General features: G+C 30.3%; 55 protein-coding genes and 1 tRNA gene (1 of these 56 running past the window's edge). 22 read left to right on the plus strand and 34 right to left on the minus strand.

All coding sequences use genetic code 11. The features are described from left to right. Positions 1-96: 96 nt before the first annotated feature. Positions 97-170, minus strand: a tRNA-Arg gene (locus OA93_RS04400). A gap of 105 nt (positions 171-275) precedes the next feature. On the opposite strand from OA93_RS04400, the gene OA93_RS04405 reads away from it, so the two are divergent. Together OA93_RS04405 and OA93_RS04410 are read left to right on the plus strand one after the other, a co-directional pair. Then, entirely contained in the window at positions 276-800 is a 525-nt protein-coding gene (locus OA93_RS04405) for an adenine phosphoribosyltransferase (RefSeq protein WP_039112149.1), read from the plus strand. Between the two features lie 27 nt (positions 801-827). Further along, a complete protein-coding gene (locus OA93_RS04410; protein WP_052259375.1) occupies positions 828-1,607 on the plus strand; it encodes a hypothetical protein in 780 nt (259 codons plus the stop codon). A 64-nt stretch (positions 1,608-1,671) separates the two neighbouring features. On the opposite strand, the gene pheT is transcribed toward OA93_RS04410, so the two are convergent. Continuing rightward, positions 1,672-4,092 carry a phenylalanine--tRNA ligase subunit beta gene (gene pheT / locus OA93_RS04415; RefSeq protein ID WP_039111935.1) on the minus strand — a complete coding sequence of 807 codons (2,421 nt, stop codon included), beginning with the start codon at positions 4,090-4,092 and terminating at the stop codon, positions 1,672-1,674. Positions 4,093-4,368: 276 nt separating this feature from the next. On the opposite strand from pheT, the gene OA93_RS04420 reads away from it, so the two are divergent. From OA93_RS04420 to OA93_RS04430, 3 genes are all read left to right on the plus strand, one after another. Next, complete coding sequence (locus OA93_RS04420; RefSeq protein ID WP_039111936.1) at positions 4,369-5,874, plus strand: aldehyde dehydrogenase family protein; 1,506 nt, start codon at positions 4,369-4,371, stop codon at positions 5,872-5,874. A 62-nt stretch (positions 5,875-5,936) separates the two neighbouring features. Beyond that, entirely contained in the window at positions 5,937-6,971 is a 1,035-nt protein-coding gene (gene adhP, locus OA93_RS04425) for an alcohol dehydrogenase AdhP (protein WP_039111937.1), read from the plus strand. Positions 6,972-7,035: 64 nt separating this feature from the next. Beyond that, complete coding sequence (locus OA93_RS04430) at positions 7,036-7,410, plus strand: DUF779 domain-containing protein (protein WP_039112151.1); 375 nt, start codon at positions 7,036-7,038, stop codon at positions 7,408-7,410. Between the two features lie 462 nt (positions 7,411-7,872). Here the strand turns inward: OA93_RS04430 and OA93_RS04435 are convergent, their stop codons facing one another. From OA93_RS04435 to recG, 6 genes are all read right to left on the minus strand, one after another. Next, positions 7,873-8,796: an AraC family transcriptional regulator N-terminal domain-containing protein gene (locus OA93_RS04435; protein ID WP_039111938.1), complete on the minus strand. Its 924-nt coding sequence runs from the start codon at positions 8,794-8,796 to the stop codon at positions 7,873-7,875. A gap of 73 nt (positions 8,797-8,869) precedes the next feature. Next, on the minus strand, positions 8,870-9,733 hold the full coding sequence (locus OA93_RS04440; protein ID WP_039111939.1) for a bestrophin family ion channel: 864 nt from the start codon (positions 9,731-9,733) through the stop codon (positions 8,870-8,872). A 27-nt stretch (positions 9,734-9,760) separates the two neighbouring features. Continuing rightward, positions 9,761-11,071, minus strand: a complete 1,311-nt coding sequence (locus tag OA93_RS04445; protein ID WP_039111940.1) for a TolC family protein — start codon at positions 11,069-11,071, stop codon at positions 9,761-9,763. Positions 11,072-11,164: 93 nt separating this feature from the next. After that, positions 11,165-14,263, minus strand: a complete 3,099-nt coding sequence (locus OA93_RS04450; RefSeq protein ID WP_039111941.1) for an efflux RND transporter permease subunit — start codon at positions 14,261-14,263, stop codon at positions 11,165-11,167. 90 nt (positions 14,264-14,353) lie between these two features. Continuing rightward, a complete protein-coding gene (locus tag OA93_RS04455) occupies positions 14,354-15,415 on the minus strand; it encodes an efflux RND transporter periplasmic adaptor subunit (protein WP_039111942.1) in 1,062 nt (353 codons plus the stop codon). Between the two features lie 950 nt (positions 15,416-16,365). Next, positions 16,366-18,474, minus strand: coding sequence for an ATP-dependent DNA helicase RecG (gene recG / locus OA93_RS04460; RefSeq protein WP_039111943.1), 2,109 nt, complete (start codon positions 18,472-18,474; stop codon positions 16,366-16,368). 419 nt (positions 18,475-18,893) lie between these two features. Between recG and OA93_RS04465 the strand changes: the two genes are divergently transcribed. The 3 genes from OA93_RS04465 (at position 18,894) to OA93_RS04475 (ending at position 20,955) form a co-directional block, all read left to right on the plus strand. Continuing rightward, positions 18,894-19,445, plus strand: a complete 552-nt coding sequence (locus OA93_RS04465; RefSeq protein ID WP_131474452.1) for an STM3941 family protein — start codon at positions 18,894-18,896, stop codon at positions 19,443-19,445. Positions 19,446-19,493: 48 nt separating this feature from the next. Then, a complete protein-coding gene (locus OA93_RS04470; RefSeq protein WP_039111945.1) occupies positions 19,494-20,273 on the plus strand; it encodes a hypothetical protein in 780 nt (259 codons plus the stop codon). Between the two features lie 130 nt (positions 20,274-20,403). Further along, positions 20,404-20,955 (plus strand): DUF1697 domain-containing protein, encoded by a 552-nt coding sequence (locus OA93_RS04475; protein ID WP_039111946.1) that lies wholly within the window; start codon positions 20,404-20,406, stop codon positions 20,953-20,955. 13 nt (positions 20,956-20,968) lie between these two features. Here OA93_RS04475 and OA93_RS04480 read toward each other — a convergent pair whose 3' ends face one another. From OA93_RS04480 to OA93_RS04495, 4 genes are all read right to left on the minus strand, one after another. Next, on the minus strand, positions 20,969-21,262 hold the full coding sequence (locus tag OA93_RS04480; protein WP_240474667.1) for a hypothetical protein: 294 nt from the start codon (positions 21,260-21,262) through the stop codon (positions 20,969-20,971). A 134-nt stretch (positions 21,263-21,396) separates the two neighbouring features. Beyond that, complete coding sequence (locus OA93_RS04485) at positions 21,397-22,086, minus strand: aspartyl/asparaginyl beta-hydroxylase domain-containing protein (RefSeq protein WP_039111948.1); 690 nt, start codon at positions 22,084-22,086, stop codon at positions 21,397-21,399. Positions 22,087-22,089: 3 nt separating this feature from the next. Continuing rightward, positions 22,090-22,596: a hypothetical protein gene (locus tag OA93_RS04490; protein WP_039111949.1), complete on the minus strand. Its 507-nt coding sequence runs from the start codon at positions 22,594-22,596 to the stop codon at positions 22,090-22,092. 180 nt (positions 22,597-22,776) lie between these two features. Further along, positions 22,777-23,505 (minus strand): diphthine--ammonia ligase, encoded by a 729-nt coding sequence (locus tag OA93_RS04495; RefSeq protein ID WP_039111950.1) that lies wholly within the window; start codon positions 23,503-23,505, stop codon positions 22,777-22,779. A gap of 104 nt (positions 23,506-23,609) precedes the next feature. Between OA93_RS04495 and OA93_RS04500 the strand changes: the two genes are divergently transcribed. Both OA93_RS04500 and OA93_RS04505 read left to right on the plus strand, forming a co-directional pair. Further along, positions 23,610-25,697, plus strand: a complete 2,088-nt coding sequence (locus tag OA93_RS04500; RefSeq protein WP_039111951.1) for a M1 family metallopeptidase — start codon at positions 23,610-23,612, stop codon at positions 25,695-25,697. A 131-nt stretch (positions 25,698-25,828) separates the two neighbouring features. Continuing rightward, positions 25,829-26,728 (plus strand): patatin-like phospholipase family protein, encoded by a 900-nt coding sequence (locus OA93_RS04505; protein WP_039111952.1) that lies wholly within the window; start codon positions 25,829-25,831, stop codon positions 26,726-26,728. A 224-nt stretch (positions 26,729-26,952) separates the two neighbouring features. On the opposite strand, the gene OA93_RS04510 is transcribed toward OA93_RS04505, so the two are convergent. After that, positions 26,953-27,474 (minus strand): hypothetical protein, encoded by a 522-nt coding sequence (locus OA93_RS04510; RefSeq protein ID WP_039111953.1) that lies wholly within the window; start codon positions 27,472-27,474, stop codon positions 26,953-26,955. A gap of 124 nt (positions 27,475-27,598) precedes the next feature. Here OA93_RS04510 and OA93_RS04515 point away from each other — a divergent pair, with 124 nt between their 5' ends. The 3 genes from OA93_RS04515 to OA93_RS04525 all read left to right on the plus strand — a co-directional run bounded on the left by OA93_RS04515 (position 27,599) and on the right by OA93_RS04525 (position 31,747). Continuing rightward, entirely contained in the window at positions 27,599-28,366 is a 768-nt protein-coding gene (locus OA93_RS04515) for a TSUP family transporter (protein ID WP_039111954.1), read from the plus strand. A gap of 301 nt (positions 28,367-28,667) precedes the next feature. Then, a complete protein-coding gene (locus OA93_RS04520; protein ID WP_039111955.1) occupies positions 28,668-31,004 on the plus strand; it encodes a UvrD-helicase domain-containing protein in 2,337 nt (778 codons plus the stop codon). 122 nt (positions 31,005-31,126) lie between these two features. Beyond that, positions 31,127-31,747, plus strand: a complete 621-nt coding sequence (locus OA93_RS04525; protein WP_039111956.1) for an L-threonylcarbamoyladenylate synthase — start codon at positions 31,127-31,129, stop codon at positions 31,745-31,747. Between the two features lie 437 nt (positions 31,748-32,184). Here OA93_RS04525 and OA93_RS04530 read toward each other — a convergent pair whose 3' ends face one another. From OA93_RS04530 to OA93_RS04540, 3 genes are read right to left on the minus strand one after another with little or no spacing between them, the layout of a single operon-like run. Beyond that, on the minus strand, positions 32,185-33,021 hold the full coding sequence (locus OA93_RS04530; RefSeq protein ID WP_039111957.1) for an OmpA family protein: 837 nt from the start codon (positions 33,019-33,021) through the stop codon (positions 32,185-32,187). Between the two features lie 36 nt (positions 33,022-33,057). Next, on the minus strand, positions 33,058-34,077 hold the full coding sequence (locus OA93_RS04535) for a glycosyltransferase family 2 protein (protein ID WP_039111958.1): 1,020 nt from the start codon (positions 34,075-34,077) through the stop codon (positions 33,058-33,060). 16 nt (positions 34,078-34,093) lie between these two features. Continuing rightward, positions 34,094-34,546 carry a type I restriction enzyme HsdR N-terminal domain-containing protein gene (locus OA93_RS04540; protein ID WP_039111959.1) on the minus strand — a complete coding sequence of 151 codons (453 nt, stop codon included), beginning with the start codon at positions 34,544-34,546 and terminating at the stop codon, positions 34,094-34,096. Positions 34,547-34,651: 105 nt separating this feature from the next. Between OA93_RS04540 and holA the strand changes: the two genes are divergently transcribed. The 6 genes from holA to OA93_RS04570 all read left to right on the plus strand — a co-directional run bounded on the left by holA (position 34,652) and on the right by OA93_RS04570 (position 41,144). Continuing rightward, the gene (gene holA, locus OA93_RS04545) at positions 34,652-35,656 is read left to right on the plus strand and encodes a DNA polymerase III subunit delta (RefSeq protein ID WP_039111960.1); all 1,005 of its coding nucleotides are present in this window, start codon (positions 34,652-34,654) and stop codon (positions 35,654-35,656) included. Between the two features lie 55 nt (positions 35,657-35,711). Further along, complete coding sequence (locus OA93_RS04550) at positions 35,712-35,894, plus strand: CAL67264 family membrane protein (RefSeq protein ID WP_035624132.1); 183 nt, start codon at positions 35,712-35,714, stop codon at positions 35,892-35,894. A 219-nt stretch (positions 35,895-36,113) separates the two neighbouring features. Continuing rightward, positions 36,114-36,947 carry a hypothetical protein gene (locus OA93_RS04555; RefSeq protein WP_039111961.1) on the plus strand — a complete coding sequence of 278 codons (834 nt, stop codon included), beginning with the start codon at positions 36,114-36,116 and terminating at the stop codon, positions 36,945-36,947. 233 nt (positions 36,948-37,180) lie between these two features. Then, positions 37,181-40,234, plus strand: coding sequence for an N-6 DNA methylase (locus OA93_RS04560; RefSeq protein ID WP_039111962.1), 3,054 nt, complete (start codon positions 37,181-37,183; stop codon positions 40,232-40,234). A 3-nt stretch (positions 40,235-40,237) separates the two neighbouring features. Continuing rightward, positions 40,238-40,858 (plus strand): hypothetical protein, encoded by a 621-nt coding sequence (locus tag OA93_RS04565; RefSeq protein WP_039111963.1) that lies wholly within the window; start codon positions 40,238-40,240, stop codon positions 40,856-40,858. Positions 40,859-40,910: 52 nt separating this feature from the next. After that, positions 40,911-41,144: a hypothetical protein gene (locus tag OA93_RS04570; protein ID WP_039111964.1), complete on the plus strand. Its 234-nt coding sequence runs from the start codon at positions 40,911-40,913 to the stop codon at positions 41,142-41,144. 178 nt (positions 41,145-41,322) lie between these two features. Here OA93_RS04570 and OA93_RS04575 read toward each other — a convergent pair whose 3' ends face one another. The 13 genes from OA93_RS04575 to OA93_RS04635 all read right to left on the minus strand — a co-directional run bounded on the left by OA93_RS04575 (position 41,323) and on the right by OA93_RS04635 (position 51,620). After that, positions 41,323-41,946 (minus strand): recombinase family protein, encoded by a 624-nt coding sequence (locus OA93_RS04575; protein WP_039111965.1) that lies wholly within the window; start codon positions 41,944-41,946, stop codon positions 41,323-41,325. A 484-nt stretch (positions 41,947-42,430) separates the two neighbouring features. Next, on the minus strand, positions 42,431-43,225 hold the full coding sequence (locus tag OA93_RS24025) for an HNH endonuclease (protein ID WP_052259376.1): 795 nt from the start codon (positions 43,223-43,225) through the stop codon (positions 42,431-42,433). A gap of 50 nt (positions 43,226-43,275) precedes the next feature. Further along, the gene (locus tag OA93_RS04585) at positions 43,276-43,575 is read right to left on the minus strand and encodes a hypothetical protein (protein WP_039111966.1); all 300 of its coding nucleotides are present in this window, start codon (positions 43,573-43,575) and stop codon (positions 43,276-43,278) included. After that, positions 43,568-44,197 carry a nucleotidyltransferase domain-containing protein gene (locus OA93_RS04590; RefSeq protein WP_039111967.1) on the minus strand — a complete coding sequence of 210 codons (630 nt, stop codon included), beginning with the start codon at positions 44,195-44,197 and terminating at the stop codon, positions 43,568-43,570. Before OA93_RS04590 ends, OA93_RS04585 begins: the two co-directional genes overlap by 8 nt. Beyond that, positions 44,197-45,003, minus strand: coding sequence for a pentapeptide repeat-containing protein (locus OA93_RS04595; protein WP_039111968.1), 807 nt, complete (start codon positions 45,001-45,003; stop codon positions 44,197-44,199). Before OA93_RS04595 ends, OA93_RS04590 begins: the two co-directional genes overlap by 1 nt. Before the next feature lie 162 nt (positions 45,004-45,165). Next, positions 45,166-45,744 (minus strand): hypothetical protein, encoded by a 579-nt coding sequence (locus OA93_RS04600; RefSeq protein ID WP_039111969.1) that lies wholly within the window; start codon positions 45,742-45,744, stop codon positions 45,166-45,168. A 70-nt stretch (positions 45,745-45,814) separates the two neighbouring features. Beyond that, positions 45,815-46,051, minus strand: coding sequence for a hypothetical protein (locus tag OA93_RS04605; protein ID WP_131474453.1), 237 nt, complete (start codon positions 46,049-46,051; stop codon positions 45,815-45,817). A gap of 226 nt (positions 46,052-46,277) precedes the next feature. Beyond that, entirely contained in the window at positions 46,278-46,598 is a 321-nt protein-coding gene (locus OA93_RS04610) for a hypothetical protein (RefSeq protein WP_039111971.1), read from the minus strand. 19 nt (positions 46,599-46,617) lie between these two features. Further along, on the minus strand, positions 46,618-47,046 hold the full coding sequence (locus OA93_RS04615) for a hypothetical protein (protein WP_039111972.1): 429 nt from the start codon (positions 47,044-47,046) through the stop codon (positions 46,618-46,620). A gap of 66 nt (positions 47,047-47,112) precedes the next feature. Beyond that, complete coding sequence (locus tag OA93_RS04620) at positions 47,113-48,831, minus strand: hypothetical protein (RefSeq protein ID WP_039111973.1); 1,719 nt, start codon at positions 48,829-48,831, stop codon at positions 47,113-47,115. Positions 48,832-48,833: 2 nt separating this feature from the next. Further along, positions 48,834-49,925 (minus strand): hypothetical protein, encoded by a 1,092-nt coding sequence (locus tag OA93_RS04625; RefSeq protein WP_039111974.1) that lies wholly within the window; start codon positions 49,923-49,925, stop codon positions 48,834-48,836. A gap of 156 nt (positions 49,926-50,081) precedes the next feature. Beyond that, on the minus strand, positions 50,082-51,095 hold the full coding sequence (locus tag OA93_RS04630) for a PD-(D/E)XK nuclease family protein (protein WP_039111975.1): 1,014 nt from the start codon (positions 51,093-51,095) through the stop codon (positions 50,082-50,084). A gap of 288 nt (positions 51,096-51,383) precedes the next feature. After that, on the minus strand, positions 51,384-51,620 hold the full coding sequence (locus tag OA93_RS04635) for a helix-turn-helix transcriptional regulator (protein ID WP_039111976.1): 237 nt from the start codon (positions 51,618-51,620) through the stop codon (positions 51,384-51,386). Positions 51,621-51,775: 155 nt separating this feature from the next. Here OA93_RS04635 and OA93_RS04640 point away from each other — a divergent pair, with 155 nt between their 5' ends. The 3 genes from OA93_RS04640 (at position 51,776) to OA93_RS04650 (ending at position 53,620) form a co-directional block, all read left to right on the plus strand. After that, positions 51,776-52,342 (plus strand): hypothetical protein, encoded by a 567-nt coding sequence (locus OA93_RS04640; protein ID WP_039111977.1) that lies wholly within the window; start codon positions 51,776-51,778, stop codon positions 52,340-52,342. An 89-nt stretch (positions 52,343-52,431) separates the two neighbouring features. Then, on the plus strand, positions 52,432-52,833 hold the full coding sequence (locus OA93_RS04645) for a hypothetical protein (RefSeq protein WP_039111978.1): 402 nt from the start codon (positions 52,432-52,434) through the stop codon (positions 52,831-52,833). Between the two features lie 106 nt (positions 52,834-52,939). Then, positions 52,940-53,620 carry a hypothetical protein gene (locus OA93_RS04650; RefSeq protein ID WP_039111979.1) on the plus strand — a complete coding sequence of 227 codons (681 nt, stop codon included), beginning with the start codon at positions 52,940-52,942 and terminating at the stop codon, positions 53,618-53,620. Between the two features lie 308 nt (positions 53,621-53,928). Here OA93_RS04650 and OA93_RS04655 read toward each other — a convergent pair whose 3' ends face one another. The 5 genes from OA93_RS04655 to OA93_RS04680 all read right to left on the minus strand — a co-directional run. Then, positions 53,929-54,900, minus strand: coding sequence for a hypothetical protein (locus OA93_RS04655; RefSeq protein ID WP_039111980.1), 972 nt, complete (start codon positions 54,898-54,900; stop codon positions 53,929-53,931). A gap of 134 nt (positions 54,901-55,034) precedes the next feature. Continuing rightward, positions 55,035-55,490: a hypothetical protein gene (locus OA93_RS04660; protein ID WP_039111981.1), complete on the minus strand. Its 456-nt coding sequence runs from the start codon at positions 55,488-55,490 to the stop codon at positions 55,035-55,037. Between the two features lie 206 nt (positions 55,491-55,696). After that, positions 55,697-55,912, minus strand: coding sequence for a hypothetical protein (locus OA93_RS04665; protein WP_039111982.1), 216 nt, complete (start codon positions 55,910-55,912; stop codon positions 55,697-55,699). A 561-nt stretch (positions 55,913-56,473) separates the two neighbouring features. Then, a complete protein-coding gene (locus OA93_RS04675) occupies positions 56,474-56,758 on the minus strand; it encodes a hypothetical protein (RefSeq protein WP_131474455.1) in 285 nt (94 codons plus the stop codon). A 139-nt stretch (positions 56,759-56,897) separates the two neighbouring features. Further along, positions 56,898-57,671, minus strand: partial view of a site-specific integrase gene (locus OA93_RS04680; RefSeq protein WP_039111985.1) — the final stretch only. It continues 828 nt past the right edge of the window; the window shows 774 of its 1,602 coding nt (coding positions 829-1,602); its start codon lies off the right edge, out of view — the gene reads right to left on this strand; its stop codon occupies positions 56,898-56,900.

The raw sequence follows: 57,671 nt of genomic DNA on the forward strand, positions 1-57,671 counted from the left end.
AAAGAAAATATAAGCAAAACGATTCAAACTTACATTATTAGGAGCGATGAAAAAAAGGCGCCAATTGTCTTCAATTGGCGCCTTTTGGCTGTGTAGTGACCTCGACTGGATTCAAACCAGTAACCTCTTGAGCCGTAATCAAGTGCGCTATTCAGTTGCGCCACGAGGCCTTTTTTAGTTTTCAATTGGCTAATTTTTCGTAGCTTTGTTGAGCACTTATTGCGGGTGCAAAGATAGAAACAAATGTGAGATATACAAGCAATAAACAACAGAAAATTAAAAAAAAAATGCAGATAAAAAATTACATCCGTGATATTCAAGACTTTCCAAAAGAGGGGATTTTATTTAAAGATATCACTCCGCTCTTAAATGACCCAATTGCCAGAGAAGAATGTCTTCAGATTTTATTAGATTCTTTAAAAGGACAAAAAATCGACAAGGTAATAGGAGCAGAAAGTCGTGGTTTTTTCTTCGGAATGCTATTGGCGCAAAAATTAAATGCAGGTTTTGTGCCTGTAAGGAAACCAAAAAAGCTTCCTTATAAAGTAATTTCGGCAGAATATGATTTGGAATACGGTACAGATTCATTAGAAATGCATATTGATGCAATTAAAAAAGGAGATAAAGTATTAATACACGATGATGTGTTAGCTACAGGCGGAACCGCCAAGGCACTTTGTGATTTAGTTAATGAACTAGGTGGAGAAATTGTACAATGTAATTTTTTAATGGAACTATCTTTTTTAAACGGAAGAGAAAAGATAAAGGAAAATCCTATTTTTGCTGCTATAACATATTAGTAAGCATCAAAAACATAAATTAACCAAATGAAAGTATTTTATTCGTTAGCCTTATTTACATTATTAATTTCTTGCAAAGATAATAACGACGTAGCCACCAAAGCAGATTCGATTTCTCAAAAGGAAGTTCCAAACACAAAGAATACTATTAATAAAATACCCAGCGAGTTTAAAAGTGAAATACGTCCAAGCGAAAAATTAAAACTACAACAAGTATATACTGATGTAGCCGAATATGCAGGGTTTAATGAAGGTGGAGATTATTCATATGTTAAAATCAAAAAGAATAACAAGGTAACATTTTTAACGTCTAACTTAACTTCCGAGGAAGGACTTAAATATACTCTGGGTGATATTTATGAATTTAAATGGAAGATTGATAGTGTATTTATTTCAGGAGATGGAGAAACACGAGATTTTACAGAATGGTTTGTAAGTGCTAAAAAAGTTAAAGACGGTAGCGTAACCTTATTTAGAAAAAAATACCCAAAACCAATAAAATATTATTGGGCAGAGGAGGAGGATAAGTACTCAACTGAGTTTAAAGATTATTTATACACTTTAGTCGAATACTATTTAGCAAATTCTAAAAGTGAGCTTGTAAAAGCTAATTTAAAAGATCCTAATTTAAATCTGACTTACTCAATAGAAGATAGAGAAGAGGAGGGGCATTCTTATACGGTTTTAGGCATCGCTAATGAATTTGAAAGTCGCACGAGCATAATGCAATGGTTATATGTAGATAATGAAACCAGGGTCTTGTATGAATATGATTTGCCAAATGAAAAATTAATAGAATTTAAGTAATAAAAAATCCGCTAGAGAATTAAATGTTCTTTCTAGCGGATTTCTTTTATAATGCAATTTTTAACTATCGTAAGGTTGCCCCAAGTTCAGTTTCAAAGTTTTGTTGCAATTTACTCATGATTTTATCAATTTGAGCATCTGTAAGCGTTTTTGTGTTATCCTGAATGGTAAAGCTTAACGCGTATGATTTCTTGCCTTCAGGAAGATTTTTACCTTCATACACGTCAAACAAGTTTACATCTTTTAATAAAGATTTTTCTGTTTGCTTAGCAAGATTGTAAATACTATCGTAAGTTACATTTTTGTCAATCAATAAAGCTAAATCTCTGCGTACTTCTGGGTATTTCGGAATTTCGGTATATTTTATTTTACCTGTAATTATTTTCAAAATTAAATCCCAGTTAAAATCAGCATAAAAAACTTCTTGTTTAATCCCGAAGTGCTTTAAAATTGATTTTTTTACAACTCCCATTTCTACCAAAGTATCATGACCATATCCAATAGCAGCACCTTCAGAAAACACATCTGATTGTGTTGGAATATTGAGGATTTTATCAATTCCTAATCTAGAGATTACACCTTTTACATATCCTTTTAATAAAAAGAAATCTGTAGATTGTAATCCATTAGTCCAAGTCTCTTTATTTCTGTTTCCAGTAATAAACAAAGTAAGGTGTTTATGTTCTTCATAACCATTAAGAAATTTATGGTATGATTTTCCAAATTCAAATAATTTTAAATCTGAGTTTTTTCTGTTAACATTATATGAGATTGCTTCTAATCCTGAAAACAATAATGATTGACGCATTACTGATAAATCATTACTTAAAGGATTTAATATAGTCACATTATGCTCTTCTTTTAATAAAGTCGAAAGATTAGCATAAGCAGCTGTAGTTAATGAATTGGCCATCATTTCATGAAAACCCTGTGAATTCAGTTGAGCTGCAATACTATTTTGTACTTTATAATCTTCTGTTCTTGGCGAATTTGCAACTGTCGCATTGAATTTTTTAGAGAAATTAATATTGTTATATCCATAAACTCTTAGAATTTCTTCTATAACATCAATTTCACGTTGTACATCTACACGATAAGCAGGAATTGTTAATCCCAAACCAGCTTCAGAAACACTATTAACTTTAATATCCAGAGATACTAATATCTTCTTAATGGTATCTTTTGGGATTTCTTGTCCAATAATTTTTGAAACATGGCTGAAATTTAAAAACACAGAGAAATCTTCAATTTTCTTTTGGTAAATCTCAACAATATCAGAAGTTATTTCTCCTCCAGCAATTTCTTTTATCAATAAAGCAGCACGTTTTAATGCATACGCAGTAATCGATGGGTCAATACCTCTTTCAAATCTAAAAGACGCATCTGTATTTAATTGATGTCTTTTAGCCGATTTACGAACACTTACAGGATTAAAGTAAGCACTTTCTAAGAATATAGAAGTTGTTGTATCTGTTACGCCAGATTTTTTTCCTCCAAAAACCCCTGCAATACACAACGGACCTTTTTCGTCACAAATCATTAAATCTTCTTGGTGCAAAGTTCTTTCTACATCGTCCAGCGTTATAAATTTAGTACCTGCAGGAAGTGTTTTTACAATTATTTTCCCGTTGATTTTACTAGCATCAAATGCATGCAAAGGTTGCCCTAATTCATGTAGCACATAGTTTGTAACATCAACAATATTATTTTTTGGAGTAATCCCAATAGCTTTTAATCGGTTTTGTAGCCAGCTAGGAGATTCGTTTATTGTAATTCCAGAAATAGTAACACCACAGTATCTAGGTGCCAAAGAAGGTTCTTCGACATTAACATCAATTTTTAAAGTTCGCATGTCAACTCTAAAATTACTAACCGACGGAGTAATTAATTCTACGTTTACACCACTTTGTAATAATCCAGCACGTAAATCACGTGCAGTACCAAGGTGGCTCATTGCATCGGCACGGTTGGGAGTTAATCCTATTTCGAAAACTTCATCATTTTCTATATTAAAAACTTCAGCTGCAGGAGTTCCTGGTTTCAAAGCTTCGTCTAAGACCATAATTCCATCATGACCAGTTCCTAAACCTAATTCGTCTTCGGCGCAAATCATACCGTGGCTTTCCTGTCCGCGTATTTTTCCTTTTTTGATAGTAAAAGATTCTCCGTTTTTATCGTATAAAACAGTACCAATTGTAGCAACTGGCACTTTTTGTCCAGCAGCAACATTAGCTGCCCCACATACAATTTGTACAGGATGTTCTAAACCTAAATCTACAGTTGTAACTTTTAATCGGTCAGCATCAGGGTGCTGTACACAGGTTAATACATGCCCAACAACAATACCTTCTAATCCTCCTTTTATCGATTGGTATTTTTCAACCACTTCTACTTCAAGACCAAGGTCAGTAAGCAAAGCAGATGTTTCTTCGGATTTCCAATCTATTTTAATGAATTGTTTTAACCAGTTGTAAGATATTTTCATTTGAGTAATATTATTCTTGAATAAGTTTACAAATATAAGGATTGCACATTGTAGTAGGAAACAATTTATTTGGTTTTTTACAGCTGTTTTTACTTTATTATAAATCAATATTTTTTGAATATACTTTATTTTTTATGGTAATATTTTGCTAATAGAGTATTAAATTTTAGTTATAAAAGAAAATCTGCATTTTTTGTGCTATCAGATGAATGAATTGTGCTATTCTTTACAAGAGAATGAAAGTAAATTTGAAATGAATCCAAAAAAAATATTTTTATGAGTACTCTAGCAAAAAGACCTGACTTTAAGGCAAAATACGATAATTACATTGGCGGAAAATTTGTAGCACCTATAAAAGGAGAATATTTTGATGTGCTTTCTCCAATAGACGGTAAAGTCTTTACAAAAGCAGCCCATTCTGGCAAAGAAGATATTGATCTGGCTGTAGATACAGCGTATGAAGCATTTAAAACCTGGGGAAAAACCTCAGTAACAGAACGTAGTATTTTACTAAATAAGATTGCTCAAAAAATAGAAGACAATCTAGAATATATTGCAACTGTAGAAACAATTGATAACGGAAAACCAATCCGTGAAACCTTAGCAGCCGATATTCCATTGGCAATAGATCATTTCAGATATTTTGCAGGAGTAATCCGTGCCGAAGAAAGTTCGATTGCCGAACTAGATTCACAAACAGTTTCTATCGCATTAAGCGAACCATTAGGCGTAGTTGCTCAAATTATTCCTTGGAATTTCCCGATATTAATGGCAGTCTGGAAAATAGCTCCAGCACTTGCAGCGGGAAATACAATCGTTTTAAAACCAGCTGAGAGCACACCGATTTCTATATTAGTATTAATGGAGCTTATAGGCGACATTCTTCCTCCGGGAGTTTTAAATATTGTAAATGGTTTTGGTGCCGAACTGGGGCGTCCGTTAGTTACCAATAAAAAAGTTTCTAAAGCAGCATTTACAGGTTCTACAACAACAGGACGATTAGTAATGCAATATGCTACCGAAAATATTATTCCGGTTACATTAGAATTAGGCGGAAAATCACCTAACATATTCTTCCCATCTATTGCCGATCATGACGATGATTTCTTTGACAAAGCCATAGAAGGCGCTGTTTTATTTGCATTGAATCAAGGAGAAATTTGTACTTGTCCTTCACGATTATTGGTTCATGAAGATATCTATGATAAATTTATTAAAAGAGTAATCGAAAGAACTGAGGCGATCATTGCAGGAAATCCACTGGATAAAACAACGATGATTGGTGCACAGACTTCGATAGTGCAAAAAGAAAAAATCCTTTCTTATATAAAATTAGGTAAAGAAGAAGGCGCAGAATTACTTACGGGTGGTGCAGAAAATAACCTGGGAGGAGATTTAGAAGGTGGTTACTACATCAAGCCAACTTTGTTTAAAGGAAATAATAAAATGAGAATTTTTCAGGAAGAAATTTTCGGACCAGTTCTAGCTGTAACTACTTTTAAAACTACTGAAGAAGCGATTGCTATTGCAAATGATACCATGTACGGTTTAGGCGCTGGAGTCTGGACACGTGATGCACACGAAATTTATCAGGTTCCGAGAGCAATTCAAGCCGGTCGTGTTTGGATAAATCAGTACCATTCTTATCCTGCAGGCGCACCATTTGGAGGTTACAAACAATCCGGAATAGGTCGCGAAAACCACAAAATGATGTTGGGACAATACCGCCAAACCAAAAACATGTTGATTTCTTATGATAAAAAGAAATTAGGTTTCTTTTAAAGAATTGTATAAACCAAAGAGCAATAAACTATTAATTATTGCTCTTGCAAATAAATAAAATTATGTTGCCAAAAACAATGAAAGCCGCAGTTGTAAGAGAATTTGGTTCTCTTTTAAAGATTGAAGAAGTCGAAGTTAAGCGACCAGGTAAAAACGAAATCCTTGTAAAAGTCATTGCAAGCGGAGTTTGTCATACCGATTTACACGCCATAGAAGGGGATTGGCCCGTAAAACCAAAAATGCCATTAATTCCAGGACATGAAGCCGTGGGCTATGTTGTTGCGCTAGGTCAGGATGTAAAAAATGTAAAAGAAGGCGATGCTGTTGGCGTACCATGGCTTTATAGTGCCTGTGGAGGATGTGATCAATGTATTACAGGTTGGGAAACCTTATGCGATACGCAACAAAATGGTGGTTATAGTGTAGATGGTGGGTTTGCCGAATATGTAATTGCCGATGCAAGATATGTTGGACTTTTACCATCAAATGTCAATTTTATGGAAATGGCTCCTATACTTTGTGCTGGAGTAACTGTATACAAAGGGCTTAAAGAAACCGAAGTTAAACCCGGAGAATGGGTAGCGATTTCAGGAATTGGAGGATTAGGTCACGTTGGTGTACAATACGCCAAAGCAATGGGAATGCATGTTGCAGCAATAGATGTTGCCGATGATAAACTTGATTTAGCCAAAAGACTTGGAGCAGATTTAGTAGTAAACGCAAAAAATCAAAATCCTGGAGAATTCTTAAAAAAGGAAGTTGGTGGAATGCATGGGGCATTAATAACCGCCGTTTCTCCTATAGCATTCAAGCAAGGTCTTGAAACTTTAAGACGAAAAGGTACAATGGCTCTTAATGGACTTCCTCCAGGAAACTTTGATTTATCGATCTTTGATACTGTTTTAAACAGAATTACAATTCGCGGTTCGATTGTAGGTACACGTAAAGACATGAAAGAAGCAATAGAATTTGCTGTAGAAGGAAAAGTAAAAGCAACAATTACTCCTGCAAAATTAGAAGATGTCAATGATGTTTTTGACAAAATGAAAAAAGGACAAATTGAGGGCAGGGTAGTGCTTGAGATTGCAAAACCATAATTAAATCATGAAAGCAACAAACTTTATAATTATAAAGTTTGTTGCTTTTTTTAAATACAAAATCATGATAAAAAGAATCGATGCCACAGATAAAGCCATAGAATTGATAAATATATTAAAAGAAAAACATGGTGATTTAATGTTTTATCAAGCTGGAGGATGTTGTGAAGGAACACAACCGCAATGTTTTGAAAAAGGAGGTTTTTACCAACGAATGGGAGATGTGTGTATTGGTACAATCGAAGATACCGAATTTTGGGTAGATAAAGATTTATTCGAATATTGGAAACATGCCCATTTTACTCTCAATGTAATTGATGCTTTTGGTGTGGGCGGATTTTCATTGGAAACACCATTAAAGAAAACATTCCAGATAGAATACCGAATTTTCACCGAAGATGAGGAGAAAGATTTGGAACCGATTAGAATTATTTCATGAGGTACTAAGGTTCTGAGGGACAAAGGGACAAAGGTTTTTTGTAGAGGTGCACCGCAGTGCGTCTTTTTTTTTGCGCAATAATTGTTGAATTACTAGCAGAGACCCTTTCTGCGTCAGGGTGACAAGTTTGTGGTTGTATTGTGGGAAAGTTTTTCTATAACAAGATAGATGGTTCACGTTTTGATAAGAAACCTTAGCGCCTCAGAACCTTTGCCTCTTTGCACCTTTTTTTTAACCTTAGAACCTTTGCAACTTTATACCTTGCTTAAATTCTCGAGCTACTTGCGGAGACCCTTCCTAGGTCAGGGGGACAAGTTTGTGGTTGTATTGTGGGAAAGTTTTTCTATAACAAGATAGATGGTTCACGTTTCGATAAGAAACCTTTGAACCTTAGTACCTCAGAGCCTTTGTACCTTTCTTAAAGCCTTTGTACCTTTCTTAAAACCTTTGAACCTTAAAAGACTAATTAATAAACAACAACTGATATTGCTTTGGTGTAATACCTTCGTGTTTTTTAAATAATCGGATAAAATAATTAGCGTCTCCAAAACCTGATAAATAACAAACTTCATTAATTTGTATGGAAGGATTCTTCAATAAATTTTTGGCACATTTTATTTTCTCATTCAATATATATTCTATCGGACTCATTCCTAGTTCCCTCTTAAAAAAACGGTAGAATGAAGCTGTACTCATACACGCTTTATCACTCAAACTTTTTAAGTTCATGTTTTCCTTTAAATTCTGCTTGATGAATTCTGTAACTTCTGTTATTGGATTATTTGCCTGAATTACTGTTCCTTCGTCAATAGATTTTACCGTTTGAGTTTGTATTATTCGAATCAATAATTCTTTCAAGGTCAAATCTGCCAAAACATCTTTGGTTATCGAGGTGCTCATACATTCTTTTATAAGCTTATTGATTGTAGTAGCCATATCGACATTATTATAAAAGAAATAATTCTGATAATTTAATTGCCAATACATATCCTTTCCTTCTTTTGGATATCGTTCGTTTAAGAAATTTAAAGTGTCTGTAATTTTAGATTGCTCAATTGCCAGAGCCAGACATTGCGTGGGATTATTTCTTGTAGCATCTGGAAAATCGATTTTCATTTCTACATTTGCAGGAACTACGACAGTTTCTCCTGGTAAATAATCAAATTCGGGATCATCAAAGAGATGCATTATTTTCTTTCCTCTCAACATACTTGTAACGACCAAATCATCAAATTTTAAAGGAACTAAAGTAGATGATTCGTATGTTTCAAAAATATTTAACTCACAATGATTCAAGTTATAAATTGTCCTGTTTTCTACAAGAGTTTTTAACGATTTCTCTTTTGATAGTTGAAGTGGATTGATTAAATAACGTTGATTATTCATTGCTTTTTAAATTTTAAGACGGAACTTTAAATTTAAGCAAAATAATTATAAGAAGAGTAGATTTAACGTTTAATTAAATCAACTCTTCGACATGTTTCTTAATGTTTTCGGCTATTTTTTTGGTAGGTAAATCATTTTCATCATCACCAAACGGATCTTCAATTTCCTCTGCAATAAGTTCCAAACTCGCCAGTACATAAAAAACAAAAACAACTACAGGAGCAACATAATAACCTAAGCTAATAGAATAACCAAAAGGCAAAGTCATAATGTAAAAGAAAATGAATTTTTTTATGAATGCACTGTAAGAGTAGGGAATAGGCGTGTTTTTAATTCTTTCGCAAGCTCCACAAACATCTGTAAACGCTTGCAATTCATCATTTAAAATAATGAGTTGTTCACCAGATATTTTTTTAGCATCGTATAAATCATTTATTTTATGAAATATGATTCTCTTTACCTGATTTGGCTTGTGTTTGTGGTGATCTATTTCTAAATCTACGTCTTCAAAAAGTTGTTTACTTGTTTCTGAATCATGCAAATGCTTGTGCAAAATATCTGCATATAGCGGAATGAATTTTCTGAAAAATTTTCTATCATTTTCATCTTTTAGCATAGCCGAAAGTTTAATAGCAAGATTTCGGCTATTATTTACAAGGTTTCCCCATAACTTTCTTCCTTCCCACCAGCGATCATATGCCGTATTTGTTCTAAAAACTAGTAGTAACGAAATTACAAAACCTAACATTCCGTGCATAATTGGAATATTCTGAACATAATCGTTTTTAGTTATTTTAAAATAATAAATTTCCAGATAACCAACAGTTGACGCGTATATTGCAATAGCAATCATGATAGGAAACAACTTCCTAACAGTATCTGATTTATGAAAATGAAAAATAAAGGTAAACCAGTCTTTTGTATTATATGATATCATTTGCTATGTGTTTGAAACAAATTTAGTTTAAAAACTAATATTTCCTGCTAATTCTTTTAATGCAATTTCAGATAATTTAGCTTCAAATTGCGCATTGCTGTAACGTACTTTTGCATTTACATAATTAAGCTGTGCCGTTCTAAACTCAAGTGTTGTAATAGTTCCTATACGAAATTTATCTAGTGTAATATCTAAGTTTTGTTTAGCTATTACTTCGTTATTTTCTTCGAGATTTATCAATTCCAAATTTGTTAAATACGTTTGATAAGCCGTTGCTAATTGCGTACTCAATACTTGATTTTGTTGTTCTAAAGCAAATTTAGTATTCTCAATTTCAAGCTTAGACGTTTTTTCATTTCTATGTTGATTAAAACCGTCAAATACGTTTAAAGATGCGCTAAAACCATAATTTAATCCTCGGGAAGTTGATTCACTTGTAAATCCTAAACTAGAATGACTCTCAGAAAAATTATATCCTGTATTTAATTTTACAGTAGGATAGCGATTTGCTTTTACTTGCTTTAATTGTAATTCGGCAATTCTTAAATTAATAATTTGCGATTCTAATTGTGGATTTTGTTTCTTGGCTAATTCTAATAAATTATCCAAAATCAATGTATTGTCTACCGTAACATCATCCATAACCCTGAAATCAATTTTAGAATCTCGAGCCAAAATCTGATTTAATAATATCTTGGCATTTGCATATGATTCTTTCTGTCTCAATAATGTAACCTGATCTGTGTTTAAATCTACCTGGGCATTTAAAACCTCTAATTTTGAAGCTTTTCCAATAGTAAAACGGTTTTGTGCTAAAGTCAATCTTTGCTTAGAAATTACAATCGTTGTATCTAATGCGGCTAATTGTTGTTGTTGTTGAACCAGATCGTAGTAAGTAGAATTAACCTGTCCCACTTTTACTAAAATGGTACGTCGCAATTCGGCATCACCTAATTTCTGAAGTTCTTTAAGTTGATCTAATTGGGCAAACATTCTCATACCATCAAATATTGTCCAGTCTAATCCAACACCGTAATTTAAACTGTTATTTTTTGCGTTGTTCAATGAAGTTGATGTTCCGTCCTGGCGTGTTTGCGAGCTATTTTGTATGCTGTTATTATCTACAACAGTAGCTGTTACTGTTGGTAACATCCCTGCATTTCCAATTGTAGCATTGGTCTCGCTAATTTTTAAATTATTTGACGCAATTTTTATTTCAAAATTATTGTCTAATGCTATTTTTACTGCATTTTCTATGGTAAGAACTTCTTGAGCATTGCTTTTTGCAATACAAAAAAGAAACAAAACCAAGCATTTAAATAGAGTTTTAGTGTACATCGTTTTTTATTTTTATTACCACAAATCAGCTATCAAAATTTTGTTTAAAAGCGATTTGTGGTTCTTATTTTTATTTAAAGCAAGTTCGAAAGATTATTTATTACTATCTCTTTCATATTCTTCGATATGATCAAACTCAGGGTAATGTTTACGTGCTTTAGACCACATTAAATACATGGCAGGAATTACAAATAAAGTAAGTACTAAGGAGAAAATTGTTCCTCCCACAATTACAACTCCCATACCTATACGGCTTGTAGAAGCTGCTCCAAGAGACATTGCGATTGGTAATGCTCCTAATGCAATTGCTAAACTCGTCATTAAGATTGGTCTAAGTCGTGCTTCTGAAGCTTCTAGTATTGCTTCTAATTTTGGTTTGCCTTGTTCTCGTAATTGGTTGGCAAACTCTACAATCAAGATACCATTCTTGGTAACAAGACCAATAAGCATTACGGTACCAATCTGGCTAAAGATATTCCAAGTTTGGTTAAATAACCATAAAGAGAATAATGCTCCGGCAACTGCCATTGGCACAGTTAATATGATAATAAACGGATCTATAAAACTTTCAAATTGTGCCGATAATATCAAGAAGATTAATAATAAAGCCAATCCAAATGCAAATGAAGTATTCGAACTACTCTCCACAAAATCTCGCGATTCTCCACCTAAATCAGTTGTAAAAGTATCATCAAGAACTTTAGCTTTTATCTCGTTCATGGCATCGATTCCGTCGCTAATACTTTTGCCTGGAGCTAAACCAGCCGAAACTGTAGCCGACATATATCTGTTATTATGATACAATTGTGGCGGATTGCTTTGTTCTTCAATCGTAACTACGTTATCCATTTGTATTAATTGCCCTTTTTTGTTTTTTACAAACATCGAAGTTAAGTCCAATGGTTTCGAACGGTCTTTTTGGTCAAACTGCCCAATTACCTGATATTGTTTTCCGTTTTTAATAAAATATCCAAAACGCTGCCCACTTAAAGAAAGCTGTAATGTTTGTGCAATATCGATAATAGAAATACCTAAACTTTCGGCTTTTTCACGATCGATACTTACATTAATTTCGGGTTTATTAAATTTCAAGTTCACATCTGTAACCGAAAAAGTATCATTTTTATTGGCTTCGTCCATAAACAACGGAATTTTTTCACGTAGTTTTTCGAAGGTTGGAGCCTGAATAATATACTGTATTGGCAATCCTCCACGTCTATTTACAGCAATTGTAGGCTGCTCTGTTACCGAGGTTTTTGCTTCAGAATATTTTTTTGTCCATTTTGTTAATTTCTCTGCAATTTCTTTTTGAGAACGGGTTCTTTCGTTTGGCTCTTTAAGTGCAATCCTAACTCTACCACTGTTTACAGATGATGATCCAAAACCTGGTGAAGTGATTACCAAACTTACTTTTTTCTCCGGAATAGAGTCATCAATAAGCTGACCTAGCTCTTGCATAAAACGATCTGTATATTCGTATGAAGAACCTTCGGGAGTTGTTACACTTAAAACTAATGCACTTCTATCATCATAAGGAGCAGTTTCTTTTGGTAAAATACTAAAGAACAAATAAATTAATCCAAAACAAATGGCGATAATAGGAAAGCTCAACCATTTTCTTTTCATAAAACGGGTTAAAGCATCAGCATATCCTTTATTTAAACTTTCGAAATAAGGTTCTGTTTTAAGATAAAAATTCGATTTCTTTTGTTCGCCACCTTTCATTAAATATGCATTTAACATAGGTGTTAAGGTCAAGGACACAAAAGCCGAAATTAATACTGCCGCTCCAATGACGACTCCAAACTCTCGAAACAATCGACCAACAAATCCCTCTAAGAAGATTACTGGTAAAAATACGGCTGCAAGCGTTATCGAAATAGAAATTACAGCAAAGAAAATCTCATTAGATCCTTTAATTGCAGCTTCAATAGGCGACATTCCTTCTTCGACTTTCTTAAAGATATTCTCCGTTACCACAATTCCGTCATCGACCACAAGTCCCGTTGCCAAAACAATTGCAAGTAATGTTAATACGTTTATTGAGAATCCAAAAAGCCACATGATAAAAAATGTTGCTATCAAGGAAACTGGAATATCTATTAAAGGTCTAAATGCGATTGCCCAATCTCTAAAAAACAAAAAGATAATCAAGATAACCAAAACTATAGATATCAATAATGTTTCGGCAACTTCCAAAACAGATTTTTTTACAAAAAGTGTGCTATCTATTGCAATGTCAAGCTTAATATCTTTAGGAAGATCTTTCTTTAAAGCATCGTATTTTTTATAAAATTCTTTGGAGATATCAAGGTAATTAGCTCCTGGCATAGGTACAATTGCAAGACCTATCATAGGAAGTCCTGATTGACTTAATTTTGTTTCGGTATTTTCCGGACCTAATTCGGCATTACCAACATCGCTAAAACGAACTATTTTTTCACCTTCTGAACGAATAATAATATTATTAAACTCTTCAGGTTTAGATAAATTTCCAACCGTTTTTACTGTAAGTTCTGTATTGTTTCCTGTTAATTTTCCAGAAGGTAACTCAACATTTTGTGCATTTAAGGCATTACGAACTTCTGATACGGTACAACCATACGCAGCCAGTTTTATAGGATCAATCCATAAACGCATGGCGTAACGTTTTTGTCCCCAAATTTGAACTGCACTTACTCCCGGAATTGTTTCTAATCGCTGCGAAATAACATTCTCTGCATAATCACTCAGTTCAAGCGCACTTCGTGTATCACTTTGAACTGTCATCGAAATAATGGATTCTCCATTGGCATCAGCCTTAGAAACAACAGGCGGAGCATCTATATCCTGAGGTAAACTTCTAACGGCTTGTGATACTTTATCACGAACATCGTTTGCCGCTTCTTCTAGATTTTTATCAAGATTAAACTCGATTGTAATATTACTACTCCCTTGTACACTCGACGAAGTAATGTTTCTAATTCCGTCAATGGCATTAATTGCTTTTTCTAGAGGTTCAGTAATTTGAGATTCTATAATGTCTGAATTTGCTCCTGTATAATTAGTACGTACAGAAACTTGTGCCGGATCAATAGACGGAAACTCTCTTACGCCTAAAAAGCTATATCCAATAAGACCAAACAATACAATTGCAAGATTTAAAACAATTGTTAATACTGGTCTTCTTATACTTGTGGTTGATAAACTCATATGAGATTTATGATTTTAGTCCCGATAACTATCAGGATTAGATTTTAAAATAATGAAAATTGATTAAGATTATTAAATAATTCAAAATCTCTATTTTTTCACTTTTACTTTAATTGGATCGTCATTTTTTAATGCCATTACACCGCTAGTTATAACAGTATCTCCCTTTTTTAAACCTGATAAAATCAAGATAGACGCATCTGTTCTTGTAGCCGTTTCTACCATTACTTCTTTGGCTTTGCCAAAATTAGAAATAAAGACTTTTTTTCCGTTTTGTACAGGTACAATAGCTTCCGTAGGAACCACAATTGCATCTTTTATAATATCTAATGGTAATTTTACATCAGCAAATGTTCCAGGGAATAATTTGCCATCTTTATTTTCGGCGATAGCTCTAATCTGAAGCGTTCTTGTTTCTACAGCAACTTCAGGCTCTATTGCGTAAACTTTAGCCGTATATTGAGTCTCAGACCCAGAAACCGTAAAAGTAATAATAGAATTGTTTCTTACCTGACTTGCGTATTTCTCTGGAATCGAGAATGTAATTTTTAATTTGCTTGTATTAACCAGTTTAGCAACCAAAATTGTTGGTGTAATATAAGTTCCCGGAGAAATTGATCGTAATCCTATCTTTCCAGAAAATGGTGCTTTTACAGATGTTTTTGCAATTTGAGCACGTATTAATTGGGTTTGTGCTTGCGCAGAAGCGTGGTCGGCTCTTGCAACTTCATATTCTTCTTGGCTAATAGCTTCTTTTTGAAGTAATAACTTTGCTCTTCTTTCGTTTTCGGCAGCCAAACCTTCCTTAGTAGTCGCTTGTCTTAATTGCGCTCTTAATTCTATATCATTTACCTTAAAAAGAACTTGACCTTTGGTTACGTTGCTTCCTTCACTAAAATAAATTCCTTCGACAATACCCGAAACTTCACTACGAATTTCTACTTGCTCATTGGCTTCAATAGATCCGGATAAAGATAAATTATTATCAAAAGTTTGAGTGTCTACAACAACTCCCGAAACTGTTGTGGTTTTGTTTTTACCGTTCTGACCTTTAGATTCGTCGTTTTTATTTTTATTAGAAACAATTCGATAAGCGATAAATCCGCCAATTCCGATTATTAGCAAGGCATATACAAGGTTTTTTACTTTCATGAGATTTAGGTAAAGCTAGAATTAATAGATTATGGTTTTAAGTGAATTCACAAATTTAGTTTTTTGTATTGAAAACCTATGACCTTATTTTTTATTTAACAATTGTATGTACAAATATTAATATTTTCGTTAAAATAAGATGCAAAAGGGCAATGCTAGAAACAGAGGTTCTGAGTTACAAAGCCTCTAATTTTCTAAGATTTACAATAAACATAAGTTCAAAAATTTGTATTAAGACTCCATTCCTGAAGAAAGGTTTAAAGGGATAATAAAAAAAGGTTTTTTTTAAGGTTTAAAAAAGGTACAAAGGTTTAAGAAAGGTGCAAAGTTGTAAAGGTTCTGAGGTACTAAGATTAGAAAAACGAGAAGAACTAGGTTAATCAAAAAGTAGCCGCAATATAACCCCAATCTTGTCTCCCTGACGAAGGAAGGGTCTCCGCAAGTAACTCGAGAATTTTAAGGAAGGTACAAAGGTTTTGAGAAAGGTACAAAGTTGCAAAGGTTCTGAGGTTCTAAGAAGGTTCATAAGAATAAAATTTAACAAGCTTTGCGAACATTGCATATCCCGATGCTTCGGGATTGCGTCCCTTGCGGTTAATTTTACCAAATACATCCACAAACTTGTCTCCCTGACGCAGGAAGGGTCTCCGCAAGTAGCTCGGCAATCTAAGAAAGAAGCTAAGAAAAAAAGTGAGCATTTACTCTATTTTATATGTAGCGTATTTACTATGTGTTACATACATACTTAATATTGTGGTTCTGTTGTAGTTACGTTGCAGTAAAATTTACCGCAAAGAACGCAAGGTTTTACGCAAAGTTCGCAAAGCTTTATCCTGATGAATCTTCTTCAAATCTTAGTATCTCAGAACCTCAGAGCCTTTGTTCCTTTGCAACTCTGAACCTTTGAACTTTTCTCAGAACCTTAGTATCTTAGCGTCTCAGCAACTTAATCAACTAATATAATTCCAGATATTCTTTTTCTTTGTTAATTCGATGAAAATGGCTTTAAGGATTGCATTTTCAGGTTTTTGCAATGGAGCGTCTTCTTTTAGGACTTTTAAAGCATAATTTCTGGCTAGAGCCAAAATATCACGATCACGAACAATATCGGCGATTTGAAGATTAAGTACACCGCTTTGTTGCGTTCCCATTAAATCACCAGGACCACGAAGTTTTAAGTCAACTTCGGCGATTTCGAAACCGTCATTGGTTTGAACCATAGTTTCCATTCGGGTTTTACTATCCGAACTTAGTTTATGCGAAGTCATTAAGATACAATAACTCTGCTCGGCACCACGACCTACACGACCACGTAATTGATGTAATTGTGAAAGTCCGAAACGTTCGGCACTTTCTATAATCATCACACTGGCATTCGGTACGTTTACACCAACCTCAATAACGGTTGTAGCAACCATTATATTCGTTTTTCCTTCCGAGAAACGTTTCATTTCCGAATCTTTATCAGCTGGTTTCATTTTTCCGTGAAGGATAGAAATCGAATAATTAGGTAGGGGAAAATCACGAGAAATACTCTCATAACCATCCATCAAGTCCTTGAAATCCATTTTTTCTGATTCTTGAATCAATGGATATACAATATAAATTTGTCTTCCTAGAGCAATTTCATCACGCAAAAATTTCCAGACTTTCAGTCGGTTACTGTCATAACGATGAACCGTTTGGATTGGTTTTCGTCCTGGAGGTAATTCGTCGATTACCGAAATATCTAAATCACCGTATAAACTCATAGCCAGTGTACGCGGAATAGGCGTAGCAGTCATAACTAATACGTGTGGCGGAATTTCGTTCTTTTTCCATAATTTAGAACGTTGCTCTACACCAAAACGGTGTTGCTCATCGATAACAGCTAAACCTAAGTTTTTAAATTTTACTTTGTCTTCTAGCAAAGCGTGTGTTCCGATTAAAATATGTAAACTACCGTTTTCTAATTCTTCATGAATTATTCTTCTGGCAGCAATTTTGGTTGAACCTGTTAGTATTTTTACATTGATGTCTAATGTCGCTGCTAATTCTGACAATCCCACAAAATGCTGATTTGCTAAGATTTCTGTAGGTGCCATCAAGCAAGCCTGAAAACCATTATCGAGCGCCAATAACATACTCATAAACGCAACGATAGTTTTCCCTGAACCTACATCTCCTTGTAACAATCGATTCATTTGGGCATTACTACCCATATCGGTACGTATTTCTTTGATTACTCTTTTTTGTGCATTTGTAAGTGCAAAAGGCAAGTGATTTTGATAAAATACATTAAAATATTCGCCTACTTTTACAAATGGATGTCCTTTTATTTTATGCTTTCTAATTAGGTTTTTAGTTATCAGTTGCAACTGAATAAAAAACAATTCTTCAAATTTTAATCGGTATTGGGCTTTCGCCAAAGCATCGGCACTTTTAGGAAAATGTATATTGAATAAAGCTGCTTTTTTAGGAATCAGTTTTAACTCATTTACCAAATAATCGGGAAGTGTTTCAGTAAATAAAGTCTGTGTTTCCAGAAATAATTGCTGCATGAGTTTGTTAATCACACGATTTGAAATCCCTCTATTAGCCAAGGTTTCTGTCGATGGATAAACAGGTTGCATTGCAGAGCGAAGGCTTTGTTCGTGTTCGCTCATGAGTTCAATTTCGGGATGCGACATACTAAACTGACTTCCGTATAAACTACATTTCCCAAAAATCACACAAACTTCGTTGAGTTTTAAACTCTCACGAATCCATTTATGTCCCTGAAACCAGTTTAAGTCTATTTGTCCCGTATCATCTACAAAAGTAGCAACCAACCGCTTCTTGTTTTTGGCAAATTCAACAGTCTTTATATTGATGATTTTACCAACAATCTGAACTTCGGCAGCAGTATTCTGTAATTCGTTAATCTTATAATATCGCGTTCTGTCTATATATCTATTCGGAAAAAAATTAACCAAATCAATATATTTATGAATCCCCAATTCCTTACGCAGCAATTCGCCACGATTAGGGCCAACACCTTTTAAGTATTCGATAGGAGTTTGAAGAAGATAATTAGACATTCTTTATTTAGACGATTAGATTTTTAGACTTCTTAGATTTACGAACTTTTTTATCTTTAAATATTTCAATAATTAAATCTTTTAATTTCTATTTTATCTTTAAATATTTATAAAAAGCGAAGATAGATTTTAATTAGGAAAATAGAAAATACAATTGTTTTGAAAAAGTTAAATGCTTTTATTTATAGTAAGAAAGAATCATTTATCTATCTCATAAAATAAATAGTCAACTCTATAAAACAAATATTTTAAGAATATATTTCTTAAAAAAGTTTCTTTTAGTAAGTTTTTTATACAAAATAAAATACTTATTTTTGAAAAACTCTAGAGGAAGAGCTAATTAATTCTATAATAAATTCTTTTCTCAACACTTTTGAGATGAAGAATTATAATATAAAATTACTGCTGAAATAAAAATTATGCAAAGACTTCCTTACCACATTTACCTAAATAAAAAAACAATTATAATCCGTTTTGCTTTATGTCTATCTCTCTTCTTAATTGCAGTTTGGATGTTATGGCATAATACAAAACAGTTTTATGATGGTCAAAATTTTCATCCAGAGATACTGTTTTTATCTCCTTTTGTGATTATTGGAATGCTCTTTTATACAATAAAAGAAGGGCGTTTATTTGATAATAATGAAATACAAATAACACTTAATCATAAAGGAATTATTTTTTACGGAAAATATTTCATTGAAATTGGAGTAGTAAATTGGGAAGATATAACAAGATGTGTTGAAACAAAGGAACAATACGAAACTGTATTAAATATAATTGTTCATCAACCAGATACTTATATAAATAAAATTAAAAATGAAAAGTACCGTAAAAAAGTAGAAACTTACTGCAATGAAAATGGTAATGTCTTATTATGGATAAATGTAAGGCTTTTAAATTGTGATCTTACGGAATTAAAAAGAAACATTTTTCAAATGATAGATAAAACAAAGAATACAAATAACTAAGATTAAGCAATTATTTGCTATTTAATAACCCCCAAACTAATTAACAAAATGATTTACGTTTACGAAATTGTAACAAAGCCTTTAACTTCAAAAATTATTTCAGATGAAATCTGTCCCGTATGTAATAAAAATGGATGTATTGAATTAACATTGTATGTGCGTTATATCTCTATGGTTATCCCTTTCTTTGGAATGGGACGAAAAACAGGAGTAGTTTGTACCAATTGCGGTGAAGTTTTAAAAAACCCTGATGCATCTGTATTTGCAAAGAAAAAATACTCAGCCAATATAGAAGCTGAGATTAATCAGATTAGAAATAATCACAAAAGAACTTTATGGCAGTTATTATACCCGTGGTCATTTTGTATTGTATTGCCATTAATCGTTTTAATTGCATTAGGTTATAGTAAGATTAATAACAAATCAATTGAGAAAAAGTCTGAGGAGTATGCTGCATTAATTACTAATCCGCAATCTGGAGATATTTACAAATCAACATGGTCTCAAGAAAATAGCCAGTTACAAGGTGCATTAGTGAAACTGATACGAATTGATGCTGATACGATGTATGTTATTCGTAGTAAAGAAATGATTCCTATGAGTTTTTCTAAAGCAGAATGGGATAAGCTTTCTTCTAATGCCGATGCATTCGATTCTAAAGAGTATAAAGTAAAGAAATTTACAGATTTAAAAGGAGGCAATTTTGGGCAGTTTTTCATGTACAATAAAGATCATAATGGTAAAATGACTCCAAAATATTTGGGAGCAATACTTGATAATACTGCTGCAATGGATTTAAATTTTGAAACGATAGTACGAGCAAAATAAAAAAGATAATATCAGTAGTTTTTATGATTCTAAATAGATTTATAAAAACTACTGATATCTTGATAATTTAAATCACTCTAGGTTTTTATTATAATTGAATCTTTATCTTTGAAAAAATAAAATCAATACAATGACAACTCATCTCGCATTACTTCGTGGAATCAATGTTTCTGGACACAACATGATAAAAATGGAAGCTCTAAAAACAACACTTGAAGCTATTGGTTTTAAGAACGTACAAACATATATTCAGTCGGGAAATGTATTTGTAGATACCGATGAAGACAATGCATCCAAAGTTGGCTTTGTAATCAAACAAGAAATTTTTAAAGTCTTTGGACACGAAGTACCTATTGTTGTTATTAATAAACAAGATTTAGAAGCTTGTTTTAAGAACAATCCTTTCTTAAAAGAAAAAGACGCTGATATTAAAAAATTGTACGTAGCTTTTATTTCGATAGCATTGAAAAGTGATAGTATAAATGATTTAAAAATAAGTCAGTTTAAGCCAGACGAAGCTAGTATTGATGGCAACAGAATATTTATTAAATACGCTGTTGGAGCAGGAAAAACCAGATTTGACCAGAAATATATTGAGAAAAAACTAAACGTAACTGCAACGATTAGAAACTGGAATACAGTAACTCAATTATTAAAAATTTACGAAGAAAGAGAAGTTTAAAAACTAAACGTATTTACTTAGAAATTTGAATCGATACTTTTTTTAGATAAATAGTATCAGTATTATGTACGGCACCTTTTCTCATTCCGCCACCAAAAGGATTGTGCAGATCTATAGATTTCTTTTCGTAACCCTCTTTGTAAATAGCTTCATTAACATGTAATGGTGGTGCTTCATAACCAACAAAAGTAAATTGAGAATATCTTATTTCTTTTAAATTAAAATAGCCCATTGCATTGGTTAAGCTTTCTCCTACGTTACAATTTTCGATAGGAGTATGGGTTGTTTCGTCATAGATATAGCCCATAATTTGTGGTCTTTGGCATCTACTTACTAAACAACTCTGGAATGAAAATGCGACAATAATTAAGGTAATTATTATTCCGAATTTTCTAAAATTTGACTTATTCACTTGTGTTTATTCTTTTAATTAAATTAGGCTTACTCTAAATTTTTAATAAGCTCATCTGCCATTGGCGTATTCATTCGTTTTAACTCGGCAATCATGAGTTGTTTTTGCTCTTCGCTCATTACTGGTGCAGCTTTTACAAATTGGTCTTTGTCTGCCTCTTTATAAAACATCGCATCAGTCCATTCATTTCTTATCCCATCGATTACAAGATGAATGCGGTTTTCTGTGCCACGATTGGCAACCGAATGAATAAAATTAGCATCTATATACCAACATTCTCCTTCATTCATAATTAAGCGAGTACCATCTAAGATAAACTCGACTTGGCTATTTGTAATTATCGGAATATGTAATCGAAAAGAATCATCTTCATATCCTAAACAATTATCACTATGCGGTTTAATTTCAGCTCCAGCAGCTAATTGCAATAATCGAACAGCTGTTTTTTCGAATAAAAAACCATCTAATATTTCTTTAAAATAGGTGCAAGAATCTAATATTTCGGTAGCAACTAGTTTTTCATCATTGTTTGAAAAAGCATAGATAGCGTCCGATTTTCCGCTTTGTGACATTAAAGCAATCGAAGTCCATTTTCCTGAATAATCATTCGTATTATAATGATCAATCCAGTTTTTATCGATGATTTTCTGGAAATCATTTTTTAGTTTTTCCTTATCAAACAAAAGAGGAAACTTTATAGAGCGTACTAATTTATCCATGATTTATTCTCTTAGCCATTTTATCATTGTAGGAAATGCCTTTTTTCCTTCATTTGTTGCTCGTTCTTTTCCTAATGTAAGTCCTGCCCATTCAAGAAAAGGCAAACCTATATAGTTTTCATCGTTAAAATTTGAAATTAACCATTCTGAATCGTTCTTGTATCCATTAGGATGAAACACAAATTCTATTGGTAATTTTAAATATTTTGCTGCGGCAAAAGACCATAGGATTGTTGCAATTTCTTCTCCTTCAGTTGGCCAATTAGCGGCCATTTTATCTGTGCCAACTAATTCTCTTTCAGCTGTGGTAGTTACAGCCAGATGTCCTGCTTCATGTAGAATGTCTCCTGGATATAATAATTTTTCAAAATCAATATAAATACAATTTGAGCCTAAAGATAATCCTGGTAAAAAAGTGTTATTTAATTCCTTTTCGACAACTTTAATTCCGATTTGGTCCAAGAAAAATAAAATCTTCTCTATTTCTAAGCTCTTTTCTTTTACAGGCATTTGTATGACTTTTAAAATAATATTATTGAGTTATATAGTTAGAATACATAAAACCAAGACTGTAACAAAAAAAAAGCTAACCATATAAGTAATATAAGTTCATTTAAGTTTGCACAGATTCGATTATACTTACATTTACTTACGTTGCTTATATGGTTAAAATAATTAATGTCTTACTGTTTATATCAAATCGCAATACCAAAATCCATAATCAAAAGCATCGCTTGCATTTGTATCACAAGCTGTATCGCTAGATTCTGTTTTAGGTTTTTCATATTTTCGATGTACAATTTCTCCAATTTCAAATTGTATTGGTTCAGAAAAAATAGGTCCATCGAAAGTAAAGGTATGAAATTCGCCATTTTCTCCACATACATCTACATTATCTGGCAAATCATTTATAAAATTCTGATCGATTACACGACCTACAAAACTTTTATCCAGAAAGCGTTCGTTTACACAAACCACTATTGTTTTAAAACCTAAAGATATAAATTCCTGAATTAAATCTTTTGTTGGTATTTTCCATAACGGGAATACGGCTTCAAAGCCAATATCTACCAATTTATCTTCACGGTACTTTCGTAAATCTTCCAGAAATATATCTCCAAAAATAGAATATTTAACACCTTGATCTTTAAGTTTAGCCAATGTTTTAGTCATTACTTCTTCGTACACTTCCATAGTTGGCATTTCTGGAATTTGCATAATTTCTAGCGGTAATCCAATACTTTTTGCTTGTTGTTCTAATAACTCTACACGAACTCCATGCATCGAAATACGCTGAAACTGCTGGTTGACGCTTGTAAGTAAACAATTTATTTCGAATTCTTTTTCTTGTTGTATTTTGTATAATGCTAAAGCTGAGTCTTTGCCGCTGCTCCAATTAAATAAGGCGATTTTTTTCAAAGGAATTGTTTAAATATTTTCTGAAAGTAAACATACAAATTTCCTTCGATTTGTTCATCAATCCTTTGTAACTTTGGAGACCTTTGCATCAAATAAAACAAATAATGAAATACCTCTTTTTTTTCTTTTCCCTTTTCAGTTTTGCTCAACAAACCCAATATGTCGATTTTAAATCAGTTTTAGGGGAAATCACTATCAATACAGCAGACAGATCACTATCAGGAAATGTGATATATGATTTTGATGTTCTAAAACCTATCGATACTATAAAAATTGATGCTCAAAACATGTCGTTTTCGAATTTAAAAATTAACGGAAATGAAATTATATTTATTAATACAAACAAGCAATTACAATTGATTTTTCCGTTCCAAAAAGGAAAACACACACTTACATTTAATTATTCAGCCAAGCCAAAACAGGCATTATATTTTGTCGGTAACTTCGACTCCACTCAAGGTGATAAATCAGATGATGTAAATGGACAAGTATGGACACAAGGACAGGGAAGATATACCAGTAATTGGTTCCCAAGTTTTGATGATGTAAATGAAAAAGTAGTTTTTAACCTAAATATTACTTTTGATAAAAACTATAAAGTTATCTCAAACGGATTATTAAAAAACAAACTCGAAAATGGGAATTCTATTGTTTGGCAATATCGAATGCAAAATCCTATGAGCTCTTATTTACTAATGCTTGCCATTGGGAAATATGAAGAAAAAGAGCTCAAATCTAAATCTAGAATTCCTTTAGAATACTACATCGAAAATAATGATATCTCTCGTTTTGAGCCAACTTATCGCTATTCTAAACAAATTTTTGACTTTCTGGAGAAAGAAATAGGAGTGAAGTACCCTTGGGAAATATACAAGCAAGCTCCTGTTCGTGACTTTATATATGCGGGTATGGAGAACACGACTGCTACTTTGCTTTCTACCAGATATGTTGTTGATTCTATAGGTTTTGAAGATAGAAAATACACCAATGTTAACGCACACGAATTGGCGCACCATTGGTTTGGGAATTTAATTACTGCCGAAAGTAGTACGCATCATTGGCTGCAAGAAGGTTTTGCAACCTATTATGCTTTGCTTGCTGAGAAAGAAATTTATGGTGAGGATTATTTTTATTCTAAATTATACGATACTGCACAACAATTAAAATATGCATCAAGAACCGATACAATTCCGGTCTTGAATGCCAAAGCTAGTTCGCTTACTTTTTACGAAAAAGGAGCTTGGGCATTATTTGTTTTACATGATGCTTTGGGCGATAAAACATTCAAAAAAGTGATCAAAAATTATTTGAAAAAATATGCATTTCAAACTGTAAATACAAATGATTTTTTTGAAGAAATAAAAAAACTATCCAATTATGATTTAAAAGAATTCTCTAAAATATGGCTAGAAACAACTGCTTTTAATAACCAACAAGCAAATGAATTGTTGAGCAAAAATAAAGCAATTCAAATACGCTTAGAAGTTGATAAAGCTAGTAAAAAACCTTTAGCCGAAAAAGAAGCTTTTCTTATCAAAACATTACAATCCGATGTTTATTTTACAGTTAAAAAAGCAATTGTAAGCCAGCTCAAGAATGAAAAATACGAAGCTAAAAAACAATTACTCATTCTGGCTTTAAACACAAACAACCTGCAAGTTCGACAAGAAGTAGCTGTTTCTTTGCCAAAAATCCCTGAAGATTTCAGACCACTATATGAGACTTTACTCGACGATAGATCATACCAAACGCAGGAAATAGCATTGTTTTATTTATGGAATAATTTTCCTTCTCGTCGCAGCGAATATTTAAATAAATCGAAAAACTGGATAGGATTTAACGACTATAATTTAAGAACATTATGGTTGTCATTAGCTTTATCAACACCTAATTACGCAACAGAACCAGAGGTTTTAATTAATGAATTAATAGCATATTCTTCGCCTAAATATGAAGCAACAACGCGCCAAAATGCTTTAGAGAAATTAATAGATTTTCGATTAACAAATGATATTGTATTGACAAACTTAGTAAATGCGACAACGCATCATATGTGGCAATTTTCTAAATTTGGTAGAGATACCATTCGATTATTATTAAAAAATAGTGAAATGCGTACTTCATTTGAAAGAATTTTGCCTAATTTGTCCTCGAATGAACAGTTTCAATTAGAACGTTTGTTGAAAGAGTAAGAATAGAAGAAAGAGAATAGAAGAAAGAGAATAGAAGAAAAGGATAGAGGAAAGAAATAGATTAAAGGTTTAGTCTATTTTCTAGCTTCTTTTATCTATTTTCTTTCAGATAAAAAAACTACAATACATTTATGAGAGCATTGGTTATTTCAGGAGGAGGAAGCAAAGGAGCTTTTGCCGGAGGAGTTGCACAATATTTATTACAAATAAAAAAATGTGAATACGATTTATTTCTAGGGACATCTACTGGAAGTTTACTTATTCCGCATTTGGCACTTGGAAATATTGATAAAATCCATGGAATCTACACCAATGTGAGCATGAATAAAATATTTAATATCAGTCCTTTTGTTGTAAAAGAGAAAGGCGGTATTGATATTGTTACCATAAATCACTTTAATGTATTACGCCAGTTTTTTAAAGGGAAAAGAACTTTTGGCGAAAGCAAAAGATTGCAAAAATACATCAAAGATCATTTGTCTTTATCTGAATTTAATCAGCTAAAAAAACTAAAAACTGATGTTGTTGTTACGGTTACCAACTTGTCTCGAAATGAAGCTGAATATAAATCGATAAAAGATTGTTCTTACGATGAATTTTGCGATTGGATTTGGATATCAAGTAACTATATTCCGTTTATGAGTTTAGTGTCTAAAAACAACTCAGAATATGGAGACGGAGGATTCTCAAGTTTGGTACCAATACGTGAAGCCATAAATCGTGGTGCAACCGAGATAGATGTGGTTATTCTGGAAACTGAAGTAAACACTACAAAAAGTACAATTGGCAAAAATCCGTTCTCGTTAATGATAGATTTGTTCCGAATTGCTCTAGATCAGGTTGAGAAACATGATATTGCTATTGGAAAACTATTGGCGAAAAACAAAAATGTGAAACTGAACTTGTTTTATACACCAACAAAACTAACCAATAACGCATTAATTTTTAACAAAGAAGAAATGAAAAAGTGGTGGGAAGAAGGATATGAATATGCTCAGAATAAGTCTGAAATTATGAGTGATAATAGATGATTTTAGATTTTAGAATGTAGATTTTAGATTTATAAGATTGAACTTAAAGTATTTATCTCAAGTTATAAATTAGTTTCTATTGAATTATTTTAACCATATAAGTGATGCAAGTTTATTTAAGTTTTGTAATGATTAGTTACGCTTATATTTACTTACATCACTTACATGGTTAACTTTTTTATAAATTTTATATAAATCTAAAATTTACATTCTAAAATTTAGTGTTACCACATTTCGCTTACTTCTCTTTTAATATAGCCTAAAGCAGCACTGCTTGGTGATTGCTTATCAAATAAATCATTTAAGATAACCTCACGTAATTTATCTGCACTGTCTACACGGTCGCTCATATTTGCTTTACGAATCATTTGGATTGTAGCATTTTTAGCTGTGGTTACAATAGTCCAACATTCATCAGACATGTATATTTGTTGTGTTAAGTTATGCTCAAACTCTTGCTCGATTTGTGCAATAACTAAATTTTCATAATCATTTTTATCATTAGATATTGGCGCAACGCGTATCAATAAATTAGTTAAACTAATGCGTTCTAAGTATAAAGTAATTCGCTCATAAGCCTGTAATCGTAAAGGCAAAGCTTGTTTTTGAGCATCTTTTTGCAATAACCATCTTCTTGTATTTTGTTTATCCTGAAGATACGATTTGAAAAAATAATAAGCTACGCTTCCTGTTATGATTGAAGGTATAGTATAAGCTAGAACTTCTATGATTTTGTTTGAATCCATTTTTATAATTTAAGGAAACAAAAATATACTTTTGGTTGTAATTCAGCATCATTTTAATTGTAATATTTGTTTAAGAAGGCTAATTTTGCCGACATTCAAATTTTAATCAAATATTACACTATAATTGGAAAACTATATTATAATTTTGCTTTGTTTAGCTGCTTTTGCAGCAGGATTTATTGATGCTATTGTAGGCGGTGGCGGGTTAATCCAAACTCCAATGGGATTAATTTTATTACCAAATTTACCTGTTTCGACTGTTATTGGAACTCTGAAATTACCTGCATTTAGCGGAACTGCTTTTGCTGCTTTTCAATACATGAAAAAAGTAGTTATTCAGTGGAAGTTGTTACTCATTATGATGGTTTTAGCAGTTCCATCGGCATTCTTAGGATCTACTTTATTAACTTATGTAAGTAATGATTTTATGAAACCGCTGTTATTGGTGGTTTTGTCTCTGTTATTAATTTATACTTATGCTAAAAAGAATTTTGGGCAGCATGAAGCCAAAGATCATTCGGCTAAAACTCAAATACTGTATGCTGTTGGAATTAGTATAGTTGTTGGTTTTTATGATGGTTTTATTGGTCCTGGAACGGGTAGTTTTTTTGTAGTTGCTTTTATAGCCTTAATGGGATTCGACTTTTTGCATGCTTCGGCAAATGCCAAAATGGTGAACTTAGCTACTAATTTCGGATCTATTTGTTTGTTTATTATAAAAGGAAAGATCATTTGGACAATCGCAATTCCTATGGCCATAAGTAATGGACTTGGCGGATGGCTTGGTGCTAAGCTGGCTATAAATAAAGGAAATGGTTTTATTAGAGTTTTCTTTTTGATTGTTGTAATCGGTACGTTGATACGTTTTGCTTACGATGTATTTTATAAATAGAGGTTCTGAGAGGCTAAGATTCTAAGATGCTAAGTTTTTTTCATCTTTGATATTTTGAACCTTAGTTCCTCAGAAGCTTAGAACCTTAGACGCTTTAAAAAAAAACAATTGTTTGAGTCTAGCCCCGATAGAGGTGATATCCTCGCAGTGAAACGGAGAGATAAAGCCGAAAGCGGGAACTTTGCTTCTTAAAAAAGCCTTTTGTTGTGCTTCAAAAAAAACTTAGCAACTCAGTGTCTTAACAGCTTAGGAACTTTCTTTTTAAATTCTTATTTTTGCAACAATTATGGAGAAAAATTTCATGCAAAAATACATTGACCAGCTCAATGACGCACAGAGACAGCCTGTTTTAAAGAAAGACGGGCCGATGATTATTATTGCTGGGGCAGGTTCAGGAAAAACACGTGTTTTAACAATTAGAATTGCTTATTTGATGGCGCAGGGTGTTGATGCGTTCAATATTTTGTCGCTTACTTTTACCAATAAAGCGGCTCGTGAGATGAAACACAGGATATCTGATATTGTGGGAGCGTCGGAGGCAAAAAACCTTTGGATGGGAACTTTTCACTCTATTTTTGCGCGTATTCTTCGTGCAGAATCTGATCATTTGGGATATCCATCTAATTTTACGATTTACGATTCTCAGGATTCAGCGAGACTAATTTCTTCTATTATAAAAGAAATGCAGCTGGATCGTGATGTTTATAAACCAAAACAGGTTTTAGGACGTATATCAAATTATAAAAATAGTTTGATTACGGTAAAAGCCTATTTTAATAATCCTGAATTGGTAGAAGCTGATGCCATGGCTAAAAGACCAAGATTAGGAGAAATTTATCAGCACTATGTTGACCGTTGTTTTAAAGCGGGTGCTATGGATTTTGATGATTTACTATTGAAAACCAATGAATTACTTAATCGTTTTCCAGAAGTTTTATCGAAATATCAAAACCGTTTTCGCTATATTTTGGTTGATGAGTACCAGGATACAAATCATTCTCAGTATTTAATTGTAAAAGCTTTATCTGATAAGTTTCAGAATATTTGTGTTGTAGGAGATGATGCGCAGAGTATTTATGCTTTCCGTGGAGCGAATATTAATAATATTTTGAATTTTCAGAAAGATTATGAAGGTGTGATAATGTTTCGTTTAGAGCAAAATTATCGTTCAACCCGTAACATAGTTGAAGCTGCAAATACTGTAATGGAACATAATAAGACCAAACTTGATAAAATAGTTTGGACTGCAAATGATTTTGGACAAAAAATTAAAGTCCACAGAAGTTTAACAGATTCTGAAGAAGGTCGTTTTGTAGCGAGTACCATTTTTGAACAAAAAATGCAAAATCAATTGCATAATGGCTCTTTTGCAATTTTGTATCGTACTAATGCACAATCACGTGCGATGGAAGATGCATTAAGAAAACGTGATATTCCGTATCGAATCTATGGTGGATTATCGTTCTACCAACGTAAGGAAATTAAAGACGTTTTGTGTTATTTGCGTTTGGTAATTAATCCGAAAGACGAAGAAGCACTGGTGCGTGTAATTAATTATCCTGCTCGTGGAATTGGAGATACTACTGTTGAAAAATTGACTATTGCTGCCAATCATTACAAACGTTCTATTTGGGAAGTAATGGTTAATATTGATAAAATTGACTTGAAACTGAATGCCGGGACAAAGAATAAAATTAGAGATTTTGTAACGATGATTCAGAGTTTTCAGGTTATTGATCAAAATCAGGATGCTTTTTATATTACGGATCATGTTACAAAAAAAACGGGATTAGTTCAGGAACTAAAGAAAGATGCTACACCTGAGGGTATGGCAAAAATTCAGAATATTGAAGAATTACTAAACGGTTTAAAAGATTTTACCGAAGGCCAGAAAGAAATTGATGGAGCAAGAGGGGCGTTATCTGAATTTATGGAAGATGTGGCACTTGCAACCGATTTAGATAAAGATACTAGTGATGAAGATAGGGTTGCTTTAATGACAATTCACCTTGCAAAAGGGCTGGAATTCCCGCATGTTTTTGTTGTTGGGATGGAAGAAGATTTGTTTCCTAGTGCCATGAGTATGAGTACAAGAAGTGAACTTGAGGAAGAACGTCGTTTATTTTACGTAGCTTTAACACGCGCAGAGCATCAGGCTTATTTAACGTATGCACAATCGCGTTATCGTTGGGGTAAATTAACGGATAGTGAGCCTTCTCGTTTTATTGAAGAAATTGATGGTCAGTATTTAGAATATTTGACGCCAGCAGAAAGTGGATATCGTTATAAACCAATGATTGACATTGACGTTTTTGGTGATGTTGATAAATCAAAATTGCGTTTAGCTAAACCAATTGGTACAACACCTCCTAAACAGGTTAATAACAATGAACCAAAATCGGATTTAAATATTCGTAAACTAAAACCTGTATCGAGTAATAATCCTAATGCAAGTGCTCCTAATTTATTTGATAATAAATTAACTATTGGAAATCTTGTAATGCATGAACGCTTTGGAAGAGGTGAAGTTGTAAATATAGAAGGAGTAGGAGCTGATAAAAAAGCTGAAATAAAATTTGAAGTTGGCGGACTTAAAAAGTTGTTACTTCGTTTTGCAAAATTAGATGTGATTGGGTAGAAGATCATTGAAGTAAGAGAATAGACTTAGATAGCTAGATAATAGAATCAAGAAAAAAGTTGATGAACTCATACTAGAATCTTTTGAATTTTAATCAAATTAAAACTTTAAACTAAAACAAAATGGCAGAATTTATAAAAATATATCCCGATAAACCGAGTGAAGCTGCTATTGCAAAAGTAGTAAAGGTTTTAAAAAATGGTGGTTTGATTATTTATCCAACAGATACTGTTTACGGTTTAGGTTGTGATATTACCAATTCCCGTGCTTTAGAGAAAATTGCAAAAATAAAAGGAGTAAAGCTCGAAAAAGCAAATTTTTCCTTTATTTGCCACGATTTAAGTAACTTATCTGATTATGTACGACAAATAGATACATCGACTTTTAAAATACTAAAAAGAGCTCTACCAGGCCCCTATACTTTTATTTTACCTGGGAACAATAATTTGCCAAAAGAGTTTAAGAAGAAAACAACTGTCGGAATTCGTGTACCAGACAATTCAATTGCTTTAGAAATTGTACGTCAGTTAGGAAATCCTATTGTTTCTACTTCTATTCGCGATGAGGATGATGTTATTGAATATACAACCGATCCTGAACTTATTTTTGAAAAATGGCAAAATGTAGTTGATATGGTTATCGATGGTGGTTATGGAGATAATGTTGGATCTACTATTATTGATTTATCAGAACATGAGCCAGTAATCGTTAGAGAAGGAAAAGGAAGTTTAGATATTTTGTAAAAATTTATTGCTACGGCAAGGTATTTGAAGTTAATTGCTTATATTAGAGCTACATTAATAATGCATTATAAACATATATCACGATAATGTTATTCTTAATTGATATTTAATTGGTTATTAAAAAGATTAAGGATACATAAAAGCAGGTCAACCGACCTGCTTTTTCTGTTTTTATAAATAGGTATTTTTAAGGTATGGTTTATCAGTGAATTCACTTCATGTATTATCACTGTAAATTTTTTAGATATAAACCCCTTCGACTCCGCTCAGGGAGACAAACTATGCCTTCGTCAGGCTGAGGATCTAAAACTACAAGAGAAGCTTAATTAAAGTTGAAAATAGTAAGCATAAAAAAAGCCAGTGAAAATTTTCACCGGCTTTAATTTATTCTAGAATCTTAATCCTAAAAAGGACGATTCTAATATGAAATCATCAGATTATTTACCTGATTGTTTTTTCATTTCTTTTTCAACCATATCATAGAATTGGTCAATTTTTGGCATAACAACGATACGAGTTCTTCTGTTACGAGCTTTATCTTCAGCTGTATCATTAGCAACTAATGGTACGTAAGAACTTCTACCAGCTGCAATTAATTTTGCTGGGTTAACACCAAGGTCGTTTGTTAATACACGAACGATAGATGTAGAACGTTTAACACTTAAATCCCAGTTGTCTAACAAAATTCCGTTGCTTTTGTAAGGAACGTTATCAGTATGACCTTCAACCATACATTCAAAATCAGGTTTGTCATTAACTACTTTTGCAACTTTAGCTAAAACAGTTTTTGCTTTATCAGTTACATCATAGCTACCACTTTTAAATAATAATTTGTCAGCGATAGAAATAAATACAACTCCTTTTTCAACATTAATTTCGATATCTGGATCATTGATACCTACAGCTCCTTTTAAGCTAGTAACCAAGGCAAGAGTAACACTATCTTTCTTAGTTAAAGCATCTTGAAGTCTAGATATTTTTAAATCTTTTTCTTTTAAACTTTCTAAAGATTTTTCTAGATTTTCAGCTCCTTTAGAAGTAAGCATTGTTAAATCTTTTGAACTGTTTATCAAATTCTGATTGTGATCTTTCAAACTAGCAACTGTAGCAGTTAATCCAGCTTTTTCTTCTAAACAAGAATTTAATTTTACAGTACAAGAATTTAGTAAATCTTGAGTTTCTTTGTTTTTAGCTTCTAAATCAGCATATTTCTTTTTAGAAACACACGAAGATAGTACCATTAGTGCAGTTAGGGCAATGAATATTTTTCTCATAAAAAATAAAATTTAATTAGACTTTCAATTACAAAGTTAAGGGTTATTAATTTGATTACTGTTAAAGATATCTTTAAAAACACGGTTTTTCGTTACATAGTACAAGAAAACGACACTTTTAATCATATAGTATTTTCGTGTTTGAAAATTACTTCTTTTTTTATAATATTCCGAAAAAAGGCTATAAAAAGAGAAATGAGCTTTTATAATTGCCCAAGTGTGTTTGAACTTTCCTTGCACAAAAAACTGTACTCCTGCGATACCATCGAGTACCAACCTTGCAAAAATAATGCCGTAAAACCCTTGCTTAGGCAAGTTTTTGGTAAGCATTAGTAGGGAGTTTCTAAAATTAAGAAAGGTCTTTCTAGGGTTACCTTGTTGTAATGTTGCGCCACCGACATGATATACAACAGATTGCGAATTGTATTTAATTGTATGACCTAGATTAATTGCACGCCAACACAAATCTATTTCTTCTTGATGGGCAAAAAAACCTTCGTCAAAACCGTTTAATTCTTTATAAACAATGCTCCTTATAAAAAAACAAGCCCCCGAAGCCCAAAACAATTCACAATTATCATCATACTGATTGTTGTCTTTTTCGATAGTATCAAAAATACGCCCACGACAAAACGGATATCCATATTTATCAATAAAACCTCCGGCAGCACCCGCATATTCAAAGAAAGCTTTGTTTTTAAAATCTAATATTTTTGGTTGAATAATAGCGGTTTTTGGTTCTTTTACGAAAGTATCCAGAATTGGTTGTAACCAGTTTTCGGTAACTTCAATATCCGAATTTATCAAAGCATAAATTTCGGCATCGATATGTTGTAATGCATCATTGTATCCTTGTGCAAACCCATGATTACCTGTGTTTACAACGATTTTTACAGTAGGAAAATGCTCTTTTACGTAAGTAATAGAAGTATCTGTCGAAGCATTATCGGCTACATATATAGTAGCTTCAGGCGAAAATTGTATTACTGATGGTAAAAACTGTTCTAATAATTTTACTCCATTCCAATTTAATATAACAACTGCTATTTTATCCAAGTGTATAGTATTTTATTTACGTTAGAGAATTATAATTCGGTAACTCCCTTAAAAATTCATATTTTTCATTCTCAAAATCCATTTGACAGAAATAATGACTCAATCCATTGGTAACTGTCAGAAATTGCGCATTCATGGTCATATTATATCTAGCAATCTGATCAAAGGTAGCTTGCGAAATTTTTACTTCTGGTGCTTTACATTCTACCAATATATATATAGTACCATCAGGATTATAAACTACAATGTCGTAACGTTTACGCAACCCATTGACCTTTAAAACTTTTTCTACATTTATCAATGATTTAGGGTATTTTTTCTCCACCATTAAAAACTGAACAACATGTTGGCGAACCCATTCCTCTGGAGTGAGAATGATAAATTTTTTCCTGATTTCATCAAAAATAGACACTTTATTTTCGCTATTTTTGAACCGAAATATATAAGAGGGAAAATTTAGTTTTTGCATGAAGCAAAAATATAAAATAGTTTTAGGTTTCTCCCGAAGTCTCGGGATAAAGTTTCAAGATATTGAAACAACAGCCTTAAACATTTAACTTGAAACAATAAAGAAATGGATGAAGTTATAAAAATTGTTAATGATATAAAAGCTGGGAATATCATGCCTATCTATTTCCTTATGGGAGAAGAGCCTTATTACATTGACAAATTAGCCGAATATATAGAAAAAAACGTTTTATCTGAAGAAGAAAAAGGCTTTAACCAAACGGTTTTATATGGTCGCGATGTAACTGTAGATGATGTTGTTTCGGCCGCCAAACGTTATCCTATGATGGCTGACCGCCAAGTTATTATTGTAAAAGAAGCACAGGATTTATCCAGAACAATAGATAAACTCGAAGCTTATGCAGGGAACCCAATGACTACAACAGTTTTGGTTTTTTGTTACAAATACAAAACGTTGGATAAACGTAAAAAAGTAACCAAATTATTAGGACAAAAAGGACTTGTTTACGAAAGTAAAAAATTATACGAAAACCAAGTAGGGGATTGGATCAAAAGAGTTTTATCAGGCAAAAATTATACGATAGAACCAAAAGCCAATGCGATGCTGGTTGAGTTTCTAGGAACCGATTTAAGCAAAATCAATAATGAGCTGGAGAAACTACAGATAATTTTACCCAAAGGTACGACCATTACACCCACACATATAGAGGAAAATATTGGTTTTAGTAAAGATTATAATGTGTTTGAACTACGTAAAGCAATCGGAGAACGAAATCAAGTAAAAGCATACAAAATTGCCGAGAATTTTGCTCATAACCCCAAAGATTATCCGCTAGTTATGACAACAGGATTAATTTTTGGTTTCTTTATTCAGTTATTAAAATACCATGGATTAAAGGATAAAAATCCAAAAAATGTAGCGGCTGCAATTGGTGTAAATCCTTATTTCTTAAAAGAGTATGATTTGGCAATAAAAAATTTCCCAATGAAAAAAGTGAGTCAGGTAGTTTCGGCATTACGAGATATTGATTTAAAAAGTAAAGGAGTGGGAGCCAATGCATTACCGCAATCTGATTTATTAAAAGAAATGCTGTACAAAATATTTAATTAAGCCACTAAAATTACCGATATTTGTAAGCTGATATAAAAATAAAAAACCGCAAATTATGGGGATGAATAAAAACACAATCTTAGGATGGGCAACTTTTATAATGGTGATCATGGGATTTCTCTTAATAGGACTTGGCATTTTTAGATACAGAGATGTTTCAGGTTGGGGATTTGCAGCTACAGGAGTTGGTTTTTTAGCCAATGCATGGGTTTTCAACGCTTTAAAAGGAAGAGTTTAAACAAGAATAAATAATAAAATTTAAAATAAATAGGCATGTCAGACGATAAGAAAGTAATTTGTTATTATTTAATTTATTGAATACTAATAATTTATATTTTTATATTTAAAAAAGTGGGAACATTAATAAAAAAAGTGGGAACATTAATTTTAAAATAATTAAAAAGGCTACTACAGTTTTGTAGTGGCTTTTTTTGTATTAAAAAATTATAATTACATTATGAATATATTTGAAGGTATCACCAAAGAAAAATTTATTGAAGAGTTTAATAAAGACAATAATGGTAGTTTGTCTCTTCTCCATATCAATTTAGCGTTCGATTATAAAGGATTAAAGAAAAGTATATATAAATATAGTGATGAAATAAAATTACGATCGATTACTAATATTAAAAACTATGAGGCAGAGATAGAGGTATTTAATTCATTTAAGCCATTTTTGAAATATGAAGATAAAGGGGTACTAATAATTGATAATTATAATAAATATCTTTCTCATAGAAGTAAGATAGAGAATGAGTTAGTTGCTAGAAATCATATTAATTATATTGCTGATGTTTTTGTATTAAAATTAGGAAAACACACAGAAACAAAGGGGGAATATTTTAAGTTTAAAAATGTGGAGACTTTTAATAAATTTATTAAGGCAGAAAATACAAGAAAATCATATAATAGTATTGTAAAAGAATTGAATAAATCAGTAGAAGAGTATTCAGATAAAATTTTATTATTTATTAAAGAAAGACTTGTAGAGTTTGAAGACGAAGGCTATATTCATGAATTTATTATAAAATTTCCAGTGTTTGAAAATCTCGAAGAGAAAAAAAAAATCACCAAACAACATCTTATTAAAAATAATTTCTTTGACGAATTTGAATTAACTTTAAAAGGCAGGTCTTTGATAAAAACCTTTTGTAAATCCAACACTATATCAGTTGATGATTATCTCAACCTACATGATGATTTTATGAATATTATGAAATACATTGGCGAATCTTTAGGATATAATATTACTCTGGATCAACATTACCATTTTATTTTTAAGAAGAAATAACTTGATGCTATTTCAGAACCAATACCAATTGAAAGTTTTAATTTTTTGGAATGATTTTTATGTTTAGTTAGTTTAGTTTATAAACTGACATCTCAGCTAGTATTTTGAGGTTATGTGTATTCAATGAGGCGGTAACTGATTAGTGATGTATTAAAATTATCTTCTAAATACTTTTTATTTTGTATAAAAAAATATATAATAATAGTTAAGTTTGTTATTAGAAAAATTTAATTATGAATTTAAAATTAGTATTAGAAAAATTAGACCTACTTGAAAAGGATGGGTTGTTTTATCTTTCTGATATTGAAAGAGATAGGTTTGATATTTTTACAAATAGAGTTAAAGAATCTTTGCTTAAAATAAAGCCAGATGCTTTTTTTTGTATCAATAATGAGCCTTTAATTTTGTTTTTTGAAAATCCAGAAAATTTTGAAATATTAGAAAAACAAATTTGGAATTTTAATCAATCCCCAGCCATTATTATTAAACAAAATAATCAGTGGGTTGTAAAAAATGGATTTAGATTACTTGAAGGAAATACAGAATTAGAAACTTTAGCCGATTCGAATAATATTTCAGATTTTGAGTATTTTAAAATTATTACGGGAGAGACTTGGGAAAAGTATAAGCTTAAATTTGAAAATAAAAATAGAGTAGATTATTTTTTGCTAAAGAATATTGAAGATGCAAGAAATATACTTACTTCACCAATTAAAGGAAAATTGCATTCTAAAATTGCAAATTCGTTAATAGGTAGGGTTATTTTTACCAGATATTTGATAGATAGAAAAGTAGAGCTTAAAAAATATAAAATTTTACAGAAAGAGGATTTTTATAATCTTCTTTCAGAAAAAGAAAAAGCATATAGTTTTTTCAAGCAAGTCAGGAATGATTTTAACGGGAATCTATTTCCCTTACAATATGAGATTGATAATGTAACTATTCAAGAAGATGATTTTGTAACTCATTATCATTTAGAATTAATTATTAGTTTGCTTAAAGGTGATAATTTAAATAATGGTGTTACTCAAGTTTCATTATTCGATATATATGACTTTTCAATTATTCCTATAGAATTTATTAGTAATGTTTATGAGAAATTTATTGGGGTTGAAAATCAAGCAAAGCAGGGAGCATATTACACCCCGCTTTTTTTGGTAGATTATATCCAACAACAAACAATAACAAAATATTTCCAAGAAAATTCTACTGAATACAATTGTAAAGTTTTAGATCCTGCTTGCGGTTCAGGAATTTTTTTGGTGGAAAGTCTAAGACAAATTATTACTCAGTATCAAAAACTCAATCCTAATTTTCATACTGATGAATCCTATGATGGCTATAAAAATATTTTAAAAAAATTACTTCAAGACAATATATTTGGTATTGATAAAGATGAGAATGCTATAAGTGTAGCTATTTTTTCATTGTATATAACTCTATTAGATTACTTAACTCCAAGAAGTATCGTTGGTTTTAAATTCCCAGATTTAATCAATCTTAATTTTTTTGTAGATGATTTTTTTAATAAAAAAGGAGATTATAATAAATCTTTAAAAACGAAAAATTTTTCATTCATTCTAGGAAACCCACCATGGGCAACTAAACATGATAAAGAAAAACAATTATTTGAAAAATATATTGAAAACAGAAAAATTGAAGAGCAAAGTGATTTAGAAATTGAAAACAGAGAAATTGCTGAAGCATTTCTTGTTAGGGTTTCAGATTTTGATTTTGAACAATGTGCTTTCATAATTACTAGTAAAATCTTATATAAAATAAGTAGGAAGAAAGAAAAAAAAGGAGTTTTTAGGAAATACTTTTTAAGTAAATTTAAAATCAGTCAAGTATTTGAATTGTCTTCTGTTAGGCATCAAGTATTTGATAAATCAAATGATAAAGCTGTTGCTCCTGCAACTATTATTTTTTATAGTAAATCAAATAATATTGAAGAAAACAGAAAAAATATTATAACACATATTTCTTTAAAGCCGAATCTATTTTTTGAGACTTTTAAATTAATGGTTATTGAAAAATATGATTACAAAGAGTTGTTACAAAGTTATTTTATAGATGAAGATTGGATTTGGAAAGTGCTTGTATATGGTAATGTTTTAGATTATCATTTTATAAAAAGATTAAAAACAAACAAATCTATTTATGATTACATTTCAGACCCATCTCAATTTATTTTTGGTAAAGGAATTGGTATTGGTGGTGGAGATGAAAATCCAATTGAGGAACATAAAAAAATCAAATATTCTATAAATTCAAAAACTAAGGGATTAAAGCCTTTTAGTATAAGCTATTCAGATAATTTTCTTTCTGATTATGATTTTGTTCATAGACAGAGAAGGCTTGAATTGTTTAAGAATCCAGTTTTACTGGTTGGTAAAGGAATAAGTAATTCATTTATGGCAAAATCCGCCATATCTTATGATGATGTAATATATACAGATGCTATAACAGGAATTAAACCATTAAACGACAAAGGTTTCTCCATCATAAACATACTTTTAGCCTTGTTTAATTCAGAGCTTTTTAGTTATTTTTTAGTTTTGACAAACTCTTCTATAGGAATCGAAAGAGAACAATCACACGATAAAGATGACAAATTTTCAGTTCCTTTAATTGAATCAGACAATATCGAATTAAACGAAAAAATCAATCTTATTTCCAAACTGATTATTGAAGAGAATGAAATAATATTTGAAACTTTTAAAAAGCAAGAAATAAAACAACAAATAGCAGTTTTAAAAGATGAAATTAATAATGCGATTTATAAATTATATGAGTTATCTCCAACTGAAAAAAACTTAGTTAATTATAATAATAATGTAACTATTCCATTACTTAAAGGTTTAGATATTAAAAGAAAGGAAGTATCTAATAAAGTAAATTATAAAGCAAGTATACTTGAAGATTATGCAAAAGTGTTTATTGACCATTTTGGAAATAGATTTAACTCTGATAATAAATATTTTGAAGTAGAGATATTGTATTCTAATCATACAATTTTGATGAAATTTAAAATAATTTCAGAACCTTCAAAAGAAAAAAAGAATATCCTTTGGAAAAAAGAAAGCGACAAAGAGTTATTAAAATCTATTTCAAAATTAAGTTTTGAAAATTTAAGTTATAATCTCTTTATGCAAAAAGATGTAAAAGGGTTTGAAGATGATTTCTTTTATATTGCAAAACCAAATCAATTCAAGTCTTGGCATCCTGCTTTGGCTTACTTAGATTTATCTGAATTTATCGATGCATTACATAACTCAAAAGTATAAAAGATGAGTAAAATTAATGCATCAAAATTTTTATTTTCATTTGATTACAAGGAAAGAGATTTGAAATTTATTTTAAATTCGGTGTATAAATGTTATTTGAAAATAATGATATCGAATATTTTAGTCAATAATAATGAAAATGATATTAGAGATATATTTATTTCTGATGAATATCTAGATAATTACGCATTAAAAAAAGAACTCGACATTGTTGAATTTAAATTTGATAAAGAAATTCAAACAGAAACGGGTAGGGTTGATATTAGAGTGCTTAATATGGTAAAAACAATGAAGGGAGATTTCAATCCTTATTATTTTATTGAGTGCAAGAGAATTAAAGGAGATAAAACCTATAACGATTATTATATTGATAATGGTATAAGTAGATTTATTGACGAAAAATACCATACTTATCAAGAAGCGAATGCTATGATGGGTTTTGTAGTAAAACAAATTGATGTTAAAACAAATTCAAGCTACTTTAGTGATTTGTCATATCACAATTTTATTGATGATTATGAGTATACCTATGTGTCAAGTCATCTGACAAAATCAAATAAAAAAATAACATTATATCATCTAATGTTAGACTTTTCAAGCAAAATAAACGGTTCTAAAAATTGAAGTTAAAGTAGCTTTTTCAAAAAAAAGTTTTATTTTCACTAAAAATAATTTTATGGCAAGAAGATTCAGAAAAGTAGGAATAACTACAAAAGGTTATTGGGATAGAATAAATTCCGAAGGATTTGGCGATCAATTTCCTGATTCTAAATTTAAAATCAAAAAGAGAAGTATGTTTCCAGAATTGTCTCAAGGAGATGTGTGGGTGGAAGAGAGTCTGTTTGAAGATTTCTTAAAAATTAAGAAGGAAATGACAGAAGTTAACGGTGGCAGATGGATAATTTGGTAATATATCTATTAATTCATACAAAAAAAGAGTGCTATTTTTAAGCACTCTTTCTTTGTATGAATTTTTCAATCTAATTTAATCTATTAAAAAAAAACGAATTCAAAGTTTCCAAGATATCCCAAGTTCGTATGCTTGAAGCTACAATCAGTTGCTATATTTTGTTTGAAAGTTCTTTTTTTTATTCAGATATTAGTTTTTTAATTTTTTGAATAGTTCCGCTACTTTTATCGGTTAGTTTCATTGTCTTTCTGACTGAATATCCCTGTTTTAATAGTTTTGCAACATCTTTATGTTCGGTTAGTAATGTTTCATTGTCTTTTTTGAAACCAATCTTTCTTCCAACTACACCGCCATTTTTTCTATAACTTTCATACCCTGATTTTATTCTTTGGCGAATTTGAGTTTTTTCCATTTCACTAATTGAAGTTAAGATTTGAATTAAAAATTGAGACATTGGATTAATTTCGCATTTATCGTTCAAGGTTTCAATGTTGTGGTTTTTAATGTAAAGAGAAATGCAATTTTCATTCAGCAACTGAATTGTTTTAAGAACCTCAATTGTATTTCTTCCTATACGAGATAATTCCCAGCATAGAACTTTATCAATTTTGTTTGATTTGACAAAGTTTATCATTTCCATTAATTGTGGTCTTTCTTCATTTATCTTTCCGCCGGAAATTTTTTCTTCAAAAATATTCACGACCTCGTAATGATTCTTTTTTGAGAACTCAATTAATTCTTCTGTCTGTCTTTTGAAATCCTGACTATTTGTTGAAACTCTTGAATATATAACCACTTTCATAGTGTATCATTTTAATATTTTATATTTCAAAGATACGGAAAGACCACTGTATCACCTAGCTTTTATTAATTAAAATGATACACTTTCTAGTTTGATACATTTTCTAGTAAAGGAGTAGGGGATTATTTGATTTTTTTATGGTGGTTGTTTTTAATACAACACGAGGATTCAATTTGTCTTTGACTTTCAATTAAAAATAAACTGAGGATTGGTTATAGTTTAATTTTGATACGGCTAAAATTGAACGTGTTTGAGATTTAATCTTCCGAAAGTTTTTTCAATTCTTTTAAAGCTTAATTAATGTAAACAAACTCATGCTGAGGAAACAGATGAGAGTAATCAGTATCCAAATACATTTTAAAATTGATATAATAAAAATAGAAGACATTCATTTTTAGTTTATAATGACAATCGAGGAATTCAATAAAATTAAGAATTTAGTTTAAAATTTTTCATCGCCACCGATTAAACTAATCCAGCATTCTTAGGTGTTGGCATTTCTATGTTCAGTTAAATATTCTTTGTTAGGCCAATGTTTTTCATTTTTCGGAAGTTTTATTTTTTGATTGTGAAATGCAGAAGATAGAAGATTGTCATAATTACTAGTAGCTTTATGTTTCATATTACTTTTGAAAATTATTGAATAATCATTGTTAATTTTAAGTAAACCATTATCGAATAAGCAATGATGATTTGCGCACAATAATATCCCATTTCTAACATCTAAACGTTGACTTTCCGAAGCTTTTGACCAAGGAATTATATGGGCAGCTTGCAAAGCAAAACTAAAACTAAAATCACAAAAAGCACATCGAGAATTGTAAGCTTTTAATAATGCTTTTCTAAAAATTATTTGAGCTGTTCCTCTGACTTTAATTTTGCCATACGTCTCTTTAGATTTTTCAGGCTCATTTAATAATTGATTTACAATTTCCTCTTCTGTGGTTCCTGTAAAGGCATAGCTAAAAGGATTATCTAAATTATTCCAATTGTAATTATAAACTTTTTCAAAACCTTCTTCAATATTATCAACATCCCAAGCCTTGAATCCTGTACCTGGAATTCCATTTTTGTCTCCAACCAAAATAGTTATTGGTGGCAACTGATTATTTAAGCAATAATCTTGAATTTTATCAAGAACGAATCTAACTGCACGATGATGAACTCCAATATCTTTTCCAAAATTTTTATATGTTATAAAAGTTTTTTCTACTGAAACTCTTATGAGAATTTGCCAACCTAATGCAGATCTTTCAAATTGATTAATTTCTTTATTCATAAAGTGTTTTTTTACCAATTTATTACTGATTTGCCTAACGTTGGTAGCTGTTATAGCCAGTTTGTTATATTATTTTTTAAATGATTTATTAATTCACTAACATTTTTACTTAACAACTTGTATTCTCCTGTAATTTGCTCTTGGCTTTTATTTGCAAGAAAGAACAATTTTGAAGCGATTAAGTTGATAATTTTTGAAATTTCTGAATCATCTGAAATTGAATTTTCTTTCTTCCACCTTTCGATCGATTTTAGTGACAAACCAACTAAAGGAAAAGAAAGTTTTTTTTCTTGATTAATGATGTTAATGACTTCTCTTTGGGCTGTTATTCTATTTAAAAATTCATTCATTAGTTTTTTTTAGTAAATCGTTAAACCAGTTTTCAATTTGAGGAAGTTCTTGCATTATTTTATTTAATGTTACATCTGAAGTCACTTTTCCCACTCCTCTTGTAGCTAATATTCTAGCTTTTTTTAAACTCTCATAGACTTCATTGTCAGTATTAAGTGAATATCTTCCAATTTTGATAGCTGAATCTCTTGAAAAAATATATTTATTCAAGTACCCAAGTGCAAAACATGAGGCAAAATTTCTTATAGCTAAAAAAATCATTGACAAATCAAAATCGATTGAATGTTTATTTGTAATAATTGATTCTTTGGAATCTTTATATAATTGATAAAACTTTAGCAAATCATTCTTAGAATTTACATATTTATTTGGTTTGGGAAGTGTTTGAATGAATGGCGTTTTATCAGGAGAAAAAATGCATTTTGATTCAAGAAAAAGATGCCAAGCGAATGGATTTCCTTCGTCCCATAATTCTATCAATCTTTTATATGTATAAATAGAAAAGTCATCTTTATTGATATTTGATATTTCTTCACCGATATCTTTAAGAATCAATAAATCAACGTCTGAGAAATTATCAATTTCACCTCTTGTTATAGAACCAAAAGCATAAATTTCCATTATCTTCTATTAAATCGTTTTATAATAATTGATGTAAATAAGGCAAAACCGATGAATCTAAACATTGTGATTAATGTTAAATACCAATCTGAATATACATCTGGTTTTTTTATTCCCATAAAGTATGACGGTATGCTTTTGAAAGAAGTCCAATAATCAATTAAAGAGTTCGGGTCTTTAAAATATATTGTATCAATTAATGAAGCAATTAACCATAAATAAAATCCTGTTCTACATAGTTTTAATGGACTTTCACCATTGCCCCAAACAAAATCTTGAATTTTAAAATAAAGCCATCTAAAGAACATTACTATTCTATTCCAACCTCTGTATTTTGTTCTGTAATAAGTTGATTTTGAATTCCACGCTTCATGTAAATGTTCTTTACTAGCTTCCAATTCAATTTTAATTGCTTTATTTACAGACTCAGCATCACCAATACTTTGATAATTTATCCTTAACGTTCTTGCGAATTTTAATTTTAAATTATTATGACTAGGACAATTATTGTCTAAAATTTCTGAACCAATATATGTCTTTTCAAAAATTGCATAATCAAAATTACTTCCGATAAAAGTACTCCCTTGAAAATTGCAATTATTAAATTTACATCCATTAAAATCACAAGAATTGAACTGAATATTTCTAAAATAGCAATTTTCAAAATAAGTATGACTAAAATTTACTTTTCTGAAAACTTGGTTTTTAGCTCCAGTTCTTACAAAATATTTATTATGATAATTTGAATTTTCGAGATCATTGTCAAATATTATGTCTTCTATTTTTTCTCTTCCACTTTTTATCATTGATTCTTATTTCTTTAAAATTGGCTATAACGTTCCCGTGTCTTGCGTATTTTGCAACTTAGTATGAGTAGTATTTTCGATTAAACGAAAATACATTAAAAAGTGTAATACCACTAAATTGCAAATTGCACAAGACATCTGTAAACTAGTGCTTACAATGTTTTAAATGGTATGTGATTTTATACGATTAGTTATTCTTATTATATCATTTTGTAATTCAATAATTCGTAACCTTAATTCATTGTCATCAAATCCTAAATTTAAAGATGAATTAAGATTCTGAATTAGTTCATTTGCGTGATTATATTTTTTTGCAAAATAATCAGCGTGAAATTCATTTTCAAGTTGAATTTGGGAGTTGACAACATTTAAATTATTTAAACTAACACCTCTTGACAAAGCTTGTAATGGAGTTAGTTTTATTCCATATTCATTTACAATATGTCCAATTTCATGCAATACAACAGATGTAAGATTTGCATTATACCTTGAGCATAATTCCTCATTTATAATTATTAAATGAATATGATTATCATTATGAAGAAAGGATTGTGTTATACCAAAACTTTTATCTATTGCAGGTGAAATTCTTCCAGAATAATTTTGCATTGCATCCTTAAGATTAATAATAAAAATTTGGTCTGATATAGTAGGTGCATTTTCTTCAAAATCAATATTATTCACAATATTGATTGAGGCACGTAGATTTTCAGATATTGTTGTATCAATTAGATATTGCATTGATATGTCTTTTCATATTTATATTTTAGTGTTTCAATTCTTAAAACAGTTGTTTTGAGTCCTTTTTGTGCTAATAATTAATTCCTTTTTCTTGAAAATAATTTTTGATTGCATCACAAGTCTCATAATCTTCACGTTCGATAGCTATTTGATAAACAGCTTTTAAGTGTTCAATTGGTGGATTTATTTTTTTTAAAGCATCTATTCTGTCTTCTTTATTCGGAATACTTCTGCAAATTGCAGAAATTGTAGTTGCTAAAGCAATATATATTTGATTTAAGCTATTTGATAATTCTTCATTCTCCATTTTGGACATTTTAAGTGTTTTTATGATTGTTAAAATTTAATTATATTTTATTGAATTCTTCTATTATTTTGCATTACAACTACCATTCTTATACATAGTGCGTTTGTAAATAAATTAACCCTTTATTCGGATTTGCCACATCTCAAATTAAAATTAACTTTCTATTAAACCTATTCTATAAATCCCTTGAACCTTTGAAGTAGCTTTTACAAACAGTTACTATCTTTTAAATAGTCAATTTAGATATTAAATCTGATAAATAATTTATTTCCTGAAATCGATTTTCATCATCAATTTTAATTGGGAAATTATCAATAAACGCTTTATCCTCAATTTTTATGTAAGGAAGTAAATAAGCTAGTTCAACTAAAGCTCTATCAGTTATAAGTTCATTTTCACCAGCCTCCATTTTAGCTTTATTTACCGTTGCTCTTAGTGGATACCATTTTCCTTTATAAAAAAATGCTCTTACAGCATTTCCCTTATTGAATTCCAATAGACCTTGGTTACAAATCTCCATTGCTGAATTTAAATTAGCGATTGTCATATTTATAAATTGTATTAAATTAAAATAGCTTATCACTAAATTCGACTACGACAATAATAAACCCAGAAATAAATGCTCCAAGAAATGTTACAACTTGCCAAATAAAGTAAGAATATGTTTTTTTTCCTAATTCCTTTGCCTGTGTGCGATCTTTCTCAATTCCATTTCTTTGATCTGTTTCTCTTTTGCGAGCAATTTGCGCTGTAAGTTTAAAATCATCAAGCCTATTTAGCATTACAATAAACCCAAGAATAATTGAGATTATAATAAGCATGAAACATACGCATATGAAGAATTTTTGTATATTGTTTAAACATCCACAAGTTTCTAAGAATTTAACATAAAATCCTAGTAATGCAACGCTTAATAATATTATTAAGTTATTGGCAAAACCTAACTGCGTAATTCTAATATTTTGCCATCTAATGTAACTTTCGTTTTCATTCATTTTAAAACTTAAATTATTGTAAATACTAAACTAACTCCTAGTAGTATTAGGCTATCGTTTTTTTTGTTATTCAATTAAAAATAGTGTCTCTTGCAAATATTCTTTTTGCTTATCATTTAAAGTATTTAATAAAGATCTTTCATTTGTTAAATTGGTTAAAATTAAGTTAGCCTCATCATTCATTATTTCTTTATTATATTCAGATGCAGTTTTTGCATTTTTCTCAGATTCTGCAAAAGAAAAGATTAGTTGATTGTTACTTGGCTTGTTTTTGTATATAAATTCAAGTATTAATTTTCGGTTGTCTTCATCGATATCTTCTTTGAAAACTGCATCCATCATAAATGGGAATATGTGAACATACTCTGTTTTTTCAATTAATTTATTAAAAGCAAAATAATAGGCAAGTAAAGTCTTTAATAATTCAACTCCTTGTTTTGGAAATATCTTCATCTGATACAATAATAAGTATAACTCATTATCAAAAGATTTCACATTTAACTCATTAAGAAAATCTTTGAAATATCCCTTAAAAATATAATCTTTATTATTACGCTCTTTTCTTAATTCATCATCTGTTTTAAAGGCTTCTAACTCTTTATTTTTCTTATTTAACTCTATTGTAGTTTCTCCTATTTGAGACAAAATATTATTTGATAATTGAATTTTAGTTTTGTTATCTAACCAGGAAGTGAATGTTAAATCAGCGATTTTGTATTCATGCAGGATTGAATAGTCCGTTGAAACAATTTCTTTTTTTGCCGACATAGCAGTTTCTAAACTATTAATTGCCCCTTTTATTTCTTTAATTTCGTTTTTCAGCTTAGCAATTTCTGATTCTGTATTATTGAAGTCTTGATAATATTTATAAATATCTTCTATGGAACTTGGCAAATTTTGACGACAAGTTGGACAATCATTTTCTACTGGATTCTCTGTTTTTAGAGCTTTTTTAACTACTTTAAGAATTTTTAATCTTTCTTCAATAAATGTTAACTTATTACATTTTGTTAAATACTCTTTCTCTATTTGTATAAGCTCATCTTTGTTTTTCTTGTAGGATTCTATATATTCAACAGACTTAGCAACAAACGATTCATCTTTTAATTTTGAAAGTTTAAAATCATCATCATATTTCTCCGTATCTGTTAAAAATTTTATTCTAGCTTCAAAATTTTTCTTATCTTTTTCTAATTCTTGTTTTTTTAACCTATCAAATTCGTTCGTTATTCCAAGATAATAATCATAATAGTCCACTTTAAAATTTCTAAAAAAATCCAAACCTCTGAAAGATTTCAAAGCCAAAACCCATCCGTAATCTTGTGAGACATAGTATGGCAAAAACATTGCCTCTAACGAGGCTAATTTATATTCTCCGGATGATTCTAAATTTAAATTAAAACCAATTAATTTACTTAAATACTCTTTAAGTAAAATATGTTCCCTTGAATTATTTGCTCCAATACCAGAATATTTAATTAATGGAAGATTTTCTCTTTTTATATATATGAATTCGTTATCTCTAATAATAGTTAAATTTTCGTCATTACCTTTCTTTAAAACAAAGTCAAGTCTAAAAATCACTCCTTCATCTAAAATTTCAAATAATTTGTGTTTTTCATCATTAATACCAAATGTGTATTGTATAGCCTGTATTACAGTGCTTTTTCCCGACGTGTTTTTTCCGTGAATTATGTTTATACCTTCATCAAATTCTGTGAAGAAACTTGTGTTATTTTTTTCACAATAGATAAAGAAGTTTTTATAGATTAATTGAGTTCTCATCTTTATTTTTCTTTAATATATAATACTTCAAAAAGTGAAGCAAATAAGATTGCTTTAATTTGTAATTCATTAAAATTTGTAGTGCAAGTACTTTGAAATATATCAAATAATTCAATTACATTTTCTTCTTCTGAATAAGTTGTAACATTTCCAATTTGCTCTTTGGTGAATTGCAATATTTTTTGATGTTCAGCTTCTTGAATACTTTTAAATAAATCAAATGCACTATCAAAAGCTAATTCAAAAATTTCCTTTTCAATTGGTTTGATTCGTAATTTTAAAGAAATTTCAGTTTTTCTTAAATGCCAATAATCAAAACATTTTGATTTAGTTGTTAAAACTTTTAATGCATTTTCTATTTTATCACTTTCAACTCTTTTTGTTTTATCTAACAACTGGACTTCATTTCCGTGATTATATATTCCCTCAATTTTTCTAAAAAGACTAATAAGTGAATCTATTGCTGCTCTTTTGTCAAAAATTTTATTTCCAAAAACCTCACTAATTTTACCTTCTAATTGATTTTCTTGTTCTTTTGCAGTTGTCGTAAAAGGTATCCATAAAAAATTCAATTTATCTAATTGATCGTGAAGATTAGTTTCTGTGATGCTTGCTTTAAAATGCTCTTGGATATCAGTATGTAAATTTCCAAATTGTATGTTTGGATTATCATTTTTTATAGAAATACTAATATCAGGTTTGTTGGCTTTTTTTGGATATTTTTTCTTTATTTCAATAGTTTGATTAGTTGAAAAATAGAGAATATGTTTGTATTGCTCAGATTTCGAAATTTTGTCTAAAATTAACTTTTTGCCTGTTTTTAAAAGTTTGTTTAAAATTTCAAATAACTCAGGATTTGCTCGCCAAATACTGGGCGATTTCTTCTTAGATTGATATGCTTCAATTAAATCAACTTCTTCTTTTTCATTTAGAAAACAAAACAAAAAATCATCATGATGTTCAAGACAAATAAAATAGTTTTTATCTTGAAACTTATTAATATAATTATCTAAAAGTAAATAAATAGCAGTATTTCTCTGTAATGCAAATCCATTATGAGCGTCTGGTCCTGAATTTATTGTTTTATCTATCATTTTTCAATTTTTCTCTTTTAAATTTTAGCCCGATGTTCCACAAACTACAGCGGGTTTGGTGTAAGTTGAAATTTATCTTTCGATTTTTATAAAACTTCTAAAAACAAAAAAAACAGTTCTCGTCAAGCCAATTTTCCAAATCATCATTGAGAAGTGTTAGGTGACGTTAATTGACCAATTAAATTGTGGTGTTTGCTTTATAATATCCGCAAATTTTTCAAACGCATTTTTAAACCATTCGCTTATTTCAAAATCAGCTTCTTCATTATTTAAATAAATTGATATATCTTTTTTAAGTTCAATAGATATTCCATTACTTTTAATTTCAATATTAAAACCTCCTAAATTTAGTTTTGAATATTCTGTAAATTCAGAGAATTTTTTGTTTGATTTATCTATCCAAATTCCAACATAAATATTAGGAGTTTGTAATTGAAAACCATACTTCAATTCTGACCATCCTGTTTCTGAAATTATTTCTTTATAATAATAAATTAGGCGATTATGATTTAAAATTTGCGAGATGGTTCTTCCGTCACTAATCTTAGACGACGTTTTAAATGTATGCTCAAAAGTTGGCTTAACTCGATCTAAATATCCATTCATTACATTTATAATATTTTGGAGATTATCTAAAGTCATAAAGTCTTTTGCGTTGAAAGTTAGTTCTTGTGCCATATTATGTGTTTTTAAAAAGTTCAGAAATTCATTTACAAGTTTGTTAGACTGAAATTTTTTTAAAAATTTTGCTATTTGAAACCATCTGAATTGCTGAAAACTGTGATTTGAAAATTCTTTTTTTTCAAAATATTTTGTGCAATAGAACAGGCTAGTGGTATAGCCGTCATTATTGAATATATCAAGAACTTTACAGTAACGTTCGATTTGTCTGTTACCTTCTTTAGAATTCACTTTGTTTTCTATAAAGCATAAATGTGTTTCACTTTGTAAAACCATATCTACGATACAATTAGTATCGTTTTCAAGTTCATATTTGACTTGAGTTTTTAATTGAAAATCTGATTTAGGTAGTTTTAAGAAATCTTCTATAAATGAAATCTTTATTTCCTCTTCTAAATTTAATAAACCTGTGAAGACTTCTGTTGTAAAATCTTCTAATGGTGTTTTATAACTATTTCGAATATATAATTTCAGTAATTGGTTTAGCAAAATATTGATTTTAAAAGTAGGCTAAATATCCGCTATAAAATTTTGCACACCTAACCCAATTAAAGTTTTTATACGAATGCCTGTAGCGTTTTTAATTTATCAAATATAATAGGAAAACATTTAATAAATCGGGTGTAATAAAAATAAAATAATATTTCACAAAAATACCGCAACTACAAAGACATATAGAAACAATGAAAATCAATTTAATATAAGAAGAGCTAGAGGGAGAAAAACGGATTTTATAAAGATAATAGGATCTAATTTTCAGCAAAGTTATTCAAACATTCAAATTTCATTTTCAAATCCAAACATTAAAGATGTTTCAATTCCTAAGCCAATTGCCAAGGATTTAATGGTGCATATAGTTGGATTTATTACACCTCGCTCAATTCTAGTAATTTGAGGCAATGAAACTTCTGCCAAGTTGGCAAGTTCCTCTTGGGACATACCTTTTTCTTCTCGCATCTTTTTTAGATGTTTTCCGAATCTTATTAGATAATCTTTATCCTTGGTATAGATCAAAGTTTTACAAATTATGATTAATAATGTAAAAATCCTTTAATTATTGGCTAGCTATCTAATCATACATGATTAGTTGTTCATGTTTTTTATATATTTGCCTATGTAATTGTTACAAACTAGCAAAAGGCTTTAAAATCTTAAACCAAATTATTATTATGAAAATTGATCTATCCACAACAAGAACTATTACTTTATTACTATTTATGAGCAGTATTGGATACGCTCAAGTGTCAGCTTTACCTAACGCTCCACAACATGAAGCTAGTAATCAAGCCTATCAACGAGAACTGTCCGAAGAATACACTGAATCTAAATTTCAAGGAGAAGAAGAAATTGAGCTTACAGAATCAAGTAGCAGTCTTGGTATGATAAAGACTGAAAATGGGTGGGAAGCCATCAATAATAAGAATAAAGTAACAACTGTAAACAACAATAAAACAATTATTAATAGAAAACAATTTATTGGCAATTACACCGTGAAAATGAATATAGACGGTATGAATTCAACTTTTTATGCGGATGTGAGTATAGTAAAAGGGAAGTTGAAATTTGTTGTGAATGAGGGTGGTTCAATAAACTCTTATTATGAAGAGACATCAATTAAAGAGATTCAAAAGAACATTCAATATGACTTTAACGCTAATGATTTAGACAGCGGAAGTAGTCGTACATATCATTTCAAGAAAAAAGGCAATCGTTTTGAACTAAAATTTAATTACTAGGGTAAAAAATCTATTTAGTGATTCCATTTGAAAAAATAGGACTGTAATCTTAAAACTAAAGAGTAAAAAACTATTATAAATTTTTAGATATGAAACCACACAATAGACTATTATTAGTAATACTAATGCTAATATCTATTTGTTTATATATCAGCTTAAATCCTCTTAAATCAGGCTTAATTGGGATTTTTGATAAAAACACGAAACACGAAATTAATCGAGAAATATTTGCTGACAGTTACGCTGTAAAAATGAACATTGATGGTTCAAATCCTATTTTTTATGTTAACGTAAGAGCGATAGGCGGAAAATTATACTTTACTGTAAACGAGGGAGGAGCAACGGACTTCGATTATGACGAAACATCAGCAAAGGAGATTATAAAAAATATAGAATATCGCTTTGAGGCTATTGATACTGATAGCGGAAATAATCGCATATACTGTTTCAAGAAAAAGGGGAATCGTTTTGAACTGGCATTTAATTATTAGAATAAAATCCTAGTTTATTAATTGAAAATTGGAGTTCAGAAACCAAAACAAAAACGGGGTGTAATCGAAAAACCTAAAGAGTAGAAAACAATTAATTTTTTAAAATATGAAAATAATAAAAATTTTATCGGCTGTAACGTTTAGCGTTCTTCTATTTTCTTGCGGAGGAAAAGGCACTGATAAAGAAGAGAAAAGCACAGACAAAAAAAATGAAGATATTATTGCAGATTGTAATTGTTCTGAACTTACTGAAGCTGATGGTGAACTTAAAGGTGTGACAAAAAAAGGGAGCAAAGAGTTATATACAGGTGTTTGTATAATAAAGGATCAATATGACACAATAACTAATAAAAATACATTTAAAAATGGCTGGCTGGTGAACGAAATAGTGAAAGAAAAAATAGGCAATGAATACATAATCACTAAAGATATTGATTATGAAAATGGAGAACCAGACACTTATAAATATGTGAAAACTGAGGAAAACAATAGTGCTAAGTTGACCTTTGTTAAAAATTACAAAGAAAACAAAAACAAGAAAGCAATCTTAGATTATAATATCACAATATTCTCTGGAGAAAAATTCAGCTTAGCAGTAAGTACACATTACAGAGATGGCGAAGAGTTTTCACATAAAAATGCTTCTCCACAGCCTGTTTGTATGCTAAATTCTTATGAAACTATTGATGGTGGTTGGAGATTGGATAATCTTTCTCAAGATAGACTTTATGAAGTTTTAGATGATTTAAAAAAAGAAATTCCACATTTTAATTACTGGAAAAACTAAAAGATAAAATTATCAATAAAAAAAGCGGGAAGATTTTCTCGCTTTTTTTATGAATTACAATTTTATAAAACTAAAAAATCTAATAATAATAAGTAAAAAATTACAGGTAATTTTATGTCATTCTATTTGATTGAAAAAAAATCAAACTGAATAGTATTGTAAAAATGAAAGCGATTTGATATTAGTCAAATCGCTTTTTTTATTGTTTGGGTTGAATAGAGCGTTTTTGGGAGGTTATTTTGCAAAACTTATAACTATGCTTTATGATGGAATTTGGCTTTATTAGGGAGCGAATTTTGAATTGCGTATTATAAAAAAGAAATCTCAAAATCTATATTTTCGTATTTGCTTTTGCAATAATCAAGTATTTCATAAACTTCTCGATCTCTCACTAATAAACAATCGTGTATAGGCAAAGCAAAATCAGTAGGTATATTTTCTAGTAAATCATCAATCCATATTTTACTTTCTTCTCTTTGTAAATAAGATGAAGCATCTTTATAATTTTTGGTTTTTAGATTTGTAATAAACTTTGATGCAACAGGAAACAAAATGTGAATTTTATAATTTGGAACATATCCATTTGAATTTAGGAAATACATAAACAAGTTTTTCGCTTGTTGTCTGTCATTAAGTTCTAAATTCTGAACCAAATAATTATAAAAATCTAACTGAAATGCTTCTTCGTATCTTTTGTCAATTATTCCCTTGTCTTTCATAATGTTTAATAGAAGTTTAGGTTGGGAACATTTAGCATCAATAATAGCATAACCTTTCTTTTTTAAGTCTTCTTTATAAATCGGTATTACGGGATGATGCACTCGTCTTCCAAAAGTATCTCTTGAAATTTTTCCTTCATAACCAAGTTCAGCCATTGAGTTTTCAATTATAGAGTACCATCTGTATTTTCTTTTGTTGTCAAAGTCTATTTCTTCAATGACACCTTTTGAAATATCAATTAGGAATTTATATTTAATACAAACTCCTCTTGATACGTTGTAATATCTCTTTTCTATGCTTTCAAACAATAATTCTGGGTGTTGTTCAATTCGGCTATATGGCTTAATAATCTTTGCTTCTTGTAAAGCATTTAGGGTTCTTTTGTAGCGTTTATTTATCTTTTCCAAGTAAGTAGATGGAACGGGGAAATATTTGTGCTTATTTTGTCTTTTAGACATTAAAGTCAATGCAGTATAAATTTTATAACCGTTTTTCTGTGCGGTTTTATTTCCAATTTTTGAAATACAATTAATGACTTCTCGAGGTAGAATAACTTTCATATAATAAATTCTTTTTTATTATATATAAAAGTGATCTCGTTTTGTTTCCACTTATTTATTAGAAACTCACTATTATTTAGGTAAGTATACCAATTTTACAACGAAGGTGTAGTATATACTTGAATTACAAAGAACTATTTAAGATTAAGATCTTTATATAGAATATCAATTACTTTTTTAACTTCAACTGCCATACCTATATAAGGATTAATATTGTCAAAATCCTGCTTCTGAAAATTGCAAAAGAAATTAATCTTGGTAACCAAATCCATTGTTGATTTTCTACTTTCCTCATTTAGATATATATTGTTGCGTACAAGAGCATTATTTAATAGACTAAGAGTTTCAACTGACCCTTTTGCATCGGAACTTCTTTCAAGAAATGGATTATTATAAATATTCGGTTCTAATTCAAATCTATAATCAATAAGTATCTTATGTAACTCATTAAATGCTCGAGTTTTGTTTTGATATAGAATCTCTATACGTTTTGAGCGATTTGAAAGCTTATGAGTTACGACACCTACTATTATTCCACTAATAATTGGTGAAATTATAGCAAGCCATTTAAAAATTTCTAGATTGTTCATTGGTTTGGTTTTAACAAATCTAATAATAAAGACTTACATAAACAGCAAGGCTCTTTATTAATCAAATACAAGTAATCATGGAACAAAAAACAATTAATAAAGAAACTGAATCGTACATAAAAAGGGGCTTATTTGACTGATGGGGAGTTATTCAGAGCTTATTAACTAATACAAGAACTTGTAGAATTTATAACTGAAAAAGAAATTTATTCCCTACGTACAAAAACTAAATTTTTATAGTAAAAAGTGTCGTAATCGTATTCTTGTTTTATAGCATTCCAATATTGAACCTTAACAGCAGGGTTATCTTCAGTAGCATCTCTATATTGAATATGCTTATACTTAACATCGAGTACAACCATTTCTCCTGAATTTGGAGTAGCTTTGAATACAACAACATCGCCTTTTAAAATATCAACCATAGTAATTTAAATTTAGAATTACTAAAGTACAAATTTTTAAAATACGCCCGCAAAAAACTAAAAACTCAAAAAATCTAGTGTGGATATACTTAAATTTTAAATGAGCAAGTCAATCTATAAATATAGAGTATATATAATATCATCTTATTGTTGCTCGCTTTTTAAACTTCCCGAAACTCCAATATAAGTAAAATCAATAAAAAGAATGGTTTATACCATTCTTTTTATTTCAATTTAATCGTTCAATTTTTATTTTTAACATATCGATTTGAACTAAGCACCTCAACTTTTCTTTCTTTTTAATATCATTTTCAGACTGCAACTTTTCTTTGTTTATTGCAATCTGACTGTTCAGCTTTTTAATTTTGTCATAGTTAATCATCTATCTTTTCTAATTTTTCTATTAGAATTATCTCCATTAAGTTAAAGAGAGTATGTTCATTATAAAGATGTAAGTTTTTATACTTGACAACTTCATTATCTTGTTTTTTCAACTGTCTTTGAATTTTAGATTTTGAAACATTGAGAATTTGTCGCATAGTTTCAATATCATAATACTTCTTATTTTCTTTTATTAAGAATACTATCATTTGTTTTCATCTTATATTTTTTCGCTAATGAATTATATTCTTTAATCAAAGCATCAATAGTTTCATCATCATTTTCTGGGGTTTCTTCTTCGTCTTGAACCTCATCATTTTTTTCATCGCCATAATCCATTATTTCATCATATTCATCGCTGATATCTTTACTATAATTTGTTTCTTCTTCTGGAAGCTCTTGAATTTCTTTGTCGTATTTCTCAACAATAAATTTGATAAAACTGGTGTGTAATCTTTTTTTCATTTTCTGCATTTATTTTTTTGAGTTGATTTGGTTCAACCTTAAATTATATATAAAACAGAAAATCCATTCTTTTTGAAAGAATGGATTTTTTATAGTTAGAAAGTTTTATTACTAAAACCGCCAATTTTGTTTATACAGGTTATGACTGATAATTATATTTAATAACATTTTGAATTACTAATCCAGCTTCATCACTGGCATCTCTATCAACACCTCTTTTGATATAATTCTGCGTAGTTTTTAACTCGGTGTGAGCAAGTGCGTTGCTAATTTTATAAACATCAACATTTTCTTTAAGAAGAATAGAAACAAAAGTATTTCTAGCAACGTGGGAACTTAATTTAATAACATATTTCCATCTGTCCTTTGTTTTGATTGGAATAAGATTATTATATATTTCTGTTATTTTATAGAGACTTAAATTATAAGCATTTCTAATCACTCTATATTTTTGAAATTGCTCATATGTTAAAACATCACCTTTCTTGTAATCTTTAAAAAAATGAACAGATTTTTTATGCAACTGATTTAAAAACACAAATTCATTATCATCTTGCTTATTAATAATTTCCTGCATATATTCTAAAAAAATATTATTAATATCTTCGATCGTTTCGATCCTTAAATCAATGATTTGTTTTATATTAGAATCTCCTGTTTTAATAGTATAACCTTTGTATCCTTCATGTATAGAACTGTTAGAAGGAAAACCGATTTGAGGACAGCTTTCAATTATTTTTTCTTCTAATTGTTGTACAGTAAATTGACCTTGTCCTAAAATACTTCTTTCTGAAACTTTTATGGTTTCTATCATTTCGTTGTATTTGCCAATCTCGCCTAATATTTCAGCAAGTATCAACATTATTTTTAGACCTATGGCAATCTTTAAATGAGTATTTGTCTTCATCATTTT

It is taken from the genome of Flavobacterium sp. KMS (assembly GCF_000813005.1).
Classification (GTDB): Bacteria; Bacteroidota; Bacteroidia; order Flavobacteriales; family Flavobacteriaceae; genus Flavobacterium.

Bases quoted from the DNA above. Each gene is read 5' to 3' on its own strand.
- adhP (WP_039111937.1), top strand. From the start codon at position 5,937: ATGTTGCCAAAAACAATGAAAGCCGCAGTTGTAAGAGAATTTGGTTCT.
- OA93_RS04575 (WP_039111965.1), bottom strand. From the start codon at position 41,946: ATGAAAGTGGTTATATATTCAAGAGTTTCAACAAATAGTCAGGATTTC.
- OA93_RS04475 (WP_039111946.1), top strand. From the start codon at position 20,404: ATGACAACTCATCTCGCATTACTTCGTGGAATCAATGTTTCTGGACAC.
- OA93_RS04605 (WP_131474453.1), bottom strand. From the start codon at position 46,051: ATGGAGAATGAAGAATTATCAAATAGCTTAAATCAAATATATATTGCT.
- OA93_RS04655 (WP_039111980.1), bottom strand. From the start codon at position 54,900: ATGAAAGTTATTCTACCTCGAGAAGTCATTAATTGTATTTCAAAAATT.
- OA93_RS04660 (WP_039111981.1), bottom strand. From the start codon at position 55,490: ATGAACAATCTAGAAATTTTTAAATGGCTTGCTATAATTTCACCAATT.
- recG (WP_039111943.1), bottom strand. From the start codon at position 18,474: ATGTCTAATTATCTTCTTCAAACTCCTATCGAATACTTAAAAGGTGTT.
- OA93_RS04560 (WP_039111962.1), top strand. From the start codon at position 37,181: ATGAATTTAAAATTAGTATTAGAAAAATTAGACCTACTTGAAAAGGAT.
- OA93_RS04520 (WP_039111955.1), top strand. From the start codon at position 28,668: ATGCAAAAATACATTGACCAGCTCAATGACGCACAGAGACAGCCTGTT.
- OA93_RS24025 (WP_052259376.1), bottom strand. From the start codon at position 43,225: ATGAATAAAGAAATTAATCAATTTGAAAGATCTGCATTAGGTTGGCAA.
- OA93_RS04675 (WP_131474455.1), bottom strand. From the start codon at position 56,758: ATGAAAAAAAGATTACACACCAGTTTTATCAAATTTATTGTTGAGAAA.
- OA93_RS04600 (WP_039111969.1), bottom strand. From the start codon at position 45,744: ATGCAATATCTAATTGATACAACAATATCTGAAAATCTACGTGCCTCA.
- OA93_RS04570 (WP_039111964.1), top strand. From the start codon at position 40,911: ATGGCAAGAAGATTCAGAAAAGTAGGAATAACTACAAAAGGTTATTGG.
- OA93_RS04470 (WP_039111945.1), top strand. From the start codon at position 19,494: ATGATTTACGTTTACGAAATTGTAACAAAGCCTTTAACTTCAAAAATT.
- OA93_RS04650 (WP_039111979.1), top strand. From the start codon at position 52,940: ATGAAAATAATAAAAATTTTATCGGCTGTAACGTTTAGCGTTCTTCTA.
- OA93_RS04665 (WP_039111982.1), bottom strand. From the start codon at position 55,912: ATGGTTGATATTTTAAAAGGCGATGTTGTTGTATTCAAAGCTACTCCA.
- OA93_RS04480 (WP_240474667.1), bottom strand. From the start codon at position 21,262: ATGGGCTATATCTATGACGAAACAACCCATACTCCTATCGAAAATTGT.
- OA93_RS04625 (WP_039111974.1), bottom strand. From the start codon at position 49,925: ATGATAGATAAAACAATAAATTCAGGACCAGACGCTCATAATGGATTT.
- OA93_RS04565 (WP_039111963.1), top strand. From the start codon at position 40,238: ATGAGTAAAATTAATGCATCAAAATTTTTATTTTCATTTGATTACAAG.
- OA93_RS04530 (WP_039111957.1), bottom strand. From the start codon at position 33,021: ATGAGAAAAATATTCATTGCCCTAACTGCACTAATGGTACTATCTTCG.
- OA93_RS04555 (WP_039111961.1), top strand. From the start codon at position 36,114: ATGAATATATTTGAAGGTATCACCAAAGAAAAATTTATTGAAGAGTTT.
- OA93_RS04485 (WP_039111948.1), bottom strand. From the start codon at position 22,086: ATGGATAAATTAGTACGCTCTATAAAGTTTCCTCTTTTGTTTGATAAG.
- OA93_RS04490 (WP_039111949.1), bottom strand. From the start codon at position 22,596: ATGCCTGTAAAAGAAAAGAGCTTAGAAATAGAGAAGATTTTATTTTTC.
- OA93_RS04410 (WP_052259375.1), top strand. From the start codon at position 828: ATGAAAGTATTTTATTCGTTAGCCTTATTTACATTATTAATTTCTTGC.
- OA93_RS04430 (WP_039112151.1), top strand. From the start codon at position 7,036: ATGATAAAAAGAATCGATGCCACAGATAAAGCCATAGAATTGATAAAT.
- OA93_RS04585 (WP_039111966.1), bottom strand. From the start codon at position 43,575: ATGAATGAATTTTTAAATAGAATAACAGCCCAAAGAGAAGTCATTAAC.
- OA93_RS04610 (WP_039111971.1), bottom strand. From the start codon at position 46,598: ATGACAATCGCTAATTTAAATTCAGCAATGGAGATTTGTAACCAAGGT.
- OA93_RS04510 (WP_039111953.1), bottom strand. From the start codon at position 27,474: ATGGATTCAAACAAAATCATAGAAGTTCTAGCTTATACTATACCTTCA.
- OA93_RS04440 (WP_039111939.1), bottom strand. From the start codon at position 9,733: ATGATATCATATAATACAAAAGACTGGTTTACCTTTATTTTTCATTTT.
- OA93_RS04615 (WP_039111972.1), bottom strand. From the start codon at position 47,046: ATGAATGAAAACGAAAGTTACATTAGATGGCAAAATATTAGAATTACG.
- OA93_RS04455 (WP_039111942.1), bottom strand. From the start codon at position 15,415: ATGAAAGTAAAAAACCTTGTATATGCCTTGCTAATAATCGGAATTGGC.
- OA93_RS04450 (WP_039111941.1), bottom strand. From the start codon at position 14,263: ATGAGTTTATCAACCACAAGTATAAGAAGACCAGTATTAACAATTGTT.
- OA93_RS04540 (WP_039111959.1), bottom strand. From the start codon at position 34,546: ATGCAAAAACTAAATTTTCCCTCTTATATATTTCGGTTCAAAAATAGC.
- OA93_RS04445 (WP_039111940.1), bottom strand. From the start codon at position 11,071: ATGTACACTAAAACTCTATTTAAATGCTTGGTTTTGTTTCTTTTTTGT.
- OA93_RS04645 (WP_039111978.1), top strand. From the start codon at position 52,432: ATGAAACCACACAATAGACTATTATTAGTAATACTAATGCTAATATCT.
- OA93_RS04620 (WP_039111973.1), bottom strand. From the start codon at position 48,831: ATGAGAACTCAATTAATCTATAAAAACTTCTTTATCTATTGTGAAAAA.
- OA93_RS04550 (WP_035624132.1), top strand. From the start codon at position 35,712: ATGGGGATGAATAAAAACACAATCTTAGGATGGGCAACTTTTATAATG.
- OA93_RS04640 (WP_039111977.1), top strand. From the start codon at position 51,776: ATGAAAATTGATCTATCCACAACAAGAACTATTACTTTATTACTATTT.
- OA93_RS04435 (WP_039111938.1), bottom strand. From the start codon at position 8,796: ATGAATAATCAACGTTATTTAATCAATCCACTTCAACTATCAAAAGAG.
- OA93_RS04465 (WP_131474452.1), top strand. From the start codon at position 18,894: ATGCAAAGACTTCCTTACCACATTTACCTAAATAAAAAAACAATTATA.
- holA (WP_039111960.1), top strand. From the start codon at position 34,652: ATGGATGAAGTTATAAAAATTGTTAATGATATAAAAGCTGGGAATATC.
- pheT (WP_039111935.1), bottom strand. From the start codon at position 4,092: ATGAAAATATCTTACAACTGGTTAAAACAATTCATTAAAATAGATTGG.
- OA93_RS04500 (WP_039111951.1), top strand. From the start codon at position 23,610: ATGAAATACCTCTTTTTTTTCTTTTCCCTTTTCAGTTTTGCTCAACAA.
- OA93_RS04595 (WP_039111968.1), bottom strand. From the start codon at position 45,003: ATGATAAAAAGTGGAAGAGAAAAAATAGAAGACATAATATTTGACAAT.
- OA93_RS04590 (WP_039111967.1), bottom strand. From the start codon at position 44,197: ATGGAAATTTATGCTTTTGGTTCTATAACAAGAGGTGAAATTGATAAT.
- OA93_RS04420 (WP_039111936.1), top strand. From the start codon at position 4,369: ATGAGTACTCTAGCAAAAAGACCTGACTTTAAGGCAAAATACGATAAT.
- OA93_RS04525 (WP_039111956.1), top strand. From the start codon at position 31,127: ATGGCAGAATTTATAAAAATATATCCCGATAAACCGAGTGAAGCTGCT.
- OA93_RS04505 (WP_039111952.1), top strand. From the start codon at position 25,829: ATGAGAGCATTGGTTATTTCAGGAGGAGGAAGCAAAGGAGCTTTTGCC.